This is a genomic window from Nocardia sp. CC227C (assembly GCF_030767025.1).
Classification (GTDB): Bacteria; Actinomycetota; Actinomycetes; order Mycobacteriales; family Mycobacteriaceae; genus Nocardia.
On the sequence record NZ_JASITE010000012.1, the window covers coordinates 57056 to 113720 of the forward strand.

The window sequence follows — 56665 nt, forward strand, 5'->3', positions numbered from 1 at the left end:
TCACGCTGATCGTGTAGAACAGCCGACGGCGACTGACGATTCTGAAGCCGCCGGTGCCGGTGTAGAGGCGTTCCAGGAATCCGTGACGCGGCGTCCCGGTCGGCTCGCCGTTGCCGATGCCGGACTCCATGACCGTGTTGCTCATCCTCACGCCTCCTTCGCCGCGAGGGCGGCAGCCGCGGTCTTGCGTTCACGAGCGATCTGCGACATTATTCCGAATCCGTTGACCGCCGGCTTCGCCCAGAACGGCGACTTGGACGCCATCATCATCATCGGCGCGGTCACCAGGTACAGCACGATCACATCGAGGACCGTGGTGAGGCCGAGAGTGAACGCGAAACCCTTCACCTGGCCCGCGGCCAGCAGGTAGAGCACCACCGCGGCGATCAGGCTGACGGTCTTGCCGGACAGGTTGGTGCGCTGGGCGCGCTGCCAGCCGCGCGGCACCGCCGAGCGGAACGTGCGGCCCTCGCGCATCTCGTCCTTGATGCGTTCGAAGAACACCACGAAGGAGTCCGCCGTCAGACCGATACCGATGATCAGACCTGCCACACCGGCCAGGTCGAGGGTGAAGCCGATCCAGCGGCCCAGCAACACGATCAGGCCGTAGACGGCGGCACCTGCCATGAGCAGGGAGAAGCCCGCCAGCAGACCGAGCAACCGGTACACGAGCAGGCAGTACATCAGCACCAGCACCATGCCGATCGCGCCCGCGATCAGGCTGGCCTTGAGCGAGTACAGGCCCAGGGTGGCCGAGACCGATTCGGCTTCGGAGGTGGTGAACGACAGCGGCAGCGAACCGTACTTCAGCTGGTTGGCCAGCTCCTTGGCGGTCTCGCCGGTGAAGTTGCCGGAGATCTGCGTGTTGCCGCCGAACTGGTTGGCGGCCTGCACGACCGGGGCGCTCACGACCTGCGTATCGAGGGTGAAGGCCAGCTGCTGCTGGTAGAACTCGTTGGTCAGCTTGCCCCAGGTCTCGCCGCCGCCGGACTTGAAGTCGACATTGACCACCCAGCGCGACTGCTGCGGATCCAGCACCGCGGAGGCGTCCTTGATCTCCTGGCCGTCCAGGCGGCTCGGGCCGAGCGTGTAGACGAGCTGACCGTCGGTGCCGCAGGTGACCAGCGGCAGATTCGGATCGTCGTTACCGGCCAGCGGATCCGGCTTGGTGCAGTCCATGGACAGCATGGCCAGCTGCTGGGTCTGCGGATCGGTGCTCTGCCGCAGCGCCTTGGCGGCGGCGATCTCCTGCTGCACGTTCTGCTGCGGGGTGCCGCCCGGCTCCGGGGTGGGGGCGGGCTCGGTGGTCGGCGCGGGCTCCTCGGTCGGCGCGGCCGGTTCCTCCGTCGGCGTCGGCTCGTCGGTCGGGGCCTGCGCCGGGAACACGCGGTTCTGCGGGGCGGGCGCCTGCGCGCCGTCCGGTGCGGGAGCATCGGTGGTCACGGGCGCGTCCGCCGCCGGGGTATCGACCGGTGCGTCCGCCGCCGGGGTCTCACCCGGTGCGTCGGCCGCCGGGGTATCGGCCGGAGCGTCGGTCGCCGGCGACTCACCCGGTGCGGGCGTGTCCTGCGGCGGGGTCTGCTCGGCGGGGGGCTGCTGGCCCGGCTGCTGTGCGGGAATGGGCTGGCCGACCACCGGGCGCACGTACAGCTTGGCGGTGGTGGCGAGGGTCTTCGCCTGGGAGCCGCTGTCACCCGGCACCGTGATGACCAGGTTGTCACCGTCGATGACGACCTCGGACCCGGAGACACCGAGGCCGTTGACGCGCTGCTCGATGATGCTCTGCGCCTGGCGCAGGCTGTCCTCGCTGGGCTTGCCGCCGTCGGGGGTGCGCGGGGTCAGCGTGACCCGGGTACCACCCTGCAGGTCGATGCCCAGTTTCGGGGCGAGGGCCTTGTCTCCGGTGAAGAAGATCAGCAGGTAGATCACGGCCACCAGCGCGGCCCAGACGCCGAGCAGGCGCCACGGATGCGCCGATCCCTGGGAAGGTGGCACGGTTCGTATCTCCTAGGCGGGAATAGTTGCGGGGGCGGGCGGACACACCTCGGCCCCGCTGCCCACCCTGGCGGGTGGGCAGCGGGGCTCGGTGCGATCAGTCCTTGGTCAGGCGGGTGGTCTCGTCGGACGGCGTCGACTCGACACGCTCGGCGGTCTGCGCCGGGGTCTCCTCGATGGTCGAGGTCGCGGTCTCGGTGGATTCGGTGGTCTCGGTGGTCTCCACCTCGTCCGCGCGAACCTCGCGAATCGACTGCCGTAGCCAGGTCGTGACGACGTCCTCGGCGATCTCCAGATCGACGGTGATGTCGTCCAGATCGACAACGGTGCCGTACAGCCCGGAGGTGGTGGTGACCCGATCGCCGACCTTCAGGGAGTCCTGCATCTCGGTGACCTTGGCCATCTCACGCTTCTGGCGGCGAACGCCGAGGAACATCGGGACGAGCAAAGCAACCAACAGCAGCGGAAGCAGAAGGTCCATTCTCGAAGTCAGCCCCTAGTCATGGTCGGATGGGTGCGTATCCCCCACAGTCTGCCAGCTGTCCGAGCCACCGCCACATCGGCACCACCTTTTCCGGTGGCGGCCACCGCGCGAAGTCCGGGGTCCGGCTGCCCCCGAACCCACCCCGCCGGGGGTTCGGGGGCCGTTCGGCCCCGATCCCCCCGCCCCGCGTCAGGCGGGGATCTGCTCGTAGGTGTAGTCGTCCAGCGGGAAGCTCACCGCGTGGCGGTGGGTGGTCAGGGTGCTGTTGGGGCGCAGCAGTGCCGCTTCACCGTGCTGGTTGAAGTAGTAGCTGCGGGCCGTGGAGCACTGGCCGCCGTAGAACACCGAGGAAGCGAGCTTGTCGGTGACGGACTCCAGGAAGGCGGCATTGGCCGCCTCGGTGACCTCGAAGACCTGGGCGCGGCGGCGGAACATCTCGCCGAACAGGCGGCCCATATGCTTCATCTGCGCCTCGATGGTGGTGAAGTACGACAGGCCGCTGTAGGAGTACGGGCTGTTGAGCGAGATGAAGTTGGGGAACTTCGGGACGGAGATGCCCTCGTAGGCCTGGAAGCGGTTGTCGCGCCAGTACTTTCCCAGGTTCACCCCGTCGCGGCCGATGATCTCGATGGCCGGGAAGTTGACGTCCCACAGATTGAATCCGGTGGCCAGCACCAGGGTGTCGATCTCGGTCTTGTGCCCGTCGGCGGTGACGATGCCGTCGGGTTCGATGTGGTCGATGGAGTTGGTCTCCAGGCGCACATGCGGTTCGTTGAAGGTCTTGAAGTAGTGGTTGGAGAAGGTGGGCCGCTTGCAGCCGAAGTCGTAGTCGGGGGTCAGCTTCTTGCGGGTTTCCTTGTCGCGCACCTGCGCCCGCAGATGTGCCTTGGCGAGGGCGGCGGCGGCCTTGTTCAACGGCTTGGCCTGCTTGAAGTGCAGGACGCCGACCACCATGAGCGCTTCCAGCATGGTGGTGTTCACCAGGCGCGCGCCCTGCTGGGTGACCGGGAATCGTTCGAACAGCTGCCGCACCGGCGCGGGAATGGGGGCGTCGACCTTGGGCACCACCCAGATCGGGGTGCGCTGGAAGACGGTGAGCGCCGAAACCTGCTTGGCCAGTTCGGGAATGAGCTGCACGGCGGTCGCACCGGTGCCGATGATGGCGGCCTTGCGGCCGGTGAGGTCGTAGTCGTCCTGCCAGGCGGTGGTGTGGATGATCTTGCCCGCGAAGCCGTCGATGCCCGGGAACGGCGGGGTGTAGGGCTGGGAGAGGAATCCGGTGGCGGCGAGCAGGTAACGCGCGGTGAGGGTTTCGCCGTTCTCGATCGACACCACCCAGTGCTGCTGTTCACCGTCCCAGCGCGCACCCCCGACCACCGTGTCGAAGCGCATTCGGCGGCGCAGATCGTACTTGTCGGCCACGTGCTCGGCGTACTTCTTCAGTTCCGCACCCGGCGCGAACAGCCGCGACCAGTGCGGATTGGGTTCGAAGGAGTACGAGTAGGTGACCGAGGCGATATCCACGGCCAGCCCCGGGTAGCGGTTGACGTGCCAGGTGCCGCCGAGGTCGTTCTCGCGCTCCAGGATCACGAAGTCGCTCAGCCCGAGCCGATCCAATTCGATGCCCGCGCCCATGCCGCCGAAGCCCGCGCCGACCACGATGGCGTCGTACTGAGGTGCCACGCCGAACCTCCCATTGAAACTGATTCACGTATCACGGAATGACATCTCATTCCGTTTGTGAACACCGTATCATCGGGGGCGTGACGAAGCCATCCTCGAGAATCGAACGCCGCAAGGCCGAGCTCCGGCAGGAGATCATCGACACCGCGTTCGCCTGTTTCGCCGAGCGGGGCTATCACGCCACCGGCATCGCCGATATCGCCGCCGAACTGGGCATCGGCCACGGCACCTTCTACCGCTACTTCGCCAACAAGCGCGACATCATCGATCACGTCATCGACGATCTGGCCACCCGCATCGTGGAGGCGCTGGGCACCGAGAACGCCCCCGACGCGCCCACCAGCCTGCAGGAGTACCGCGAGCAGACCGAGCGCATCGGCGCGGCGCTGAATCACATCTTCCTGGAGGATCGCCGGGTGGCGCAGCTGCTGCTGTTCCAGGCCACCGGCATCGACTCCGAGCTGACCATGCGGCTCTACGGCCTGCTCGACACCGCCGACATGCTCACGGCCGGCTACCTCGAGCACGGCGTGGAACTGGGCTACCTGCGCGAGGATCTGGACACCCGCAATACCGCCCGCGCGGTGACCGGCATGATCCTGGCCGCGATCCTGCACGGACTGCGCGATACCCGCGACGGCGAGGAGACCGATATGTCGCAGATGACCCAGGCGATCCGCCGCCTGCTCATCGACGGCGTCCGAAAGGACTGAGCTGCCCGATCAGTCCGATAGATCCGATCGCATCTGCGCGGAATCACACTGCGAGGCAGGCAATCCCGCATGATCCGACCTCGCCCGCGACCGGCTCCGGCGCGCCGTGCACAATGACCCGCGTGACTCCCGAGGAAGTCCGACGCAAGCGATTCGGCAAAACCCGCCACCACGGCTACAGCCCGGCCGAGGTGGACGCCTTCTGCGCGCGCATAGCCGAGACCATCCTCGGCCGTGACCACCTCACGGCCGCCGATATCCGCCAGGTCCAGTTCGGCGCACCGCCGTTCGGACACCGCGGCTACGATCAGGAACAGGTCGACGACTTCCTCGACCACGTGTGCATCGAGCTGGAGTACCTGCGCCGGGGCCGCCGGATGCCCACCGCGAACGACGCGCGGGCCCTCACCCACGACGATGTGCTGCGCATCCAATTCTCCGCTCCCCCGTACGGCCTGTCCGGATACGCGGCCGAGGAAGTCGGCGCGTTCCTGGACCGGCTCGCGGCCACCCTCGCCCACGACGGCCCCGGTCGGCTCACCGCGGACGAGGTGCGCCACACCGAGTTCCACACCGTGACGCACGGCGTCCCCGCCTATCACCGCGAGGAGGTGGACGCCTTCCTCGACCTGGTGATCCGCCAGCTCGACCGACCACGCTGACCCGAAACCCTCTGGGAGACGCTGATATTCGAGTCTCCTCGCCGGTCGGACCTCGTCGCCGGTCGAGCCTCGTCGCCAGGCGGGCCTCGGGCTTCGTCGATAGTCGGGCCTTGCCGGCAGTCGAGCCACGTCCCTCGTCGGGCCTCCTCGCCGGTCGGGCTTCGTCGCTAATCGGGCCTTGCCGCCGGTCGAGCCTCGTCGCTAGTCGGGCCTTGCCGCCGGTCGAGCCTCCTCGCTCGTCGGGCTTCGCCGCCGGGCGGACGTCGGCGTCCGGGCGGCGTCGGCGAACAGTTCGCCGAGCACCGCGGCCAGATTGTCCGACCGGTCGAAGTGGTAGCCGAGTTCGGCGGCGTGACCGGCGAACACATGCCAGACCGAGGAGGCGAGCAGGCGGGCGATGGCGTCCGGATCCGCGAAGCCGGGGTCGTCGGGGGTGTCGGCCCAGTGCGTCACCACACCCTGCACGAGGCCGACCACCCCGTACACCAGCGGCCGGAACGACTCGACCTCGATACCAAGCACCGCGGCCCACGAGGAGAAGCGCTGCCAGAGGATCTCGGCGATCCGCTCACGCGCGATACTCGTGCTGGTCTGCGCGCCGTCGTGACCGTGTACCGGTCCGCCCTGCCCGAACCGGTACAGCCGCGGGTGCTCCCCCGCCCACCGCACCACCGAGCGCATGACCGCGAGAATGGCGTCGTCGGCGGATTTTCCGGGATCGAGCACCAGCCCGGACTCGAGCTCGGCGACGAATCCGCGCAGGACGAAGGCCCGGATGTGCGCGTCGAGGTCGTCGCGGTTCTCGAACTGCCGGTACACCACCGAGCGCGCCACCCCGGCGCGCTCGGCGATCTGCTGTACCGAAACCTCTTGCGCCGCATCCTGTTCCTCGATGAGGGCCACCGCGGCCGCCAGAATGGCGTGCCGCCGCTCCGTATTGTGTTCCTGCCAGCGGCGGTACCCACCGCGACGGCGACGGTGGCGGCGCGGATCGGGCGGCGGTCTCACCCGGTGGACTCCACGGCGTCGCGCCCGCGCGTCGCGTCGTCGAGGAAACGCGCCCGCATGGGCAGCGGTCCGTCGGGGCCGCCGGTGAACGAGATCTGGCGGCGCACACGCTGTTCCGAGACCGCGTCGAAGCGCAGGTGCTGGGCGAAGGTGGCGACCACCAGCGCCGCCTCCATACTCGCGAACCCCGAGGCGACGCACATGCGTTTACCCGCACCGAAGGGGATGGAGGCCCGCTTCTGCCCGCGCTCCAGGTTTTCCGGCAGGTAACGGGCGGGGTCGAACTCCTCGGGCCGCTCCCACACGCGCGCGTGGTGGTGGACGCCGTGCAGGATGACGGCCACCGTGGCGCCGGGCCGGATGGGGTAGCCGCCCAGCACATCGGCGTCCTTGGCGGTGCGGGCGAGGCCGATGACCGGTGGCAGCAGTCGCATGGTCTCGGCGACGACGGCCTGGGTCCAGGGCAGCCGGTCCAGATCGGCGGCGGTGGCGGGCCGGTCGCCGAGGACCGTGCGCACCTCGTCGTAGAGGCGGTCCCGGGCCCGCGGATTCTCCGCGAGCAGCTGCCACACCCACGCCAGCGCCGTCGCGGTGGTCTCCATCCCGGCGCCGATGAAGGTCATGAGCTCGTCGTGGATCTCCTGATCGCTGTACCGATAGCCGGTTTCGGGATCGGCGGCATCCATGAGCAGGGCGAGCAGATTGTCCTTGCGGTCGATGCGCCCGGCGCGGTGGTCGGCGATCAGGCCGTCGACCACGCGTTCGGCGTGGCGGAGATCCCGCATGGCCCGCGGTTCGACCAACCAGCCCGCGGCTCGCATGACCCGCATGGGCCAGCGGGAATTGGCGGCCTCGCCGGCACGGCCGGTGCGCCGGTGCAGCCAGGTGGCGACATTGTGCAGCGGGTGGCTGGCATTGGTCATGAATCCGCGGCCGAAGAATCGCAGCAGCCGGGCCAGCACCACTTCGGACATGGGTCCGGTGATATCGGTGCCGAACATGGTGCGCGAGGTGACATCCAGGGTGAGCCGGTTCATCTCGGCGTTCACGTCCACGGCGGCGCCGGTCGCGGACAGGTCGCGCACGCGCGCGATGGCGTCGTGCGCCGCCGCCACCATGAGCGGAGCGAAGCCGTCCACATTGCGTTTGCCGAAGATCGGCTGCACCAATCGCCGATTCCGTTGCCAGCGAGCCTCGTTCAGATCGGTGACCAGTCCGCGTCCGAAGGCCACGGCGAGCATGTCGTACTCGGGGCTCTTGGTGTAGTTGTTCTGGTTGGTCACCAGGACGTGCCGCGCCAATTCCGGGCTGCGCACGATGACGAACCTCTTGAACGGCACCCGCGCCACCATGACGTCGTCCGCACCCGGCAGCCGGGTGACGTAATCCAGCACGGTGTGGTCGCGCACTCGCGGCAGGATGCCCAGTGCCATGCGGATGGACTCGCGCCAGCGCACCGGCGTGCCGTGCCATCGGATGAAGGTCGGCGTCCAGGCGGGCGGATGCAATCTCGAATCGACAGCCTCGGCCATGGCGGGCTTCCTCACCGTGCGGAGTGAGTGGGACATGCTGTCCCACTCACTTTAGTGAGACACGGTGACACGGTCAACGGCCGTGGCGGCTCCGCTCACCGGCGCACGCGCCGCCAGCTGAAGGACCGTCCACCCAGACCCGCGCGGCCGCCGGTGCCGTACCCGGCCAGGTGCAGGGCGACGAGCAGGAACCCGGCGATGACGAGCGTGCCCGAGGTGACGGTGTCCCCGAGGGTGGCATCGACCAGATCGAAGATCAGAGCGAGACCGAAAGCCACGGCGGCGGCAATAGCGAGCATGAGTACCTCCTGTATTCGCCGCCCGGATACCCGCTGCCGGCAGGACCAATCAAGGCATTCGGTCACCAGCACCCGTATCGCGCTCGAACGCAGGACGTTCGTTGTCCCGCACCACCGCCCGACGCGCCGTCCGATCAACACGCCGAACTCGCGATATTCTGATGCCATCCGTGCCCCCACTACCAGACGCCCTCGTACCGTTAGGACATGACCGCCGTGCACGAGTCGATCATGACCACCGAGGAGTTCGAGAAACTCGCCGAGGCGGCGGATCGCATCGCGGAAGGCGTGCGACTCGAATTCATCGACGGACAATTGGGGGCCAAGGCGATGCCGGACGGGGATCACGGTCGAATCATCCAATGGCTCATCCGTCTCTTCGTGGCACTTCGCCCCGAGTTGTTTCTCACGCCCGAACAGGGGCTACGGGTCGATCGATACCGCACAGGCCGTGCCCGACCCGATGGCGTCCTGGCCGCCGCCGACGCCTTCGTCGGCCAGGGCGAGTGGGCGGACCCCGAACCGATGCTGATGGCGGTCGAAGTCACGTCCGGTGACCAGGACACCGAACGTCGCGATCGACAGGAGAAGCCGAAAGCGTACGCCGACACCGGCATTCCGGTGTACCTCTTGATCGACCGGGCCACGTGCGAACTGGTCGTCTACAGCGACCCGAACGGCGAGCGGTACGACCGCGTGCTGTCCGTCCCCTTCGGCGCGACGGTGCAACTGCCACCGCCGGTGGATGTCCACCTCGACACCGACCCGTTGAAAGCATGGGTGCGGTGAGACGCGATTCGATGTAGAGCCGCTTCACCTCGGCTCGCACCGCGCACCGACGAGTCCCCCCTGATCGTCCGCGCGACCCGGGTGGCGCAACTACTCGAAAAGGTCCAGGGTGGGCTGGTCTTCGCGGGCGCGGACCTCGATGGAACCGAAGACCAGATCGGGTGGCGGCACCAGGCCGAGGTGCTCCCAGGCGGCGGCGGTGGCGACGCGGCCGCGCGGCGTACGGGCCACCAGACCTGCGCGCACCAGGAAGGGTTCGCAGACCTCCTCCACGGTGGCGGCCTCCTCACCGACCGCGACCGCCAACGTGGAGACGCCGACCGGTCCACCGTTGAAACTGCGCACCAGCGCGCCGAGTACCGCCCGGTCCAGCCGGTCCAGGCCGAGGACGTCCACGTCGTAGACCGCGAGAGCGGCATGGGCGATCTCACGGGTGACCAGGCCGTCGGCCTTGACCTCGGCGTAGTCGCGCACCCGGCGCAGCAGGCGGTTGGCGATCCGGGGGGTGCCGCGGGAGCGGCCCGCGATCTCGGCGGCGGCGTCCTCCTCGATGCGCACGCCGAGAATCTGCGCCGAGCGCAGCAGAATCCGTTGCAGCTCTTCGGGTTCGTAGAAATCCATATGGCCGGTGAAGCCGAAGCGGTCGCGCAGCGGGCCGGTGAGCGCACCCGATCGGGTGGTCGCACCGACCAGGGTGAACGGTGCGATATCCAGTGGAATCGAGGTCGCCCCGGGGCCCTTGCCGACCACCACGTCGACCCGGAAGTCCTCCATGGCGAGATACAGCATCTCCTCCGCCGGACGGGCTATGCGGTGGATCTCGTCGATGAACAGCACATCGCCCTCGCCGAGATTGCTGAGCATGGCCGCCAGGTCCCCGGCGCGTTCCAGGGCCGGACCGGAGGTGATGCGCAGTGCCGAACCCAATTCCCCGGCAATGATCATCGCCATCGACGTCTTGCCCAAACCCGGTGGGCCGGACAGCAATACGTGATCCGGGGTGCCGCCGCGCCGTTTCGCGCCGCGCAGCACCAGCGCCAGCTGTTCACGCACCCTGGGCTGACCGATGAAGTCGTCCAAGGCTTTCGGGCGCAGGCTGGCCTCGGCCTCCCCGTCGGTCTGCTGATAGCTCGCGCTGACCGGGGAGTCGTTGTCGTCGAATTCTTCCGTGTCGTCGAACATCCGGGCGTCCTATCGGTTCTTGCCCAGCACGCTCAGCGCCGCGCGCAGCGTCTGTGAGGTGCCGAGATCGGGCTGTTCGGCCAGAATGGCGTCCACGGCGGGTTCGGCCTGCTTGACGCCGAAACCCAGCCCGGTGAGCGCCTCGACGACCTGCTCGCGCACCGGCGTGACCGCGGGCGCGGGGCCCGATCCGGGCGGACCCGATTGCACCGGAACCAGATTCACCTTGTCGCGCAGTTCCACCACCATGCGCTCGGCCCCGCGCTTGCCGACACCGGGCACCCGAGTCAGCGCGGCCACATTGGATTCGGCGAGGGCCTTGCGCAGCGCCTCGGGTTCCAGCACCGCCAGCACCGCCATGGCGAGTTTCGGCCCGACACCGGACACGGTCTGCAACAGGCCGAACAGTTCGCGCGCCTCGGTATCGGCGAAACCGAACAGCGTCATGGAGTCCTCGCGCACGATCATGGCCGTGTAGAGCCGCGACTCCGCCCCGCGGGTGAGTGTGGCCAGGGTGGCGGGGGTGGCATTGAGCCGGTACCCGACACCCGCGGCCTCCAGCACCACATGGTCGAGTCCGATCTCGAGCACCTCACCGCGTACCGACGCGATCACCCGGATACCGCCTTCCGTTGCCGGTCCAGCCTGTCCCTGTACAGCCGCCGCGCGGCCAGCCCGAGGATACGCGTCACCCCCACTCGCTCACCGCACACGAACAACTGTTCGAGAGTCTAACGGACCGGCGCGGGTCGACCGCCCACCGACACGGATCGCGGGCACACGCGATATCCCGCGTCGCGATACGAGAGAAGACGCGGTACGCGCGATAGCAGCTCGGCAGCGCGATGTGAGCGAGAATCCAGATGCGAAGCCGCCGCGGGAGACCGGCGCGGGATACGGGGCGCTGTCGACTCTCCGCCAGCACCGCGCGGGTCAGGCCACACCGCCGAGCGCCACCTCGAACGCCCGGTACGCATCCTCGGTGAACAGGACGAACCGCACTTCCCGCACGGATGTTTCGGTCGAGCACACGGTCTCCACCGCGATACGCGCCCCATCGTCGAGGGGCCACCGGAATATCCCGGTCGACACCGCCGGAAACGCCACCGTCGCCGCCCCCAGCTCATCCGCGACCCGCAGCGATTCGCGATAACAGGACGCCAGCACCGCCGACCGATCCTCACTCGCCGACCACACCGGCCCCACCGTGTGAATCACCCACCGCGCGGGCAACTTCCCGGCCGTCGTCGCCACCGCCCGCCCCTGCGGCAGCCCCCGCCCGTACCGCGACGCCCGCAGCGCCCGGCACTCGGCCAGAATCTCCGGCCCACCCTTACGATGAATGGCCCCATCGACCCCACCCCCACCCAGCAACGACGAATTCGCCGCGTTCACCACGGCGTCCACCTCCTGCTCGGTGATGTCACCGCGCACGATGAGCAACTCGACCATGCCGCCGATTCTTCCACGCGGCGGCATCGCTACGCGGCGAACGTCATCGGCCGTGAACGCTGCGGCGACCGCTGGCGTGCCTCCCGGTCGAGCCGGGAACGGATCTCGGCGACGGTGCGCCCGGCTCCCCGCCGTAGGGAATGCTCCGCCCGACGCGCGATCGCCAGTCGCCAACCGACCAGGATGCCCATCGCCGCGCCGAGTGCCAGATACACGATCGCGCCGATCATCTCGCCCACCTCGAATCATCGGAGTCGCCGTCGCGTGCCGAGCGGCGTCCGCGGCTCAATGCGGGCACCAACGCGAGGAAGTACCGCCGCGCGGCGCAATCGCCCCCGCAGTCCCGGTGCCGCGCCAAAGCCCGTTGCGCCACCTCGAAATTCAGAATCGGATGATCCGGAACCCGGTGAAAGATCGGATTATCACCCATCGCTTCAACTCCCCACATGCGGGGCATCGGCGGGCACCAGCTTCCCCGCCTCGATCAGCACACGCTTCGCCTGCGCCTTCGCCGGACACACCGAAACCGGACATGCTCTGTGAGCCTGCATGATTCGATGCGCGCGCGACGGCGTGAGCGTGGAATCCGGCACCGCGCAGTGCGCCACCGGCGGAAGTTCGTGCATCGTCGGCCACCTCCTCGAACTCTCGAATGCGTTTGAGCTGTTGAGAATCCCCTGACCTCGGGGAATGCCGTCAGTACACTCCGAAGCACGGGAATTCGGCACCCCCTGACACGCGATTCGGCCGAGATAACGCGGCATTTCCACCCAGCACGTTTCCACGGCAGAGCTTTCCAGAATTGGGTTCATCCGATAGTGAGGCAAACGAGATGCTGACCGGATCCACACTCGCCCGCCGCGCGCTGGGGCGCGAACTCAGGCGGCTGCGCGAGGCCGCCGGAATGAATCAATCCGTCGCGGGGCGAGTCATCGGGGTATCGCCCCAGACCATAGGGCGTATGGAGGACGGGCTACCGACCAAGGTGTCGGACTTGTACATCAATGCGCTGTGCGACGCCTACGCGGCCGTAACAACGGAACGAACGATGCTACTGACGCTGGCATACGAGGTACGGGCGACCCGCAAAGCGGGTGGTGGCTGGTGGCGTGCCTACGCCGATGCGATGCAGGTTGGCTTCGACCACTACATGAGCCTCGAAGAATCTGCTCAGCGGCTGGGAATCTGGAAGACGGCGGTCATACCCGGCCTGCTCCAGACCGCCGAGTACCGCCGCTCGATCGAGTGGACCCAGCATCCCGAGATGCCTCCCGAGCAGGTCGAGAAGCGAATCGAGATAGCACTCCGGCGGCAGCAGCGGCTCGGGGAAGCCGACTTCACCATCGACGCGATTCTGTGGGAAGCCGTTCTCCGCGACCAGATCGGCGGCTCGCGGGTCATGGCCGACCAGATGCAGAGACTGCTGGAGGTGTCGCAGTCGCCGAACGTCTCCCTGCGCGTCGTGCCCTTCGACTGCCGAGGCCATCTCGGATCCTGTGTGGGATCCTTTGTGATACTGGAGTTCTCGAACCTCGCGGCGACCGGGTTGACCACGCCACCCGTGGTGTACGTGGAAGAATACGCGGGAGATCTGTACCTGGAACGTGAGTCCGAAGTGAGTCGCTACCGCAACGCGTTCACCGAGATCAGCCGAGCGGCACTGGACGAGGACACCTCCAGACAGCTCATCCTGTCGATAGCGAAGGAGCACTCGCAGTGAAGATCGACCTAGCCCAGGCCGAATGGTTCAAGTCCAGTTACAGCACGTCCGGCAAAGAGTGCGTCGAGACCGCGCACCTGCCGCGCGGCATGGTCGGCGTGCGAGATTCCACCTTGGGCACCGAGAGTCCCGTCCTGCTGTTCGACGGACCGGCTTGGGACGCGTTCACCGATTCCGTCCGAGCCGGGGACTTCGACCGCGCCTGATAGCGGATCAATGCCGGTACCGGGACCATCCGGGGTAGGCGGGCAACGTTTCCGGGGGCTCATCGGACCGAACCGGGGTACGTTCGGCGGGCGCGTCGGGATCAATGATCGCCATCCAGGGAGCACACCGTTCATTGGGGGAATCACCCGGAGGATTCAGATCGACCGTCCACCCACGAAACAGGTTCTCCTCCGGAGCCTGCCACACCGGAGGACCTGGCGGGCTCGGCGGAGGGGCTACAGCTGTCGTCGTGGCAGGCTTCGACAGGTCCGGAGTCGGCGGACGATCCAGAGCTTCCATAGCGGCGCGGGTGAGGGTGGGGAATGAGTCGAACAGGTCGATGCCGGGTTCGGCGGACCAGATCACTGTGGAGTTCAGTACCTCCTCGGGCGGCGTATACACCGACGTGCCGGGTTCTGTGGGTGCGTCCGGTTCGCTCCCGGTGCAAGCGGCTGCCAGCACGCCGCTCAGCAACACTGATACGACGCGAGGATACCTACCGCTCATCATTTCCGATGCCTCCATTGATTGTAGTCAGCGGAATTTGCACTGTCGTTCTTCAGCACATTCTCGAGGGCCACCGTGTTGTTGCTATTGCCTCTGTAGAGCACGTCACGATTGTTGATCACCGCAGCCTCGGTGACCGCATTGTCATAGTCAGTCTTATCCGCCAGCCCGCCACTGTTCAATATGGACGACAAGGCGTGTATCCCGCATAAATCGCGCGTGCGTTATCGTCTTCGTTTTCAGCTTCCGCGTTTAGCTGCACGTAGGATTTCAGCGTGCCGTCGGCATTGCGGAATACCTCTGGCACGGTCGCGGGGTCGATATGCACCATTGACGAGCCCCTGCATCATGGCGTACATGCGGTTTGTCGAGTCACCGACTTCGGCGGGATTGTAGCCCTTGAATTCCGCACCATCCGCACTCTGAATCTCAAGCTCCGGGAACGGGTTCACGAAGGTCTCGTCCACCGAGATGATGTCGTTCTTGAAGAACTCTGTCACCGCCGCCGCCCCCGCGTATCCGGGGCCGAATCCGCCGAGCGCGATCTGTGCGGCGGTGTAGGCGGCGGCATACTTCTGCTGTTTGGCGGTGTCGGCGTCTGGGCATTGAGTTGCCGGTCGGCGATCTCGGCGTCGATACCGGCGTGCACCGCCCAGCGCAGATCACCGGATTGGGTGCCGAGCAGGTGTTCTTCCTCGCCATTGGCGTAGCGGTCGGCGTAAATACCACGGATCGGTCGCCATACCATCTCCTCCCCGCCCGCTCCATGCCATGTAGTCAACCATGACGGCGTCGGATTCCCATCGGTTCGGCGAGCGGAGAAATCAACGGCGCATCGCCCGCTGTTTGTCGTCCGCGCCGCAGGGTAAGTCGGCGACAGGCCCGGCATTTCGGGCAGCGCGATCCGCGGTGTCTCCGGGTGCCGGATCGTAGAAAGGTGATGAGGATATGGCGACCTACAGCACCAACATGAGACGTTGGACCCCGGTACAGCTCGCCTCCGCCGCCGTCGGCGCGGTATTCCTGCTGGTAGGCGTGCTCGGGTTCATTCCGGGCGTCACGAGCGACTTCGACACCATGAAGTTCGCGGGCCACGAGTCCGAGGCCGAACTGCTCGGTATCTTCCAGGTGTCGATCCTGCACAATATCGTCCACCTGCTCTTCGGCGTCGTGGGCCTGCTGGCGGCGCGCACCATATCGATCTCACGCGGCTTCCTGATCGGCGGCGGCGCGATCTACCTGGCCCTGTGGATCTACGGCCTGGTCATCGACAAGTCCTCCGACGCCAACTTCGTCCCGCTCAACACCGCCGACGACTGGCTGCACTTCGCCCTCGGCGTCGGCATGGTCCTGCTGGGCCTGCTGCTCCCCCGCCTGGCCAACCAGACGGTGGCACGGACCTAGCGCCAACTCGGCAGCCACAACTGCCGCTGCCACACGGCAGGCGTGATCGGCATGGCCGTGAGGATCGGATAGAGCCACACGAAGTTCGTCACGGCCATGCCGAGGTACAGACACACGATTAGCAGACCGAGGAGGCCCAGCAACATGATCAGGACCGGGGCCACGGTGGCAAACCACGGCAGCCAGGCCGCCCCACCGCAGGCCCGAACCCCCTGCACCCCAAGCCAATTCAGTGGCCCCGAGGTAGCACCCACCGGTAGCGGCAGCGCCGCTACCGCGCACCCCTTTGATACACCGACGACCCCCGCGGCATGGCCGCCGGGGGTCGTCGAGTATCGCGCTATTCCGCGTCGAGCTGCGCCAGCACCTCGTCCGAGACGTCGATATTGGTGTAGACGTTCTGCACGTCGTCGCAGTCCTCGAGGGCGTCGACGAGCTTGAACACCTTCTTGGCCAGTTCGGCGTCGGCGGGGACCGACACCGAGGGCTGGAAGCCGGACTCGGCCGAGTTGTAGTCGATGCCCGCACCCTGCAGGGCGCTGCGGACCGCGACCAGGTCACCGGGTTCGGAGATGATCTCGAACTCGTCGCCCAGGTCGTTGACCTCTTCGGCGCCGGCGTCGAGCACGGCCATCAGGATGTCGTCCTCGGAGAGGCCGTTCTTCTCCAGCGTCACGACGCCCTTGCGGGAGAACAGGTACGCCACCGAGCCGGGATCGGCCATATTGCCGCCGTTGCGGGTCACCGCCACGCGGACCTCGCCCGCGGCGCGGTTGCGGTTGTCGGTGAGGCATTCCACCAGCACCGCGACACCGCTGGGGCCGTAGCCCTCGTACATGATGGTCTGCCAGTCGGCACCGCCGGCCTCTTCGCCGCCGCCGCGCTTGCGGGCGCGCTCGATATTGTCCAGCGGCACCGAGTTCTTGCGGGCCTTCTGGATGGCGTCGTAGAGCGTCGGGTTGCCATCCGGGTCACCACCACCGGTCCGCGCCGCCACCTCGATGTTCTTGATCAGCTTCGCGAAGAGCTTGCCCCGTTTGGCATCGAGGGCAGCCTTCTTGTGCTTGGTGGTGGCCCATTTGGAGTGGCCGCTCATTCCCTACTTCCTCTTTTCAGGGGACGTGATTTCCCGATAGAGACTATCGCGCGTTCACACACCGGCGCGTGGGCGCACCATGGTGTCGACGAACAGACGGTGAACGCGCAGATCTCCGGTGACCTCCGGGTGGAACGAGGTCGCCATGACATTGCCCTGCCGAACGGCCACCATCCGGCCCGCCGCGGGCCCGGACGGCACGGTCGCCAGCACCTCCACCCCGTCGCCGATCTTCTCCACCCACGGGGCGCGGATGAACACCGCGCGCACCTGGCCGTCGTCGAGCCCGGCGTAGTCGAGATCGGTTTCGAAGGAGTCCACCTGACGGCCGAAGGCGTTGCGCCGCACCGTCATATCGATGCCGTACAGCGGCTGCATATCCGGCCGGGTGTCGAGCACCTCCGAGGCCAGCAGGATCATGCCCGCACAGGAACCGTACGCGGGCATGCCGTCGCGCAGCCGCTGCCGCAGCGGCTCCAGCAGCTCGAAGACCTCCAGCAGCTTGCTGATGGCGGTCGATTCACCGCCGGGCAGCACCAGAGCGTCCACCGCGGCGAGTTCGGCGGCCCGCCGCACGGGTACCGGATCGGCCCCGCATTCGACGAGTGCACGCATATGCTCGCGGACGTCGCCCTGTAGCGCCAGCACACCAATGGTCGGATTCACGGCTTCGAGCATACGGACCGCGGTCCTTGTGGCCCGGCACACCCGGGGTGGCTCAGGCTGCGCGGCAGGTCAGTTGGTGCCGGGCGGGAACGACGCACCCGGCTCGCGCAGCGTGCGGATGAGCCCCTCCTGCACCACGACCGCCACCATCTCACCGCGCTGATTCCAGATGCGACCGGCGGTCAGCGCCCGGCCCAGCCCGGCGGACGGCGACTGCTGGTCGTAGAGCAGCCAGTCGTCGGCGCGGAACGGGCGCAGGAACCACATGGCGTGGTCCAGCGAGGCGTTCTGGGTGGGCTCGTCGGGGTGGATGACCTTCGAGGACCCGAGCAGCGTCATATCGCTCATGTAGGCCAGCGTGCAGACGTGGAACAGCGGATCGTCGGGCAGCGGATGCCGGTAGCGGAACCACACCTGCTGCTGGGCGGCCAGGCCGTCGCGGCGCGACACCTGCTCCTGCGGAATGGTGCGGATATCCCAGTGCTCCCATTCGCGCATGGCCCACAGCCGTTCCGGGCTCATGGTGGTCTTGGCGTCGGGCAGTTCGTGCGGCGGCGGCACGGCGGGCATGGTGTCCTGATGCTGCGGGCCCTCGTCGCCGATGTGGAACGACGCCGACATGGTGAAGATAGCCTCACCGTTCTGCACGCCGGTCACCCGGCGGGTGCAGAAGGAACGCCCGTCGCGAATCCGGTCGACCAGGTACACGGTCGGCTCCACCGGATTGCCGGGCCGCAGGAAGTAGCCGTGCAGCGAGTGCACCTGGAAGCGCGGTTCCACGGTGCGCACCGCCGCGACCAGCGCCTGCCCGGCGACCTGTCCACCGAATGTGCGCGGCAGCTGCGTCTTGGTGGACGCGCCGCGGAAGATGTCGCGCTCGATGTGCTCTATCTCGAGGGCCTCTTCGATCGTCGCCATGCACCGTCCCTTTCCGGATTGTCCGGCTCAGGCTAACAACCTGGTGGCGACGTTCGGGCGAACGGTGCCGGGTATAGATGATGGGGTGCCCGAGTTCGCCGCCCTCACCCCGGAGGCTCTCGCCGACCGCATCGCCGACCGCGCCTTCGCCCTGCCCGCACCCGCCGTGGTGGCGGTGGACGGCGCGGACGCCGCCGACCCGGTGCGTTTCGCCCGCACCGTCGCCGACCGGGCCGTCGGCCACGGCCGCGCCGCCGCTGTGATCGCGCTGCACGACTTCGTCCGCCCCGCCTCCCTGCGCTACGAATTCGGCCGCACCGACGAGTTGTCCTACCGCACCGCCTGGTTCGACTACGCCGCCCTGAACCGCGAAGTGCTGCAACCACTCCGCGACCACCACCGCTACCTCCCCGCCCTCTGGAACGAGCGCACCGACCGCGCCGCCCGCGCCGCCACCCGCGCGACCCCGCCGAATACCGTCCTGTTCGTCGCGGGCCCGATGCTGCTCGGCCGCGACCTGCCCTTCGATCTCACGGTATCGCTGCGCATGTCCGACGCCGCCCTGCGCCGCACCACCCCCGAAGCGGACCACTTCACGATCGCGGCGCTGCGCGCACACGAACGCGAGCACCCCGACGAACCCGACATCACCGTCGCCTGGGACCACCCCGGTCGCCCCGCCCTCCGCCTGCGGTAGCCCGGTGCGGCGGTGCCAGCGAGCTCGCGGCGCGTTCGCGGCCCTCACCAAGCCGAACTCGAGGTACAACGGCATCATGACCGAGCACACCGCCGAGCCGTCGTTTCACGCCGATCGAGTCGGGGACGAGGAGCAGCAGGAGTTTCTCGTCGAGGTGCTCGATGCGCAGGCCGCGTTGCCGGGGGTGCGGCGGCTGCGGGAGTGGACGCGGGCGGCGTTGGAGATCGCGGCCGGGGATCGGGTGCTGGATATCGGGTCGGGTACCGGGTCGGAGGTGCTGGCCATGGCCCGGCTGGCGGGGGCCGGGGGCGCGGCGGTCGGGGTGGATCCGAATCCGGGCATGTTGACGGAGGCGCGGGCGCGGGCCGCGGCGGCGGGGATCGCGGCGGAGTTCGTCGAGGGCAGCGTGTACGGACTGCCCTTCCCCGACGACAGTTTCGACGCCGTGCGCTGCGAGCGCGTCTACCAGCATCTCGACCATCCCGGGCGGGCCACCGCGGAGATCGCCCGGGTGCTGCGGCCCGGTGGGCGGGCGGCGCTGATCGACAGCGACTGGTCGACCGCCATCATTCATCCGGGCGATCCGGATGTCGTTGCGGCACTGTTGGAGTCGTGGCTGGCCCAGACCGCAAACCGCCATTCCGGCCGCCGCCTGCCCGGCCTGCTCGCCGCGGCGGGGCTGACGGTCGACGAGATCGGCGCCGATGCCGTGGTGTGGGACCGGACCTTCATCGACACCATGCTGGCGACGGGTCTGGAGCAGGCCGTCTCCGCCGGCGCCGTCACCCCCGACCAGCGCGAGCGGTTCCTGTCCGAACTCGCCCGCGGCGCCGAGGCGGGCGACTACCACTGCTCGGTGACCATGTTCGCGGTGGTCGCCCATCTGCCCTGACGCCCGCGGTCGCCGCCTCCTGCATGACGGCCGCGAGTTCGGCACGGCCGCGGATGTATTCGCCGATCACGGAGATGAACACGGCATTGCCGGTGCGGGTCGCCGCGGCGGCGCTGTGCGCACTCGCCGAGCCGCCGGTCGAAGCAGACCGGCATCGCTGACTTCGGGTGCCAACCTCACCGGACCCGACGGTTCGCACGGTGGTTTCGGCGCACACTGGACAGCACCGGTGGGCGCTCGGCATGCGCACGACTCATGAAGGACGGTGAGTGGCATGACCTCCGCCGAAGACCACCTCGCCACGGATCGTCGCGAGGTGCCGGAGTTGGAGGTGCCGGAGTTCGGGGTGCCGGAGCCACCGCCGCTCGGTGCGGACGACGCGGTATCCGCCTTCGCCGCGACCGCGACGACGAACTGGAAATCCTGGGCGGCGGCCTACGCGGAGTGCCGGACGGTGGGGATGCGGCGGGAGCAGCTGATGCGGGCCGCCGCGGCCGCGCTCTCGACTCCCGACACCACCCAGCGGGAGATGGCCAAGGATGACAAACTCGCCGTCTTCGATACCGCCTACCGCACCCAGCGGGTCGGCCACAGCGACACGCACACCAGGCTCGGCTGGGCATTGCGCACCACGTGGCGGTCTGCGACCGACAGCATGTCGTATTACGAGAACACGCCGCAGCCCAGCATGGGACGCATTCTGTCCTGGCAGAACCAGCGATGCTCGGCGCGGGAGCCGCTGCGAAACTCCGACATCTACTACTTCCAGTACTACCGTGCCTCCACCACCCATCCGCTGCCGCCGCTGCGCTACGTGCGCCGACAGCAGGCGTACGCGCGGATGACGCAGCCCGTCTACGACTACCTGCGCTACCTGCACGCCCCCGCCGGGGACGGGCGGCTGCCCGCGGCCGTCTACCGGGCCGGCACCGCGAGCTACTACGCCCTGCTCGGCACCATGAACGGCACGGCCCCCGCCTTTCTGGTCATCGACTGGGCGCGGGAGCTGGGCATCACGGGCATCTCCGCCATCGAACTCGACGATGCGCTGAACATGTATTTCCGCTTCTCCCCGAGTGATTCGGGGTCCTGGTCCACAACTCAATAGCGGCGGTGCCGTGACCGCAGCGACTGGGTGGGGAAGTCGTCGGCGGGATCGGCCACCGCACCGGCGCTGTCCCGGCTGGGCCAGAACCGACTCGCGCGCTGGCCTCGTATCCGGCTCAGGTCGGGCTCGTCGATCTCGGTGATGCCCACCTGGAGCAGCGTCAACATGGTCGCCATGCCGACGGCCACGATGAGCGGCGCCAGCAGTTGGCCCGCCTGCGCGCCCGACGGCGTGTGCACGTGCTCGGCGACATGCGCGCTCATGGAGAACATTCCGGTGTAGTGCATGCCGGATACCGCCACCCCCATGATGAGGGCCGCGCCGACTGTGGACCCGAAGCCGCGCACGTGCAGGGTGAACCACAGTGCGGCGGTGGCGGCGACAATGGCGATCACCAAGGACAGCAAGACGATCCAGGGGTCGTAGCGCACCATCGCGTCGGTCTTCATGGCGTACATGCCCGAGTAGTGCATGGCTCCCACGCCGAGCCCGGTGATCGCGCCGCCGGTGATGAGCGCGAACGCCTCGGCGTGCTGGTGCACCACGATGGACAGCCCGACCCACACCACCCCCATGGCGACGGCGGCGCTGAACAGCGTGACCGGCACGTCGTAGCGAATGGTGGTGTCCTGCACCGAGAAACCGAGCATGGCGATGAAATGCATGACCCAGATACCGGTGCCGCCGAGGGCGACGGCCCCGATGGCCACCCACCCGCCGTGCCCGCCGCGGGCGCGGGCACGCACCATGCAACGCAGCGCCAGCAATGAGCCGGTGACCGACATGGTGTAGGCGAGAACGGGTGTCAGCCAGCCATAGGTGAATTGATCGATTTCCAGCATGCGGACTCCTTGCCAGGATGCTTCACTTCGACAGTTCACCGGTGACCGACTCGAAGGCTAGCGAGGAATCAGCAGGTCGTAAATTTGCCGCAGTGCGATCCTGGAAATGTTGCCGCGTTTGCTGGAGGGTATGCGCGCAGGTAGCGGGCGCGCGGCCGGGTCGCGCCGGGACGACGGATTCCCGTCTCCCGGACTTGACGTCAGCGCACGGCCCGCTACCGCCGGTGGCCTACCAGCCGCGCTCGGCGAGCCGGTGCGGCTGCGGGATCTCCTCGACATTGATGCCGACCATGGCCTCACCCAGGCCGCGCGAGACCTTGGCGAGCACGTCCGGATCGTCGTAGAACGTGGTGGCCTTGACGATGGCGGCGGCACGCTGCTCCGGATTGCCGGACTTGAAGATGCCGGAGCCGACGAATACGCCCTCGGCGCCGAGCTGCATCATCATGGCGGCGTCGGCCGGGGTGGCGATACCACCGGCGGTGAACAGCACCACCGGCAGCTTGCCGGTCTGGGCCACCTCGCGCACCAGCTCGTACGGGGCCTGGAGTTCCTTGGCCGCGACGTACAGCTCGTCCTCGGGCAGCGAGGTCAGGCGGCGGATCTCGTCGCGGATCTTGCGCATGTGGGTGGTGGCGTTGGAGACGTCGCCGGTGCCCGCCTCGCCCTTGGAGCGAATCATGGCCGCACCCTCGGTGATCCGGCGCAGCGCCTCGCCCAGGTTGGTCGCGCCGCAGACGAACGGCACGGTGAAGGCGAACTTGTCGATGTGGTTGGAGTAGTCCGCCGGGGTCAGCACCTCGGACTCGTCGATGTAGTCGACGCCGAGGGACTGCAGGATCTGGGCCTCCACGAAGTGGCCGATCCGGGCCTTGGCCATGACCGGGATGGAGACGGCGGCGATGATGCCGTCGATCATGTCCGGATCGCTCATGCGGGAGACCCCGCCCTGGGCGCGGATATCGGCGGGCACGCGCTCCAGCGCCATGACGGCGACGGCGCCCGCGTCCTCGGCGATCTTGGCCTGCTCCGGCGTGACGACATCCATGATCACACCGCCCTTCAGCATCTCGGCCATGCCGCGCTTCACGCGGGCGGTGCCGATGGTGGTGGTGTCGGACGTGGTCACGGCAAACTCCTGTGTCATCTGGGCCTATCGGATCTCGCTCGGAATCGAACACCCCGATTCTAGGCCCCTCCCCCGGGCCGCTAGATATCCAGTCGAGTACGACTGGACTGCCCGCCTGCCAGCCAGTAGCGCAGATCACGTTTACCGGCTATTCCACCGCTACGGCGGCGGTGGGGTCGATCGCAGCACCGACGCCATCCGGCGGGTGCGCATGGTGGGTCCGGTGAACTCCAGGCGACCCGTGCGAATGGCCCCGAAGACCTGACGCTTGTCCGGGAACGACGAGGTGTCCAGCACACCTGCCCTCCGCCGTCTCCGCGAAGGTGGCGGCCGGGGCGGTCCGCGGACCACCGGGACAACCGGACGACAGGTAGCCGATGACCGCGGGAGACTCGTTCCGGCGCGGTCAGTACCAGCCGTTGGCCTGCCAGAACGCCCAGGCGGCAGTGGGACTGCCGTAGCGCTCGTTCATATAGTCGTAGGCCCAACGGATCTGGGTGACGGGGTTGAACATCCAGTCCGGGCCGTGGCTGGCCATCTTGTGCGCCGGAAGTGCCTGCGGCAGACCGTAGGCGCCGCTGGTCGGATTGAGGGCGAAGATATCCCAGCCGCTTTCGCGCGTGATGATGTTGTCGAAAGCCGGGAACTCGTGCGCCGGAACGATGATCAGGGCGATGGCCTTGGGCGTGAGCCCGTACAGCGCCGTGCCCACGCTCAGGCCCATGCCCAGCAGATTCGGCACCAGGCCGCCGGCCACGGGCGCGGCGTCTTCCGCGCAGCGCGCGGAGCACTCCGCGTTCGCGGCCGCTGCGCTGCCGATCGTCATCGCGCCTGCCGCCAACGCGGCCACGACGAATTTCGCGACATATCGCATTCCGGAGAGCAAACCACCAGTTATCCGGAATGTCGGTGTTCGCTATCGGCGTGTCCGCGCGGAAATTCGCCCGGGATCTGCGGCGTTACCCTGCGCGGTTATCCCGCGATGGGTCCGATGACGAAGATCGTCGCCCAGTATTCGGCCGCCGACGGGCCCATATAGGGCAACAGGAAGTCGTAGAGCAGATAAGACACGAAACCATTCACCTCCAACGAGCGCACCGCATCCGTCACGACGCGCCGCGTCCGACCCTAGTGGAGATCACCACCCGGCACAGCCGCTCCCGGTACCGGGCCGAGCGCGTACACGTAGCGGCTGGTGGGCACGACATCCAGGTCCAGATGCGCCCCGAAGGCGACCACGCTCTCCATCATGCGGGTGATGCGGCGCTGGAGTTCGGCCTCGTCGCCACCGGTGCCGTAGAAGGCGTGCGGGCTGGTCATGGCCGCCATCGGGAACAGTTCCTCGACGAGCGCGTCGACCCGCTTGCCGTCGGTGACCGGCGCATTCACGGTGTTCTGGACGTAGCCGAAGGTGGCCTGCGTCTCGATGGCGACGGTGGTGTGCGAACCGTGCCAGCGGTGCAGCCACTCCTCCCGGGTGAGGTCGGCGGGAATGCGCAGCAGGGCGACATTGGCCAGGGCATCGGCCCGCACCCCGTCCCCGGTCTCCGGCGCGGCGATGGGCACCCGTTCGTCCACGATCCACCCGTTCACCTCATCGGCAACGGAACGCAGTGCGGCGGTGACGGATTCGTGCTCGCCCGCGGTGCGCACGCCGACGATCGCGGCGATCGGCTCCGGGTAGGTGCTGTGCCGCACCTGCGCCGCCGCCACCTCCGCGTCCCGCACGTTCACCTGCAACTCGGTGGCCCCGCACTCGGCCAGCCGCCGCCGCAGGCCCACCTCGTGCAGCCGCTCGTCCAACCCCGCACCCCACAGCGCGTACATCAGCTTCATATCGATCCTCACAGCCGCTCGACAGTCACGGGCCACGGTAAGCGAGCGGCCCCCGCCCCGGTCCCGCAATCGCGAACCGGTCCTACCCACCGGACATGCCCGCCACCATGCTCGCGGGCTCGCGGCGGTACCTGCGACGTGCGCGCCGCCATGCTCACCTGTTCGCGACGCGTCCGTCGCACGGCAGCGCCCGTTCCTCGCCGGGAGGAATCCGCGCAGGCGGGGCGTGGACGGCACCCGCAGGTCCCGATGCTGCACCCGCGCGCAGGCCGATTCGGGGCGAACGAATATCCGATTGCCCCGGATTCGGCTGTCGCAGAAGATTGTCGACGATGACTGATGTACTCGAATCGGCTCGCGGCCTGCTGGCCGCGGGCGATGTGCCCGGGGCCGTCCGCGCGCTGCGCCCGGCGGCCGAAACCGCACCCCTGCCCGAACTCGCCGAGGTGGTCGCGCACGCCGCGGCCGCCATCGGCTTCGACGATCTCGCCGAGGCGGCTCGCGCGGCGGCCGGAGCACCCGGCGATCCGGTAGCCCTGTTCCACTTCGGCGTCGGCTGCGCCGAACGCGGCATCGCCTTCCTCGCGGTTCCGGCGCTGCGGGCCGCACTGCGCCTGGCTCCCGGCCAGCCCGCCATCCTGGGCAGCCTGTCCGATGCCCTGGAGCGCGAACACCGCCACGGTGCGGCGGCCGAGCTGCTCGCCGAGCACGATGCGGTGTTGGACGCGTGGCCGCACCGCTACCTGCTGGTGTTCAATGCCGTCCTGGCCGACAATCTGCCGCTGGCTCGCGAGCATGCTGCGCGGCTGCCCGCACCGGAGGACCCGGACTGGCGGCCCGCCTACGACCGGCTGCGGAATATGCTGCGGCGGGCCGAGTTCGCGGCGGACGCCGGGCCGCTGGACCACCAGGACCTGCGCGGCTGGCATTTCACCATCACCGGCGGCTACCTGGCGACGCTGTCGCCGTTCGGTTTCAACGCCGGGATGACCGGCCGGTGGGCGTATACGCAGGACAGCCACGACCAGTGTCGGCAGACCCTCGATCGGCTGGCGCTGGTGCTCGCGGCGGCCGAGCGCCGCCCGCGCACCGTCTCCCTGCTCCCCGGCCGCGGCGACCGCATTCTGGGCCTGGCGGCGGCCGAACTGCTCGGCCTTCCGGCGCTGCCCTACACCCCGGACGCCACCGACACCCTGGTCGTCGCCTACGACCTGCGGGAACTGGACGATGACCTGGAGCCGACGCTGCGGGACCGCACCGACGGCCGCATCCTGTTCGAGCACGCCTCCTGCTGGACCTCCCCGCCCGCGCTCAGCGCGGATGTCACCGGCCTGCTGGGCCAGCACGTGGTGCCGCCGTGGGAGTCGCGCCTGCGGGTGACCCCCGACGGCGTCCGCGACGACCTGCCCGCCGACAGCCGCCCGGAATCGGAGATCGCCGCCGACATCGTCGCCGCCGATGGCACCCCGGACCCCGGCGACGGCGACACCCCCGCCGACCCCGACACCGCCTTCACCGCCTTCGTCACGGCCACCCGCCCCGCCTGGCTCACCGGCCCCCGCTTCAGCATCGACTCCCCCGGCCCCGTCCGCAGCTCCTCCTTCGGCTGAGGTCGCGAGGGGGAATCGGTGGCGGCATCGCCCGAGTGGCCCCCGCCACCGATTCCCCCTCGCCGATCAGCGAATGGAGCGGACCTCGGGGTCGGTGTCGGCGGCCACGGCCGCGAGGGCTTCGGGGAGAAGTTGGTCCAAGTGGTAGGGGTAGACGGTTTCGCCCATGCGGTCCAGGTCGACGATGTCGGCGGGGGTGCACCATTTGCTGCCGGAAATGCAGCGGCGCTCGACGAAGGTCAGGTTCGCCGGTTCGGGGGTGAAGGTGCGCACGCGCAGGGCGAAGAACAGTTCCTCGGAGCGGATGAGTTCACCGTTGAACGGGAACACCGCCACCCGTCGCCAGAGCGGACCGCGCAGCTGGGAGGAATCGGCGGTGTAGCCGGTTTCCTCGTAGAGTTCCCGCACCGCGGCCGCGCGCAGGGACTCCCCGGGGTCGACTCCCCCGCCGATGGTGAACCAGAAGGGGATGTCGGGGGCCTTGGGGTCGTTGCCGCGCAGCAGCAGCACCCGGTCCTGCTCGTCGAGCAGCACCACGCGGGCGGAGGTGCGGACCGTGTCGACGTCCAGCCCCGTGGAGGCGGCGGGGGTCACCCGCTCGGCGATCTCGAAGTAGGTGGGCAGCGGCGCGGTGCCGCCGAGGTGCAGCAGCCGGACCAGACGGCGGGTGCGCAGCGCCAGGGCGTCGCGAACGGCGTCGTTGTGGAAGCGGCGCGCGATGAGAACGCGGGCCTCGGCGTCGGCGAGTTCGGCCACCAGCTGCGGCGGCAGCCGCGTGATGTCGACGGCGGAAAGCGCTGCCGCCAACTGATTTTCGACGGTTTCGCGGTCGCGCCAGTTGGCGCGTTCGGCGCGGTCGGCCAGCACGGTGAGACGGCGCGCCCGGTCGACCACCTCCGCATCGGCCTCCGGGCTGCCGATGGTGGTGGCCACCGACCGCGCCACCACGGCGCGCCGCGCCAGGGCCGCATCGAGGGCGTGCCGGGCCTGGTCGCCGCGCACGTGCAGCCGGTCGAGCCGGTTGGCGGTGGTGTAGGCCCAGACGCCGACGGTCAGGATCAGCGCCGTCACCAGCGCGAGAACCAGGATGGTGGTCGCGGAGAAGGTGATCATCCGGCGGTCCGCACCCGAGTGTCGCCGACGGTGACGGTCTCGTAGACGCGCAGGATCTGTTCGGCCACCACCGGCCAGTCGTATTCGCCGACAACCTGATTGGCGGTGCGGATGTACTCCTCGCGCCGCCGGGTGTCGGTGAGCATGGTGTCCAGGGCGGTGGCGAGGCGGCCCGAATCGCCCACGGGCACCAGCATTCCCGCGGTGCCGTCGCGCAGCACCCGGCGGAAGGCGTCCAGTTCGCTGGCAACCACGGCGGTGCCGGCGGCCATGGCCTCCACCAGCACGATGCCGAAGCTCTCGCCGCCGATGTTCGGCGCGCAGTACACGTCGGCGCTGCGCATGGCCGACGCCTTCTCCGCGTCGCTGACCTGGCCGAGGAAACGCAGATGACCGGCGTTGCGCCCCGCTTCGCGGCGCAGCCGCTCCTCGTCACCGCGCCCGACGATCAGCACCTGGAGGTCGGGGTGGCGGCGCACCAGCGCGGGCAGCGCGCCCAACAGCACGTCCATGCCCTTGCGCGGCTCGTCGTAGCGGCCCAGGAACAGCACGGTGCCGCCCGGTCTCGGATAGCCGTCCAGCAGCGGCGCGTGCGCGAAGGCGGGCACATCGACGCCGTTGGGGATCTCCACCGCGTCGCCGCCGAGGGCCTCCACCTGCCAGCGCCGCGCCAGCTCGCTCACCGCGATGCGGCCGCTGATCTTCTCGTGGTACGGCCGGAGCACGCCCTGAAAAGTGCTGAGCACCAACGATTTCGTGGTCGAGGTGTGGAAGGTGGCGACGATCGGCCCCTCGGCGATCTTGAGTGCCAGCATGGACAGGCTCGGCGCGTTGGGCTCGTGGATGTGCAGCACGTCGAAGTCGTTCTCGGCGATCCAGCGCCGGATACGGGTGTAGGCGGTGGGCCCGAAGGACAGCCGCGCCACCGACCCATTGTACGGGATGGCGACCGCGCGGCCCGCCGGCACCACGAAATCGGGCAGCGGGGTGTCGTCGGCGGCGGGCGCGAGCACGCTCACCTTGTGCCCGCGCTCGATGAGCACCTGCGCCAGCTCCACGACATGCGCCTGCACTCCGCCGGGAACGTCGAACGAGTACGGGCAGACCATGCCGATTCTCATAGCGCTCCTTCCCCCTTGCGCCTTGTGCCGTCGACCGTGCCGTCCGCATCCGGAGCGGCCGCCGCGCCATTGTCGGCCGCCGCGATGTCGGAGACCGCCGCGGCATCCGCGGGGTCGGCACCTGCCGCACCGACATCGGATGCGCCGGTGCCCGCGGCGTCGATACCGCTCGCGTCGACACCGGCTACGCCGACACCTCGCGCGTCGACATCCGCTGCCGTCTGTGCACTCGTCATCCGCCCGTCGCCCCGGGTGTAGCCGAGTTCGCGCTGCGCCGCCACGATACGGTCGAGCCGGGCCTCCGACAGGTCACGCTCCCACAGCGGTTGCAGCATGTGCCAATCGGCGGGGTGGGTGGCGATATTGGCCGCGAAGCGGTCCGCCAATGCCTGGGTTGCCGCCGCTACGCCACCCGAAACGTCGAGGGCCGGTTCGGTCTTGAACCCCCATGACTCGTTGCCCGCGGCATCCTCGGTGAACCAGCAGTGCACCGGGATCAGCGCCGCCCCGGTCTCGACCGCCAGCTTGGCCGCGCCCGCGGGCATCCAGGTGCGCTCACCGAAGAAGGTGACCGGCACCCCCTTGCCGGTGAGGTCGCGTTCCCCCATCAGACAGACGATGCCGCCCGCGTGCAGCCGCTCCGCCAACTGCGGGAAGGGCGGCTGTTCACCGCCGGTGAGCGGGAAGACCTCGAAGCCGAGGCTCTCGCGGTAGGCGACGAACCGCTCGAACAGCGATTCCGGCCGCAACCGTTCGGCGACGGTGCAGAATCGGCCGTGGTTCTGCACCAGCCACACCCCCGCCATATCCCAGTTCCCGGAATGCGGCAGTACCAGGACCACGCCCTTGCCCCGGGCGAGCGCGGCCTCCAGGTTCTCGACCTGGTGTACCCGCAGGCGCCCCCCGAGCGCCGCGTGATCCATGGACGGCAGCCGGAACGCCTCGCGCCAGTAGCGGGCGTAGGAGCGCATGCTCTTGTGGATCAGCTGATCCGGAACCTGCTCCGGCGGCACTCCCAACACGCGGGCGAGGTTGCGGCGCAACTGATTCGGCTGCCCGGCGCGCGCGGCCCGGTTGGCCCGCCGCGCCGCGGCGTCGGCTCCCGCGTCGAAGGCGCGGCGCACCGCGCGCTCGGGCAGGGCGCGCACCAGCCGCCACCCCGCCGCGTACGCCTTGTCGCTGAGCGCGGAGGTGAAATCGGAGGTCGTCACCGCTGCGGTTCCTCCGGGGACTTGGCGGCGAGCGCGATGACGTCGCGCGCACCGGGTGAATTGCGCACCGCCAGCACGCGCTGGAAGACGGTGATGATGCTCAGCACCGCCAGCGCGTACATGGCCGCGTACACCGCGTAACTCAGCCATTCGATGCCGTAATGCCCGCCGATACCGGTGAGCCCGGCGCCGACCAGCACGATGACGAGACGGTCCGGCCGCTCGATGAGGCCACCGTCGGCGGACAGCCCGCTGGCCTCCGCACGCGCCTTGGCGTACGAGATGACCTGCGAGGTCACCAGCACCACCAGGGTCGCCGCGAACAGGTGCTTGCTGTCCTCATGGTAGACCGCCCACCAGGCCAGGCCGCCGAAGATGGCCCCGTCCGCCACCCGGTCACAGGTGGCGTCCAGCACCGCACCGTATTTCGTGCCGCCGCCGCGGGCGCGCGCCATCGCGCCGTCGAGCATGTCGAACATGACGAACAGCCAGATCACCATGGTTCCCCAGAACAGATGTCCGGTGGGGAACAAGGTGACCGCGGCCGCGATCGACGCGGTGGTGCCGATGAGCGTCATCGCGTCCGGCGTGAGTCCGGTGTTCACCAGCGCCTTGCCCAGCGGGGCGGTCGCCTTGGCGAACGTGTCGCGACCGAAGAAGCTCAGCACGCTAGTCGGTGTCCTTCCCTTTTATGCGGGACACCCGCACCCGAAACGTCGTGCGGTACACCCGCGGCCGGGGTGTGCCGCGGGACCCGTGCACCCGGGCAGGGCCGCGGAGCCGGGCTACGCGAGTGTGGCTCATCTACGCCGCCTTCCATGCCTCCGCCAGCAGTGCGCGGGTTTCCCGCAGCAGCTGCGGCATGACCTTCACCCCGCCGACGACGGTGATGAAGTTCGCGTCGCCGCTCCAGCGCGGCACGATGTGCTGATGCAGGTGGTCGGCGAGCGAACCGCCCGCCACGCCACCGAGATTCAGGCCCACGTTGAAGCCCTCCGGCCGGGACACCTTCTTCATGGTGCGAATCGCCTGCTGGGTGAACGACATCAGCTCGAGGCTCTCCTCGGGCGTCAGATCCTCCAGGTTGGCCACCCGGCGGTACGGCACCACCATCAGGTGGCCGGGGTTGTACGGGTAGAGGTTCAGCACCGCGTACACCCACTGGCCGCGGGCGATGACCAGGCCGTCCTCGTCCGACATCTCGGGGATATCGGTGAAGGGATGCCCGGACTTCTTGGGCTCGGCGGCTTCCCGCTCCGTGCGTTCGGCGGCCGCACCGGTGATGTAGGACATCCGGTACGGGGTCCACAACCGCTGCAAGCGGTCCGGATCGCCCGCGCCGGTATCCACGATCATCTCGCGCGGTGCCGAATCCTCCTGCCCGGTGGCCTCATTCGTGAGACCGTCGGGCACCGTACGCTCGCTCATGCTCTGCCCTCTCGGCATGGACGGGGGGCCTCCGTGCTCACGCGCGCCCCCGGGCCCCTGTCGCTCACGCCTGCCCCTTCCGGATCTCGAACCCCTCCGCGGTCGGAGAGGTGTTCTCGCGGCGCTGGATCCAGTCCACGACGGTGGCGATCGCGTCGGCCACCGGCACGCCGTTCACCTGGGTGCCGTCGCGGAAGCGGAAGCTCACCGCGCCCGCCTCCACATCCCGCGCACCCGCGAGCAGCATGAACGGCACCTTCTGCGCGGTGTGGTTGAAGATCTTCTTCTGCATGCGGTCGTCGCCGCGGTCGACCTCGGCGCGGATGCCCTGCGCCGCCAGCTCCTCGACCACCGCGTCGAGGTGTTCGGCGAAGTTCTCCGCCACCGGGATGCCCACCACCTGCACCGGCGCCAGCCAGGCCGGGAACGCGCCCGCGTAGTGCTCGGTGAGCACGCCGAAGAAGCGCTCGATGGAGCCGAACAGCGCGCGGTGGATCATGACCGGGCGGTGCTTGGCCCCGTCACTGCCGGTGTACTCCAGTTCGAACCGCTCGGGCAGGTTGAAGTCCAGCTGGATGGTGGACATCTGCCAGGTGCGCCCGAGCGCGTCCTTGGCCTGCACGGAGATCTTGGGGCCGTAGAACGCCGCGCCGCCCGGATCCGGCACCAGTTCCAGGCCGGAGTCGGTGGCCACCTTGCGCAGGGTTTCGGTGGCCTCCTCCCACAGCTCGTCGGAGCCGACGAACTTCTTGGGATCCTTGGTGGACAGCTCCAGGTAGAAGTCGTCGAGGCCGTAGTCGCGCAGCAGCGACAGCACGAACTGGAGCGTGCTGGTCAGCTCCGCGTGCATCTGCTCCTTGGTGCAGTAGATGTGCGCGTCGTCCTGGGTCATACCGCGCACCCGGGTCAGGCCGTGGATGACGCCGGATTTCTCGTAGCGGTACACCGAGCCGAACTCGAACATGCGCAGCGGCAGTTCCCGGTACGACCGGCCGCGCGACCGGAAGATCAGGTTGTGCATCGGGCAGTTCATCGGCTTGACGTAGTAGTCCTGGCCGGGCTTGCGGACGGTGCCGTCCTCGTTGAGTTCGGCGTCCAGGTGCATGGCCGGGAACATGCCGTCGCGGTACCAGTCCAGGTGGCCGGAGACCTCGAACAGGTGGCCCTTGGTGATGTGCGGGGTGTTGACGAACTCGTAGCCCGCCGCGATGTGCCGCCGCCGCGAGTAGTCCTCGAGCTCCTTGCGGATGATGCCGCCCTTGGGGTGGAACACCGGCAGGCCCGAGCCCAGCTCGTCGGGGAAGGAGAACAGGTCCAGCTCCAGGCCCAGCTTGCGGTGATCGCGCTTCTCGGCCTCCTCCAGCAGACGCAGGTACTCGTCCTGGGCCTCGCTCGACTCCCAGGCGGTGCCGTAGATGCGCTGGAGGTCCTCGCGGCTCTGGTCGCCGCGCCAGTAGGCGGCGGAACTGCGGGTCAGCTTGAAGGCCGGAATGTACTTGGTGGTGGGTATGTGCGGGCCGCGGCACAGATCGCCCCACACCTTCTCACCCGAGCGCGGATCCAGGTTATCGTAGATGGTCAGCTCCGCGCCGCCGACCTCCATGACCTCCGGGTCGTCGATTCCGGACTTGTCGGAAATGAGCTCCAGCTTGAACGGCTCCTTGGCCAGTTCGACGCGGGCGTCCTCGACCTCGACCACCCGGCGCGAAAACCGCTGCGCGCCTTTGATGATCTTCTTCATCCGGGATTCCAGCTTCGCCAGATCCTCCGGGGTGAAGGGGCGGTCCACCTGGAAGTCGTAGTAGAAGCCGTCCTTGATCGGCGGGCCGATGCCCAGCTTGGCCTCGGGGAATTCCTGCTGCACCGCCTGGGCCAGCACGTGCGCGGCCGAATGCCGGATCACGCTGCGGCCGTCCTCGGAGTCGGCGGTGACCGCCTGCACCTCCACGTCGGCGTCCGGAATCCAGGACAGATCCTTGAGATTGCCCTCCGGGTCGCGGACGACGATGACGGCGTTCGGTCCCTTGCCCGGCAGCTCCGCCTCCCGCACCGCCGCGCCCGCGGTAGTCCCCGCGGGCACCCGGACGAGGGCCGCTGGGTTCTTCGGGGCTGAGGTGGTCACGGTGGCGCACTCCTTGGCATCGTCGAGGCGGGTGGTTTGCCCGCCGTGCGGTGCGGGGTATCCCCCGCGGTGTCCGGTCACCGGGGCTGATTCCCCGGCGACCACGGCCGGTCGCGTCCGTGCGCCCGCACGACACGCGTTCTCCGGCGCGACCATGCTATCGGGACGGCCCCGCCCCCGCGCCGATGGACCCGGCCGGGCGCGTGCGCTGCCCCACCCCGATGGCGGAAACCGCCCCGCCGCTCGGCCGCCCCGCCGCTCGGCCGCCCCCTCGCGCGGCAACCCCATCGTCGCGCCGCACCTCATTATCTCGAGGCCGCCCCCGGCCGGACGGCACCGGCTGGATCTGGACACCTCGACTCAGCGGTCCGCACCCCGGCGTCGAGACCTCGCTGTCCCGGGGGTGCGACCGTGGCGGATCGCCCCGAGGTCCCGCCGCGAACGGTCCGTGGCCGACAGCGAGCGCGGGCGGCCGTGTCACCGCGCGTCTCGGACCACGTCCGCGCGCGCCGCGGCGCCCGACACGATCCGGCGATGCGGTGGGTGAGCACGCCACGCACGGCACTCGACAAGTCCCGTCGGCGCGGGATCGGCCGACGGGGTGAGCGCAGCACGCACCGTCCCGCGTGGCCGCGTTCTCAGCCGCGGGCGGCCAGCTCCGACAGCAGCGCTTCCCGTTGCGCGGCAGGGCGTTTCGGGCAGCTGGTGCACATGTCGCAGCCGGGCACCTCGAAGACCAGGCAGCAGGAGATGCGGCGCACGAAAGTACGCGGTCCGATATCGGTGAAGCGGGGCACCGGCAACCGCCCGGCCACCTCGCGGGCCAGCCGCGCTCCGGCCTCCTGCGCGCCGATATCCAGGGCGCGGTTGCCGATGGCATCGGCGACAATGGCCCACAGCGCGGCCGGACTCGCGCCCGAGACCTCGGCAACCAGGGGAATCAGCTGCGACAGGGTGTTACGCAGGGCGGGGCCGGTGGGCGCGGCGCAGCACGGATCTCCGGGCGCTCCATCGCGTTCCGTGCGACCGGCTGCCGCGATGTCGAGGTCGGCGGCATCGGGCAAGACGTTGCCGGGCGCGGTGTGGGAGGCGGGGTACACCGTGGCGCATCGGCAGCGGTCACCGGCTCCGGTCGCGGCATGGTCCTCGCTCACCGTCGGGATGGACAGCACCCGTTCCACGCCGCCGTCGGGGCGGATCTCGCAGGCGATCCGGTCCAGGGCCGGATTCATGGCGGGGCGTCCGTCGGCGTAGGCGGCGACAATGGGTGTGACCAGCGACGAGGCCGCCATACACCACCACAGCGTGCCGGAGACCCGGGAATCCGCGGTGCCCCAGGAGATCCCCATATCGCCGATGCGCTCGGCCAGCCACTCCCGGCGCAGCAGCTCACCACCGGGGACTATCGCCGCGTTCACCGGAACAACGGACTGTTCAAGAATTCCCATTCGACTCCGATCGCGCCGCCGAGCATCCCGAAGGTGCCGAGCAGCCACAGCGTCGCCAGCACCAGCGCCACCGTGGCGATCGCGGCCAGTCCGCGCAGCAGCGGCCCGCGCGCGGCGTACCACCCCGTCGCCCACTGATACCGCCGACGCGTCCAGAGCAGAGCCATGTGCGCCCAAGCGAATTCGGTGGCGAGGATACCCAGCCCCGCGAAGACGATCAGCCAGCCCGGACCCGGGTACGGGATCGCCAGGATCCCCACCGCCAGGACCACGACACCCAGCACGCCCACCACGATCCGGTAGGCGAGGTTCAGCGTAGGACGTCGCGCCACGCCCGCGCGCCAGGCGCGCCAGCGAGTCGACGTGGGCGGAGTCGCTTCCGGTGCGGTAACCACACCGCCAGGGTACGTACCCGCACGCCCCTCCGGCCCGCTGCCGATGCCGCCCTGACCAGGGTGTGACCGGTGTTACAGTGCTTGTGGGACAGCACGAAGGACACCGATTGAACAGAGCAGCGCAGGCGAATCCATGGGTCGCGTTCCGGCCGGGGGACGATCTCGGACAGTTGGCGCGGCGGATGTCGTCGGCGCACAGCTCGTTCCTGGCGGGCGCCGAATCGCTGCCGGTGATCCGTCCCGAGGGCGAATCGGTGCGCTCGGTGGTGCTGGATTCCTGGCGGCGCAGCCGCAGCAGCGGTGTCGATCCGGACGGCTTCGGCGATGTGGTGGACCTGCACGGATCCGAGCTGCGGCAGTATCGGGCCGATCACCCGACCGCGCTGATCCAGCCGGTGGTGCGCAAGCTGTTGGTGGAGGACGCCGCCGAATCCGGCCTGCTGGTGGCCGTCAGCGACGCACAGGGGCGACTGCTGTGGGTGGAAGGCGATTCCCGGGTCAAGGATCGCGCGCTGGCCATGAACTTCGTGGAGGGCGCGGACTGGAGTGAGGACCGGGTGGGCACCAACGCACCGGGGACCGCGCTCGCGCTCGACCATCATGTGCAGATCTTCGGGGCGGAGCATTTCAATCGCGCGGTGCACGAGTGGAGCTGTTCGGCGGCCCCGGTGCACGATCCGCTCAGCGGCGCGATCATCGGGGCCATCGATATCACCGGCGGGCCGCGGGTGGCCGCACCGGAGATGCTGTCGCTGGTGCGGGCCACGGTGGCCGCGGCCGAATCCGAACTGCGCCTGCTGCTGCTGGAATCGCGGAAGTCCCTAGCAGCCACGGCCGCACGGCTCGAGGTGCTGGGTCCGGGCCGCCCGACGCTGACCCGCGACGGCGAGCGCGTCCGCCTGAGTCAGCGCCATGCCGAGATCCTGCTGCTGTTGGCCGAGCATCCGGAGGGGCTCAGCGCCGACCATCTGGCCATCCTGCTCGACGAAGCCGAACTCGATCCGGTGACGGTGCGCGCGGAGTTGTCGCGGGTGCGCAAGCTGCTGGGCGCGGGCGGCCTCGGCTCGCGGCCGTATCGGCTGCTCATCGACCTCGCCACCGATGTGGACGAGGTGCGCGGCGCACTCGCCCGGGGTGAGACGGCGGCAGCGCTGCGCGCCTATCCCGGACCGATCCTGCCGCGCTCGCTGGCTCCCGGCATCGACGGGTTGCGGGTCGAACTGCGCGAGCGGTTGCGCGCGGCGCTGCTGCGCTCCGGTGATCGGCGTCTGCTCGCCCGCTGGACGGGTTCGGTGGACGGCCGCGAGGATATGGCGGCGTGGACCGCCTACCTGGCCGTGCTGGACCGGCAGTCGCCGATGTACACGCAGGTCAAGGCGCAGCTCGGGGTGCTCGACCAGAAGCTGGGCATTTGACCAGATACTTGCAACCGTCATGCAACATGGCCGCTCCTAGTGTTCCGAATCACACCTGACGCACGAACTGTCAGCCGACCGAGGAGCATTCGATGACCGTCTTCGCCCGCCCCGGCACCCCCGATGCCGCCATGTCGTTCCAGCCTCGCTACGACAACTGGATCGGCGGCGAATGGGTGGCCCCCGTCCAGGGCCGGTACTTCGAGAACCCCACCCCCGTGACGGGCCAGACCTTCTGCGAGGTGGCCCGCGGCACCGCCGAGGACATCGAACTCGCCCTCGACGCCGCCCACGCCGCCGCACCCGCCTGGGGCAAGACCTCCGCCGCCGAGCGCGCCGTCCTGCTCAACAAGATCGCCGACCGGATCGAGGAGAACCTCGAGGCCATCGCGCTCGCGGAGAGCTGGGACAACGGCAAACCCATCCGGGAAACCCTCAACGCCGACATCCCGCTGGCCATCGACCACTTCCGGTACTTCGCCGGAGCCATTCGCGCCCAAGAGGGTTCGCTGTCGGAGATCGACGCCGACACCGTGGCCTACCACTTCCACGAACCGCTCGGCGTGGTCGGCCAGATCATTCCGTGGAACTTCCCCATCCTCATGGCCACCTGGAAGCTCGCCCCCGCCCTGGCCGCGGGCAATGCGGTGGTGCTCAAGCCCGCCGAGCAGACCCCCGCCTCGATCATGTACCTGATCAGCGTCATCGGTGATCTGCTGCCACCCGGCGTGGTCAATATCGTCAACGGCTTCGGCGTGGAAGCGGGCAAGCCGCTGGCCTCCAGCCCGCGCATCAAGAAGATCGCCTTCACCGGTGAGACCACCACCGGCCGCCTGATCATGCAGTACGCCTCGCAGAACCTCATCCCGGTCACCCTCGAACTGGGCGGCAAGAGCCCGAACATCTTCTTCTCCGACGTACTCGCCGCCAACGACGACTTCCAGGACAAGGCGCTCGAAGGCTTCGCCATGTTCGCGCTCAACCAGGGCGAGGTCTGCACCTGCCCGTCGCGCGCACTCATCCAGTCCGACATCTACGACGATTTCCTGGCCGCCGCGGTGGTGCGCACCAAGGCGGTGCGGCAGGGCGATCCACTCGACACCGACACCATGATCGGCGCGCAGGCCAGCAACGACCAGCTGGAGAAGATCCTGTCCTACATCGAGATCGGCAAGGGCGAGGGCGCGACCCTGCTCACCGGCGGCGAGCGCGCCGACCTCGGCGGGGACCTGGCCGGCGGCTACTACGTGCAGCCGACCGTATTCGCGGGCGACAACGCCATGCGCATCTTCCAGGAGGAGATCTTCGGTCCGGTGGTCTCGGTGACCCGGTTCGTGGACTACGACGATGCCATCAAGACCGCCAACGACACCCTGTACGGGCTCGGCGCGGGCGTGTGGTCCCGCGACGGCGGCGTGGCCTACCGGGCCGGTCGCGATATCCAGGCCGGGCGGGTGTGGACCAACACCTACCACCAGTACCCGGCGCACGCGGCATTCGGCGGCTACAAGCAGTCCGGTATCGGCCGCGAGAACCACCACATGATGCTCGAGCACTACCAGCAGACCAAGAACCTGCTGGTGAGCTACGCGCCGAAGGCGCAGGGCTTCTTCTGATGTCCGCGCGCCCCGCGCGGGTGCGCGCCACCGCGGCGGCGATGGATCTGCTCCGTCGCCTCCGCGGGCGGCACGGCCCGCTCATGCTGCATCAGTCCGGCGGGTGCTGCGACGGCTCGGCCCCGATGTGCTATCCGGCGGGCGAGTTCGTGGTCGGCGATCACGATGTGCTGCTCGGACTGCTCGACCTGCGGCTCGGGATCGACGAGATCCCGAGCACCGCACCCGAGCCGGACGACACCGTGGCCGTGTGGATTTCGGGTCCGCAGTTCGCCGCCTGGCAGCACACCCAACTCGTTCTCGACGTGGTGCCCGGACGCGGTTCGGGTTTCAGCCTCGAATCGCCGGAGGGCTTCCGATTCCTCAGTCGTGGACGGGTTTTCGATACCGACGAACTGGCCGCCCTGGCCGATTCCGCACCGGTGACCGGCGCGGGCTGGGACCGCGGCGAACGCCCGCGCACTCCCACCCAACCGCAGGTGGTCGCCGAAGCGGCCGACGCCTGCCCTGTTCCCGGTCGCGGAACAGCCTAGAAATCACCGTGTTTCGTTCAGCATGAAGGAGGTCGCGATGGCGATCCCCACCAATGAGCCCCACCATCACCAGCATGTGGAGGCTCATCTCGAGGACAGCGCCTATCTCGCCAAGCGCTCCCTGAAATCCGGGAGCGCAGGGTGGGTGCTGCTCGCGGGCCTCGGCGTCAGCTACGTGATCTCCGGCGACTACGCCGGATGGAACAACGGTCTGGCCCAGGGCGGATTCGGCGGATTGCTCATCGCGACCGTGGTGATCGCGGGCATGTACCTGGCCATGGTGCTGGGCATGGCCGAACTGTCCTCGGCCCTGCCCGCGGCGGGCGGCGGCTATACCTTCGCCCGCCGGGCACTCGGGCCGTGGGGCGGATTCGCCACCGGCACGGCCATTCTCATCGAGTACGCCATCGCACCCGCGGCCATCGCCACCTTCATCGGCGCATACGTGGAATCGCTGAACCTGTTCGGGATCACCGACGGCTGGTGGGTGTATCTGGCGGTGTACGCGCTGTTCATCGGCATCCACCTCACCGGGGCGGGCGAGGCGCTCAAGGCCATGTTCGTCATCACCGCCATCGCGCTGGTCGGCCTGCTGGTGTTCGCGGTGTCGGCGTGGGGCATGTTCGACGCGGCCAATCTGACCGATATTCCGGCCGACCCGGACGCCGCGGGCAGTTCGTCGTTCCTGCCGTTCGGCTACTTCGGCATCTGGGCGGCGGTGCCGTTCGCCATCTGGTTCTTCCTGGCCGTCGAGGGGGTGCCGCTGGCGGCCGAGGAGGCGCGCGAGCCGGAGAAGAACGTGCCCAAGGGCATCATCATCAGCATGCTGGTGCTCATCGTCACCGGCGCGTCGGTGCTGTTCCTGGCCACCGGAGCCCAGGGCGCGGACGCGCTGTCGGCCTCGGGCAATCCGCTCGTCGAGGCGCTCGGCGATTCCTCGACCGCGCGGGTGGTCAACTACATCGGTCTGGCGGGGTTGGTGGCGAGCTTCTTCTCCATCGTCTACGCCTACTCACGGCAGACCTTCGCACTGTCGCGGGCCGGATACCTGCCGACCAGCCTGTCGGTCACCAACGCACGCAAAGCGCCGACACTCGCACTCGTCGTGCCCGGCGTGATCGGCTTCGGACTGTCGCTGACCGGCGAGGGCGCGATGCTGCTGAACATGGCCGTCTTCGGCGCGGCACTCAGCTACGTGCTCATGATGGTGAGCCATATCGTGCTGCGGGTCCGCGAGCCCGGCATGCGGCGGCCCTACCGCACCCCGGGCGGCGTGGTGACCACCGGATTCGCACTCGTGATCGCCTGCGCCGCGGTGATCGCCACCTTCCTGGTCGACCGCACCGCGGCGGCCTGGACACTGGTCGCCTTCGCGGGCTTCATGGCCTACTTCGGGCTCTACAGCCGCCATCATCTGGTCGCCAACTCGCCCGACGAGGAGTTCGCGGCCCTGGCCGAGGCCGAGGAGGAGTTGCGGTGACGCGCTACCAGCAGCGGATTCGCGGTGTCGGCTACACCTTCGACGGGCTGGCCGAGCTGATGGCCAAGGCGACGCCGCGGCGCGGCGGCGACGAACTGGCCGGGTGCGCGGCGGAATCCGATGCCGAGCGCGCCGCCGCGCAGTGGGCGCTCGCCGAGGTGCCGCTGGAGCGGTTCCTGCTCGAACTGCTGGTGCCCTACGAGACCGACGAGGTCACCCGGCTGATCATCGACACCCACGATCGCATCGCGTTCCAGCAGATCTCACACCTCACCGTGGGCGGGCTGCGGGACTGGCTGCTGGAGACCGCCGTACGCCCGGATGCCGCCGCGCGCCTGGCGGCGGTCTCCCCCGGGCTCACGCCGGAGATGGTGGCGGCGGTCAGCAAGCTCATGCGCAATCAGGACCTCATCGCGGTCGCCCGCGCCATCGAGGTGACGGCGGCCTTCCGCACCACCATCGGGCTGCCGGGGCGGCTGAGCACCCGCCTGCAACCCAACCATCCCACCGACGATGCGCGCGGTATCGCCGCCGCGACGCTGGACGGGCTGCTGCTCGGCTGCGGCGACGCGGTGATCGGCATCAATCCGGCCACAGACTCACCGCATGCCACCGCGGAACTGCTGTACCTGCTCGACGACATCCGGCAGCGGTTCGCCATCCCCACCCAGTCGTGCGTGCTCTCTCATGTCACCACCACCGTCGAACTGATCGAGCAGGGGGTGCCGGTCGATCTGGTGTTCCAGTCCATCGCGGGCACCGAGGGTGCGAATTCCGGCTTCGGCGTGAATATCTCGCTGCTGCGTGAGGCCGAGGAGGCGGCGCGGTCGCTGCGGCGCGGAACGGTCGGGGACAATGTGATGTACCTGGAAACCGGTCAGGGGTCGGCGCTCTCGGCGGGTGCGCATCTGGGGACCGACGGGAAACCGGTGGATCAGCAGACACTCGAGACGCGGGCGTACGCGGTGGCGCGGGAGTTGCGGCCGCTATTGGTGAATACGGTGGTCGGGTTCATCGGACCGGAATACCTCTACGACGGCAAGCAAATCATCCGCGCCGGACTCGAGGACCACTTCTGCGGGAAGCTGCTGGGCCTGCCCATGGGCGTGGACGTCTGCTACACCAACCACGCCGAGGCCGACCAAGACGATATGGACACCCTGCTCACGCTCCTCGGCGCGGCGGGCACGGCCTTCGTCATCGCGGTGCCCGGGGCCGACGACGTCATGCTCGGCTACCAGAGCCTCAGCTTCCACGACGCGCTCTACGCACGCCGAGTGCTGGGGTTGCGTGCCGCACCGGAATTCGAGGCATGGTTGCGGGAGCTCGGCATGGCCGATGATTCTGGTCGGGTGCTGCCGGTGGAGATCACCGCCTCCCCGCTGCGGGCCCTCACGGGAGCACTATGAGCGTCGAGAACACGGCGAGCGCCGACAACCCGGAGAGCATCGAGCACCCGGGAGGCATCGACTACCCGGCGTACACCGAACACGCAGCGCGAATCGAACACGCTGCAAGCAATACGCGAGGGCCCCAGGACTTCTGGGACAGCCTTCGCTCGGCGACGCAGTCCAGGATCGGACTCGGCCGCGCGGGCGACGCCCTGCCGACCGCACGCGTACTCGAATTCCGGGCCGCCCATGCCACTGCCCGCGACGCGGTCCACCTGCCCATGGATATCTCGGCTCTGGTGCCCCGGATCGAAGCGGTCGGCCTCGGCACCCCGACCGTGGTGCGCAGCCGCGCCGCCGATCGCCCCGAGTACCTGCGCCGCCCGGACCTCGGTCGTCTCCCACACGATCTGACGGCGGTCCCGCACAGCGGTGCCGATATCGGCTTCGTGCTCGCCGACGGCCTGTCCCCGCGCGCCCTCATGGACCACGGCGCTCCCCTGCTGTCCGCTCTGGCAGCCCAACTCGCCGAATACTATTCGCTCGCCCCACCGGTCATCGCCACCCAGGCCCGGGTGGCCCTCGGCGACCACATCGCCTCGGCCCAGGGCGTCCGCACCCTGATCGTCCTCATCGGCGAACGCCCCGGCCTCTCGGTCGCCGACAGCCTCGGTATCTACCTCACCCACCACCCCCGCCCGGGCCGCACCGACGCCGACCGCAACTGCGTCTCCAATATCCATCCCCCGGAGGGCCTCGGCTACGAACAGGCAGCCCGCGTGGTCGCCGGTCTCGTCGCCGGAGCCCACCGCCTCGGCCGCTCCGGCGTCGCCCTGAAGGACACCTCCCGCGCGGACAGTCTCACGGCTCCGGTAGCCGAGGCTACGACACTCGAATCCGCGCCCCGGAACGGTGCCGTCGCACTGTGAGACCGCCGCTCACGTCTCGTTGGATTCGGCTGTGCCGGTGATTGATTCGGTCGGAGAGTCTGGCGTCGGGTGGGCGAAGGGGGTGTCGTCCGGTCTGTTCCACGAGCTTCAGGAGTGGCGTCGGTGCGGGGAAAAGGTTGCGGCAGAGATCAAAGATTGGAAGTGTGGTTGCGTCGTGTGCCTTACCTGGCTTTCGCTGACGCCGGGTTGGGTGCCGTCGGGCTCGGTTCCAGCCCACGGACTGGCTGTGGTCCCGTTTCGGGACATGACGAATACCCCCGCATGGCACGGGTACTGGCCGTGCGGGGGTTCACGTTCGTGTGCGGTTGTCGAGTCGAAGGGGGTGGTGCTACTCGAGAGGGTGGCGGGATTCGCGGGAATGGTGGATATCGCGGCTGCGGTGGGTGAGGAGCCTGGCGCGGCGGCGTTGCACACTCGCGGCCAGTACCTGCTCGGGGTGGTGGAAACGATTTACCCGCGCTCTGCGTCGCGGGTCCACCGAGGCGGGTGGACAGAACGCGGTACGTCCCGCATCTTCGGTACCGGGCGGGACCCGATACGCGGCCCAACCGCGTGCGTCGTCGGGATCGGCGGTGATCTGCGCGTGATGGGCATCGCAGACCAAGGTCAGATTGTCGATATCGGTCGGCCCCTGCGCCGCCCACGGAATCAGGTGATGCATCGCGCACATGGTCGCGGGGGCCGAACAATCCGGATGGGTGCAACCGCGATCGCGGGCTATGGCGGCCAACCGCTGCCATTGCGACGCGATCCGCGCCCCCTCCCCGAGATACAAGGGCTTGCCTCGGGTTTCGTCGAAGATCATCAACAACGGGATCGACCCTTCGGCCATCCGCCATGCCTGCCGCACCGGCACCGTGGTCCCGGTCGCCGTGCGCGCTACCCCGGCACCGCGCATCAAGTCCGCGACCGACATCGTGAGCACGATCGAGACCGGCAACCCACGATGCGTGCCCAACCGCTCAGGCCCGGACGCGTCCAGGAACGCCTTCAACGCGTCGTGACGCCGCTGCGCCGGGGTACGGGTATCGCGTTCGACCGCTGCCGCCAAGCGCACCGGATCGAACCCCTCCGGATCGTGCACGCCCAGTTGCGGGCTGTCGGGATCATCCGGCATGCACATACCCGGGCGCGCCCACTTGGCGAACACGGTATCGAACTTGGCGCGCAGTTCCGGATCGAAACAGCCCTCGAACCGGCTCATCCCATCCAGGCGTTGCTCGCCGAAGGTGGCCGCGCGCAACCTGGCACGATCCTTGTCGGTGGTCAGTGTTCCATCGGGGTCGAGGTAGCCGAGGATGCGGTCACCGACCTTGCCCACCATCTCCGGCGTCCCCACCCGCGCGGCAGCGGCGAGGTGTTCCTCGGCGACCGCCCGGTGTTCGGTGTCGATGGCGTCGGGCAGCCGGTCCATCACCCGCATCACCGCCCGCGCGTGATCCCCGGAGATCACGCCCTCGGCTTGCGCGGCCGCCGTATACGGCAGGCGCGGCTCGCATTTCTCCCCGTAGGCGCTGGTCATCACGCCGAGCTGGGCGGCGGCTTGCACCCGCGCCACGGCATCGGCTTTCGCCAACCGCAGGGTCTCCACCAGGTACCGATACAACCCCACCGACCCGCTCGCGGTCCACAACCGGCGGTCGTTGATCTCGACCACATGCCGATGCCCCACCGTCTCCAACCGGCGACGACACGCCTCCAACCCCTGAACACGAGCGGCGAACTCGGCGTCACCGAACCTGGACAGGTCCTCCCCCGACAGTGCGTCGATCGCCGCTTCCAACGCGGCGAGCGCGGTATCGCGCTGTTGGATGTCCCCCACCGAACTCATACAGCTATTCTACCGCGAATAACGTTGCGACAGAACAGAAATCACTATCTGAACTGCACGTCTTCACATGACATGACTACGCATGGGCGCGGATTCGGCTCGAATCCGCGCCCATGCGATCGGCTACGCAACCCTCGTCTACACCCCGGCCAGCTCCGCTAGTTCAGGGTCGTCGATATCGGCGATATCCTCGGCGGTGACCTGGAGGACGCGGGCGGTGGCGATGTCGAAGAACAGACCCGCCACCGTGACACCGCGTTCGATGACGGCGCGGCGGACCTCCGGGTGGGTGAGCAGGGTTTCCACCTGGACCGCGACATTCACCATGCTCAGCTGGTCGGTTTCGTCGAAACCGGCGTTCGCGGCCGCGCGGGCCACCGGGTGGCCGAGGCGGTAGCGGTCCAGGCTGGGCAGGGCGTGGCGGAGCCAGTCGCCGAGGCCGGGGCCGTCGGGTATGCCGGTGCGCAGCGCCTTCATGGCGCCGCAGCCGGAGTGACCGCACACCACCAGGTGTTCGACGCGCAGCTCGTGGAGCGCGAAGGCGACGGCGGCCTCCAGGGAGGTGTCGCGGCCGTGGCCGGGCACCAGGTTGCCGACATTGCGGACGGTGAACAGGTCACCGGGACCGGTGTTGGTGATGACGTTCGGGACGATCCGTGAGTCGGCACAGGTGAGGAAGAGCGAGTGCGGCGCTTGGCCGTCGCGCAGTTCGTCCAGGTGCGGGCGCACCACATGGGCGTTGCGGCGGTGGTAGGCGGCGATGCCAGCGGTGATGGGGTTGCGTTCGGTGTCCCGCCACGGCCGCAGCACATCGTCGAGCAGGCCGCGGGCGTGTCCGCGCTCGGGCGGGCCGGCCAGGGCGCGCGCCATGTCCACGGTGCCCAACTCCACGAATTCCACTGTGCCGCCGGTGCTTTCGTGTTGGCTCGCCCAGTCCTGGATGGCTTCGTAGGCGGCGTGGTCGAGGAAGTCGACGCTCAGTTCCAGCAGCACGTCGGCTCCGGCGGGCACCTTCGCCAGTTCGGCGGAGAGCCGGGGCAGCGCCAGGAAGGTGCAGGTGCCCTCGACCCGGACCACCCAGCGGGCGGCGTCCACCTGCTCGGCCGACACCACCACCCGCACCACGCGCCACAGCAGCAGCGCGAAGGCCAGGCCCAGCCCGATGAGCACGCCCTCGAGCAGGTTCAGGAACACCACGCCCGCGACGGTGACCAGGTAGACCAACAGGTCGCCGGTGCGCTTGGCGAGACGGATGTGGGCGAGCTTCACGAGCTGGATGCCGACCACGATGAGCAGGCCCGCCAGCACGGATTTGGGAATCTGCTCGACGACGCCGACCAGCGCCACCGAGAAGACCAGCACCCAGATGCCGTGCAGCAGAGCCGAAGCCCGGGTCCGCGCTCCGGCCTGCACATTGCTGGCCGAGCGCACGATAACGCCGGTCACCGGCAGCCCGCCGAGCAGGCCGGAGGTGGTGTTGGCCACGCCCTGGGCCACGAGTTCACGGTCGAAGTTGGTGCGCGGGCCGGTGTGCATCTTGTCCACGGCCACCGCGCACAGCAGGCTCTCCACGCTCGCGATGAGGGCGATCGTCAATACCGCGAGCACCACCGCGGCCCAGTTCCCGCTGGGCAGCTCGGGCAGGCCGATGGCGTCGAACAGCGAGCCGCTCAGCGCGATGCGCTCCACATCGGCGGGCACCGCCAGCGACAGCAGCGTGCCGACCAGCACGGCCACCAGCGGTCCGGGCACCACGCGGATCCTGGCGGGTAGGTACTTCCAGCCCAGCATGATGGCGATGACAACGCCGCCGATGAGGACGTCGATGCCGTGCAGGTTGATCAGCCGGGTCGGCAGTTCGGTGATATTGGCCAGTGCCGAACTCTGCGACGATCCGCCCAGCAGCACGTGCACCTGCTGGAGGGCGATGGTGATGCCGATACCGGCGAGCATGGCGTGCACCACCACCGGCGCGATGGCGAGCGCGGCGCGGGCGATTCGACTGAGCCCGAACAGGATTTGCAGCGCACCCGCCGCAGCGGTAATGAAACAGGCTGTCTTCCAGCCGAATTGGTTGATGGTTTCGGCGACTACCACGGTCAGGCCGGCGGCCGGGCCGCTGACCTGTAGGACGGAACCACCGATCATGCCCACCACCACGCCGCCGACCACGGCGGCGATGAGTCCGGCGGCGATGGGCGCGTCGGAGGCGACGGCAATGCCGAGCGAGAGCGGCAGAGCGACCAGGAATACCACGAGTGACGCGGGCAGATCGTGGCGCAGCAGCGATTGCCAGCGGGATTCACCGGAACTTTGCCGCGCGACGGTGTCGAGGGACATACTTCTCCTTCACCAGGTCTGACGAGGTGACCCGGACGATGTCGAACAAGGGCATCGAGGAAAGCGGTTTGCGGGCGACGTTGACCACAAGATCGCCGGGAAGTGAAGGCAAGGCTAAGGGTAAAGACTAAGCAAAGCCTGAGAAAAACTGTGTAGCAATGAAAATGGTGCGTGAACGTCCTGTATCCACGCCCGCCCCGCTCACACCGGCTGCGCCGAAACCCGACGTCCGACGTCGTCTATCTCGGCGATTCCGTGCACGGTGATCTCCACCACGCGTGCGGTGGCGATATCGAAGAACAAGCCCGACACCACCACTCCGCGCTCCTCGATGCCGCGCCGCACCACCGGGTGCGCGCAGAGGGTCTCCACCTGAACGGCCACATTCACCATGGCGAGCTGATCGACCGGACCGAATCCGGCGGCCGCCGCGGCCATTGCCACGGGGTGACCCAGCCGGTAGCGGTCCAGACTCGGCCGGGCGTGGGCCAGCCAGGCGTCGAGGCCCGAATGCGTCACCGAGTCACCGAGCAGGGCTTCCATGGCTCCGCAGCCGGAGTGCCCGCACACCACCACCGACCGGATATCGAGCTTGTCCAGTGAGTAGATGAGAGCGGCCTCGACCGAGGCGTCACGTCCGTCCGCGGGAATCAGATTCCCGACATTGCGGACCGTGAACAGATCACCCGGACCGCTGTTGGTGATGACATTCGGCACGATGCGGGAGTCGGCGCAGGTCAGGAAGATCGAATGCGGTTCCTGCCCGTTGCGCAGCTCGCCCAGGTGCGGGCGCAGCACATGCGCGTGATTGCGGTGGTAGGAGGCGATGCCCGCGACAATGGGATCGGCGCGGCGGGCGGTGCGCCGCCAGGGGCCGAGCACCTCGTCGAGCATGCGCCGGGCATGGGCGCGCGTCGGCGGTCCGGCGGTGGCGCTGGCCATGCGGACCGGTCCCATCTCCACGAATTCCACGGTGCCGCCAGCGGCTTCATGCTGACCGGCCAAGTCGTGGATGGCTTCGTAAGCGGCGTGGTCGAGGTAGTCGACACTCAGCTCGACCAGGACGTTCGCACCGGGCGGGACCTTGGCGAACTGCGCGGAGAGCTTGGGCAGGGCCAGGAAGGTGCAGGTGCCCTCGATGCTGATCATCCAGTTGCCGCTGCCGGGGACGCTCATGGTCGTGACCGTGACTCGGACCACGCGCCACAGCAGCAGCGCGAAGGCCAGGCCCAGGCCGGCCAGCACGCCCTCCAGCAGGTTGAAGAACACGACGCCGAGGACGGTGCCCGCGTAGACGACCGATTCGCCGGTGCGGTGCGCGAGTTTTATATCGGCCAGCTTCACCAGTTGCACGCCGACGACGATGAGCAAACCCGCCAGTGCGGCCGTCGGAATCTGTTGCACCACACCGACCAGCGCCACCGAGAACAGCAGCAGCCAGATACCGTGCAGGATCGCGGACGCTCGACTGCGCGCTCCCGCCCGCACATTGGTGGCCGACCGCACGATGACACCCGTGACGGGCAGCCCACCGAGCAGACCCGAGGTGACATTGGCCGCCCCCTGCGCCATGAGCTCCCGGTCGAAGTTGGTGCGCGGGCCGGTGTGCATCTTGTCCACCGCCACCGCCGAGAGCAGGCTCTCCACACTCGCGATGAGGGCGATGGTCAGCACCGCGAGCACCACCGCGCCCCAGTTCCCACTGGGCAGCTCGGGCAGGCCGATGGCGTCGAACAGCGAGCCGTTCAACACGATTCGGTCCACCTGCCCCGGGATCACCAGCGACAGCACGGTTGCCACCACCACCGCCACCAGTGGCCCCGGCACCGCGCGCACACGGCGCGGCACGTACCGCCAACCGACCATGATCACGATCACCACGCCGCCGATGAGCACCGCCGATCCGTGCATGTTCAGCAACTGCCCCGGCAACTGCACGATATTGCGCAGCGCACTGCTCCCCGACGATCCGCCCAGCAGCACGTGCACCTGCTGCAACGCGATGGTGATGCCGATACCGGCGAGCATGGCGTGCACCACCACCGGCGCGATGGCCAGCGCCGCCCGCGCGATCCGACTGAGCCCGAACAGAATTTGCAGCACACCCGCCGCTGCGGTAATGAAACAAGCTGTCTTCCAGCCGAATTGGTTGATGGTCTCGGCCACTACCACGGTCAGCCCCGCCGCCGGACCGCTCACCTGCAGGGCCGAGCCGCCCAGCAGCCCCACCACCACGCCGCCCACCACCGCGGCGATGAGCCCCGCGGCGATCGGCGCACCGGAGGCGACCGCGATTCCGAGCGAGAGCGGCAGGGCGACGAGAAAGACCACGAGCGAGGCCGGGAAGTCCCGGCGCACCAGGACGGCGAAACCCGGTAGCGACGTCCGGACGGCTGGGTCGGTGTCGGTCGACATATCTCTCCTTCGCCGAATCGGCTCGGCCGATCCGGTTCATCGGTCAACATGTACTGGCATCGAGCGCGGGCGGGCGAAGCTGTAGAGCTGACCGATCGCGGACCGCCGTAGCGGATCCGGACGAAGGTCGACTCAATCGTAAAGAATCAGCAAAGACCATGGAAAGAATCGACTAGAACCGCTATCGAACTGTGACCTGCGCCACCACCAGCCCGGCTACGACCCGGGATCGCTGCCCGGGGCGCACGCGCGTGGTGCCGCCGTCCGGACCGAGAGACTCCCGGTCGCCCCGTCGGCGACCGGGACATCCGCCGCGATAGCTAGCGACGGTCGTCGGAGGTGGGGTCGCAGCGCCAGGACAGTTCGGCCATGCGGCTGCGGTAGTCCGCCGCGTCGAGGCGACCGGCCAGACGCTCCGCGAGGAGGGCGTTCTCGACCTCGAGGGCGGGCCAGACCTGTCCGCGGTCGGCCCAGTCGGCGGTGAGTTCCGGGGGGATTTCCATGACCTGCTCCAGCGTCGAAGAATTGTCGGAGAACGGAGTGCGGGCGAGTCGCGTCGTGGAGCGGCGATCGTCGGCACCCGAGTACCGCCTCCACCGGGGTTCCACCCATTTCCACCACCCGAACACCACCACGAATGCGCTGACGGCGGCCAGTGCGATGCCTGTGAAAATCATTCCTCGCTCCTCCCAACCGTCGATCGCGGTCGTGATGGAGTGAGTGTCCGCCGCCGACACCGCGCGGCAGTGGAATCCGGGCCCCGCCGCATCGACGAAGGTCACCTGTTTCGAGGTCTCACGCATCACGCCGGACCGCAGCCCAACGGTCATCCTGGTAGTGCCGCACCAGCGTCAGCCCAAACAGGCCGAGCGGGAATCGAGGCCGGATGGATACGCATCGCGAGTCCGGGAGCATCGTCGTCGGTGTCGACGGCTCCGGTACCGCACCCGTTGCCGCACACTGGGCGGCCTCTCACGCCGAGGCTCCGCGCACCGCTCGTGATCAGCCGCCGCGCATCGGCACGGCGCGAACCGTGCCGAACAGGCCCGTGGGGACGCCGAGTGCGGTGCCGCTGACCGGACCGGCCCCCGCCCACGCATCACCCGATCCACCCCGCACGGACACGGTTCGGGTCACCCTTGCACACCCTCCGCGAGTTCGCTGACGAACTCCCGGACGGCCGCGCAGCCGGCGCTCACGTCGGCCGCGTCGAGTACGGCGCGCACCAGGGCGGCTCCGACGATCACGCCGTCGGCGTAGGCCGCGACCGCGGCGGCACGGGCGGAGTTCGTGATGCCGATGCCGACGCAGACCGGCAGGTCGGTGACGGTTCGGAGGCGGCGTACCAGGTCGGCGGCGGTGCCGCCGAGCGATCCGCCGGAGCCGGTGACGCCCATGAGTCCGGCGGCGTAGACGAAACCCGTACCGGCCGTGGTGATCTCGTGCAGCCGTTCGGTGCTGGTGCTGGGTGCGACCACGAAGACGGTGGCGAGGTCGTGGGCGGCCGCGTGGGCGCGCCACCGGGCGGACTCCTGGACGGGCAGGTCGGGCAGGACGCAGCCCGCACCGCCCGCGGCGGCCAGTTCGGCGGTGAAGCGTTCGATACCGTAGCGGGAGATGGGATTCCAGTAGGACATCACCAGCACGGGCTTGCCGGTGGCGCGGTGGGTCTCGCGCACCGTGCGCAGTACGTCACCGATGCGGGTGCCGCCGCGCAGGGCGATATCGGCGGCGGTTTGGACGGTGGGGCCGTCCAGTACCGGATCACTGTGCGGCAGGCCGACTTCCATGATGTCGGCTCCGCTGTTCAGGGCCGCCGTGATCGCGGCGACACCACCGTCGACGGTGGGGAATCCGGCGGGCAGGTAGGTGATGAGCGCGGCCCGGCGCTCCCGTTTCGCCCGGGCGAGCGTATCGGTCAGCAGCTGGATGTTCCCGGTCACCGCCGCTCCTCCCCCGCCTCGTTCATACCGAAATACCGTGCGGCGCTGTCCATATCCTTGTCGCCGCGCCCGGACAGGCTCACCAGCAGCAGCCCGTCCGGCCCGATTTCCCGGCCCACCTCGAGTGCTCCGGCGAGTGCGTGCGCGGTCTCGATCGCCGGAATGATGCCCTCGGTCGCGGACAGCAGCCGCAACGCGTGCATGGCGGCGGCGTCGGTGATCGGGCGGTATTCGGCGCGGCCGCTGTCGTGCAGGTGCGCGTGTTCGGGGCCGACGCCCGGATAGTCGAGTCCGGCGGAGATGGAATGCGCCTCGGCGATCTGCCCTTCCTCGTCCTGGAGGACATAGGAGCGTGATCCGTGCAGGATGCCGGGTTCACCGGCGGTCAGGGTGGCCGCGTGCCGACCGGTGTCGACGCCGTGACCGGCTGCCTCGCAACCGATCAGCCGCACATCGTCGGCGAGGAAGGGATGGAAGAGTCCGATCGCGTTGGAGCCGCCGCCCACGCACGCGACCGCCGCGTCGGGCAGCCTGCCGGTCCGCTGGAGCAGTTGGCGGCGCGCCTCCACCCCGATCACCCGCTGGAAGTCGCGGATCATGGCGGGGAAGGGATGCGGCCCGGCTACCGTGCCGAAGATGTAGTGCGTGCTGTCGACGTTCGCGACCCAGTCCCGGAAGGTCTCGTTGATGGCGTCCTTCAAGGTGCGCGATCCGGTGGTGACCGGGACGACTCGCGCGCCCAGCATGCGCATCCGTGCCACATTGAGCGCCTGCCGCCGGGTGTCGACCTCGCCCATGTAGACGGTGCAGTCGAGGCCGAACAGCGCACAGGCGGTGGCGGTGGCCACCCCGTGCGATCCGGCCCCGGTTTCGGCGATGACCCGGGTCTTGCCCATGCGGCGCGTGAGCAGCGCCTGCCCGAGCACATTGTTCACCTTGTGCGATCCGGTGTGGTTGAGATCCTCGCGTTTGAGGAATATCCGTGCCCCGCCCGCGTATTCGGCGAATCGGCGCGCCTCGGTGAGGGCGGTGGGCCGTCCCGCGTAGTCGGCGAGCAGTCGCTCCAGGTCGCCGACGAAGGCGGGGTCGGTTCGGGCCTTGTCGTATTCGACGGCGACCTCGTCGACGGCGGCGACCAGCGCCTCCGGAATGAAGACGCCCCCGAAGGCACCGAAATACCCTGCGGTGTAGGGAAATTGGTCCGGCGGTGCCGGGAAGAAGAAGTGGTTGTCCATATCGGCATGCTCCTGAGCCGGGAGGTGTCCCGGTGTGGCGTGGCTGAAGGGTCACGAGAACGCGCCGCGCACAGCGAAAGCACCCGATAGCACGGGGAGAGCCGACGAGGCCGGGAAACGGATCGCTCCCTCAGACACCCCGCCCGATGCGCGGCGCGCCGAGCCATCGCATCCCGTCGACCTGGCCGGGCTCGGCCCCGATCACGAACCGCACCCGCCGTCCGTGCACCCGTCGCGCGGGCGCCCGGCAGCCGCGCGGGCGGCATCCGGGGGCGAGGCGGACGGCGAGGGACATGGCCCGAGCCTAACCCATGCGAGACCTGACCCGTGCGAGACCGGCCCGGTACACGGCTCAGTCGCGTTCGGGTCCGAGGGAGATGCCGCGGCTGGCCAGCCACGGCAGCGGGTCCACCTTGTCGGATCCGTTCAGCCACACCTCGAAATGGCAGTGCGGTCCGGTGGAGAAGCCGCGATTACCGACCGTGGCGATCTGGTCACCGGCCAGTACCGGCTGCCCCACCGAGACGGTCGTCGTGTCGACGTGGCCGTATACGGTGATGGTGCCGTCATCGTGCAGCAGCCGCACCCACATGCCGAAGCCGGAGGCGGGTCCGGCGCTGATCACGACCCCGTCCTCGACGGCGTAGATGGGCGTTCCGATCGGCGCGGCCACGTCGACGCCCAGATGCTGTGCACCCCAGCGCATTCCGAAGCCCGAGGTGAACACGCCCTCGGCGAATTTCACGAACAGCGGCCGCAGGCCCGCCGTCGCCCGCGCCTCCGCGTCGGCGGCGAAGTGCCGCCCGTTCTCCAGAATGGCCTGGAACTGCGAGAGGTCCTCCACCGGCGGCTCGTTCAGGATTTCGGGGAAGTGCGCGTCGGTGCCGGTGTGCTGGGCGGGCGGCATCCCGGCGATCTCTCCGGCGGTCTGCTGGGCGTGCACGCCGACGTCGAGGCGCTCGCGGGCCGATGCCTCCTGCATTCCGGCCTGCGCGGCCGCGAACGCCGCGCCGAGTGCCACCGCCACCACCACGGCCCGGCCCTTCAGCGCGCCGATGGGCGAGGGCTTGCGATGCCGGCCCGGTCGGCGCGGCACCCGGCCATGGTCATGGGAATACCTGAAAACGCTGTCCCGCACCGAAACCGAACCTCCTACCCGACCCGCTCCACGCAGGCGTTCCCGCAGCGGCCCGCCCCTTTCCACCACCGGTCACGCCCGACCCTGATTCGGGTGCGAGACCCTACCACCCGAACCTGTGAACCCCGGGGACATGAATATCGGCTATCCGACCGCAATTCGAGTACGGTCCACGAATATCGACTTCATCTGCCACTATGCTCAGCGAATCGACACACCGAAGGGTTACCAGAAATTCGCCGTCGGCGAGCGGGCTGGCGGCGAGACCGCGGCGTGGCTGGCCTTCACCGGCTGCCTGATCGCGGTGTTCATGCAGATGGTCGACGGCACCATCGTCACCACCGCGCTGCCCAGCATCACCGCGGATCTGTCGGCCTCACCACGAGCGCAGCTGCTGGTGGTGTCCGGGTACGCCCTGGCCTTCGCGTGCACCCTGCTCACCGCCGCGCGACTGGGTGAGCTGCTGGGACGGCGCACACTGTTCCTCGCCGCGACGGCGGCGTTCACGGCGACCTCCGTGTGGTGCGGAATCTCGGGCAGCGCGGCCGAACTCGTCGCGGCCCGGGTGGCACAGGGCATCGCCGCGGCCGGGATGGCGGCCCAGACCATCGCCATCGCCACCGCCGGCTTTCCGCGAGCCCGCCTGCCACAGGTGTTCGCCGTGTACGGCGCGGTGGCCGGATTCGCCGGAATGCTCGGGCCGATACTGGGCGGGGCGCTGGTCACGGCCGATCCGTTCGGACTGGGATGGCATGCGATCTTCCTGATCAACCTGCCGCTGGGGCTCGTCACCTTGGCGCTGGCGCTGCGCTATCTGCGGCTGGGCCGCCCGCCCCGGCGCGAACGGCTCGACCCGGGCGGTGCGGCACTGTCCACCGCGAGCCTGTTCGTGCTGCTCTGGGCGCTCACCGATATCCAGCAGTACGGCTGGCGGCCGGTGCCGCTGGCGCTGATCGCGGTGGCCGCGGGCGGCGTGGCCTTCTTCCTGGCACAGCAACGGCGGGCGGCCGCCCGCGGCAACCCGCTGGTGCGCTTGGACCTGTTCGCCGATCGCGGCTTCCGCCTGGGTTCCGGACTGGTGACCGTATTCTTCGGCCTGTTCACGGCTTTCGTCTTCGCGGTGTCGATCACCCTGCAGGAGGTGCTGCGGTTCACGCCGTGGCGCACCGGGTTGTTGATGACGCCGTTCGCGGTCGGCGCCTGCGCGGGTGCACTGGCCTCACCGATGCTGGTGCGGCGCTGGGGAATTCGCGTACTTGCGACGGGGATCATCGGCTTCGGGGTGTGCGTCGCGGTCGGTGCGGCCTACCTGCGGCTGACCGGCGGGGCGGTATCCGTCCCGCTGGTGATCGGCCCGGTTCTGCTGGCGGGCGTCGGCGTCGGCGTCTTCTGTGTGCCGCTGCAACCGGTCATCCTGTCCCGCCTGGACCAGCGGCAACTGGATTCGGCCTCGGGTCTGCTGCCGACCATCGAGCAGATCGGCAACGCGCTCGGGCTCGCGCTGCTGAGCGCGGTGTTCTTCCGCTCGCACACCCTGTCGGGCAGTGTCACCATGTTCACCGCCATCGCGGTGGTGGCGGTGGCGACGGGGGTGGCGAGCCTCGCCCTGCCCGAGCCGCCGGACCGGCGCTGAGCCGCCGCACCCGCTACACGCCGAGCGCGGCGGCGAACAGCGGCCAGGAATCGTGCAGGTCGTCCTGCCAGTACGGCCAGGCGTGGGTGCCGTTGCGATGCACCACGGTGGCCGGAATGCCCAGTGCGGCCAGGCGGTCGGTCAGGGAGTTGGTGCAGCTGCGCACCACCGATTCCATGCCGCCGCCGACCAGCAGACGGTCCGCGAGCCGACCGGCGTCGCCGCCGATGGAGGGATCGGTCAGGGTGTCGTGCACCCCGGCCGCGCCATTGCCCGACGAGATGTAGAGCGCCACCCCGCGCAGCCGTTCGGCATTGAGCACCGGATCGTGCGCCGCCCAGGCGGGATGGTCGCCGCCACCCCACATATTGTCGGCGTTCGCGCCGAACAGCCGCAGCTGCGAATGCACGTACGCGCGGGCCATCGGGTCACTGGTGCGCGGGCAGCCGCTGTAGGAACCCACGGCCTGGTACCGGCCCGGTGCCTCGATGGCCAGGTTGAGCGCCGAGGTCGCCGACATGGAGGTGCCCGCGACGGCATTGCGGCCCGTCATGCCGAAGTGGTTCTCCAGCAGTGGCGGCAGTTCGTGGATGAGGAAGGTGGACCACTTGTTGCGGCCCAGGACCGGATCATCGGCGACCCAGTCCGAATAGTAGGAGGCGTGTCCGCCGATCGGCTGGATCACATTGACCGGTTTGTCGGCGAAGAAATGCGCGACATCGGTGCGATTGGTCCACGGACCGCCGGTTTCGCCGCCGTCGACCGCATTGAGCAGATACAGCGCGGGCGCGGGATGACCCGGATGCGACACCCAGACCGGAATGGTGCGATTCATGGCCGCCGAATAGACGTGGACTTCGAACTGCCGCCCACCGAGGGGGCGCACGTCCACGATCACGGATCCGGGATCCGCGGTCGCCGGTATCGGCAACAGCACAGCGAATACGGCGAACAGGACGACCAGACAGCGCGTGAGCCGGTGCATAGCTGGGAGTATCCCTTGTTGGAGGCCGATTGTGTGTGATCAACGGGCATGTTCGTCGGCGGAATGCACGCGCAAATCGGTAATATCGCCCGCCGCCGAGCCATTCACCAGCATTCGCTCCGCGATCGCCCACCGCAGTTTGCGCGGCAGATCCGGGGCGAAACGGGTGAAGTACGCGTAGAGCCAGTCGGTTCGGGCCACCAGGAAGGGAAAGTCGGTGCTCATCATCGGCCGCAGCACCAGCATGGGCACCGGGGCGTCGAGCGGATGGAAGTCGCGATTCCACAGTCCCGGCACCGCGCATCCGGGATAGAACTGTCCCAGCATCAGTCCCTGGCCGACGATCTCGGTCTTGCGCGCCGCGTGCACGGAATCGATCAGGCCGTGGCGCGTCAGGCCGGGGAACAGCGTGATGAGGGTCGAGCGTGCCGTATCGGACGGATTCTCCTGTCGCAGCGCGCGATACACCTCGAAGGCGTCGTCGAGGACAC

Annotated in this window: 55 protein-coding genes and 3 pseudogenes (2 of these 58 cut by a window edge); 17 read left to right on the forward strand and 41 right to left on the reverse strand. The window is 68.9% G+C overall.

Translation table 11 applies throughout. From position 1 onward, the window contains the following. From secF to QMO76_RS23540, 4 genes are all read right to left on the reverse strand, one after another. Nucleotides 1-145, reverse strand: partial view of a protein translocase subunit SecF gene (secF, locus tag QMO76_RS23525; protein WP_306363501.1) — the beginning only. The gene continues 1058 nt to the left of window position 1, outside the view; only the first 145 of its 1203 coding nucleotides appear in the window; it begins with the start codon at nucleotides 143-145; its stop codon lies beyond the left edge, outside the window. 2 nt (nucleotides 146-147) lie between these two features. Further along, nucleotides 148-1995, reverse strand: a complete 1848-nt coding sequence (gene secD, locus QMO76_RS23530) for a protein translocase subunit SecD (RefSeq protein WP_306363502.1) — start codon at nucleotides 1993-1995, stop codon at nucleotides 148-150. Between the two features lie 97 nt (nucleotides 1996-2092). Beyond that, entirely contained in the window at nucleotides 2093-2476 is a 384-nt protein-coding gene (gene yajC, locus QMO76_RS23535; RefSeq protein ID WP_306363503.1) for a preprotein translocase subunit YajC, read from the reverse strand. A gap of 192 nt (nucleotides 2477-2668) precedes the next feature. Continuing rightward, complete coding sequence (locus tag QMO76_RS23540) at nucleotides 2669-4162, reverse strand: NAD(P)/FAD-dependent oxidoreductase (protein ID WP_306363504.1); 1494 nt, start codon at nucleotides 4160-4162, stop codon at nucleotides 2669-2671. 38 nt (nucleotides 4163-4200) lie between these two features. Here QMO76_RS23540 and QMO76_RS23545 point away from each other — a divergent pair, with 38 nt between their 5' ends. Continuing rightward, on the forward strand, nucleotides 4201-4875 hold the full coding sequence (locus QMO76_RS23545; protein WP_306363505.1) for a TetR/AcrR family transcriptional regulator: 675 nt from the start codon (nucleotides 4201-4203) through the stop codon (nucleotides 4873-4875). Between the two features lie 113 nt (nucleotides 4876-4988). Continuing rightward, complete coding sequence (locus tag QMO76_RS23550; RefSeq protein ID WP_306363506.1) at nucleotides 4989-5537, forward strand: DivIVA domain-containing protein; 549 nt, start codon at nucleotides 4989-4991, stop codon at nucleotides 5535-5537. Between the two features lie 201 nt (nucleotides 5538-5738). Here the strand turns inward: QMO76_RS23550 and QMO76_RS23555 are convergent, their stop codons facing one another. From QMO76_RS23555 to QMO76_RS23565, 3 genes are all read right to left on the reverse strand, one after another. Continuing rightward, complete coding sequence (locus QMO76_RS23555) at nucleotides 5739-6545, reverse strand: TetR/AcrR family transcriptional regulator (protein ID WP_306363507.1); 807 nt, start codon at nucleotides 6543-6545, stop codon at nucleotides 5739-5741. Continuing rightward, entirely contained in the window at nucleotides 6542-8077 is a 1536-nt protein-coding gene (locus QMO76_RS23560; RefSeq protein ID WP_306363508.1) for a cytochrome P450, read from the reverse strand. Before QMO76_RS23560 ends, QMO76_RS23555 begins: the two co-directional genes overlap by 4 nt. Before the next feature lie 95 nt (nucleotides 8078-8172). Then, nucleotides 8173-8376: a hypothetical protein gene (locus QMO76_RS23565; RefSeq protein WP_306363509.1), complete on the reverse strand. Its 204-nt coding sequence runs from the start codon at nucleotides 8374-8376 to the stop codon at nucleotides 8173-8175. Nucleotides 8377-8583: 207 nt separating this feature from the next. Between QMO76_RS23565 and QMO76_RS23570 the strand changes: the two genes are divergently transcribed. Beyond that, the gene (locus QMO76_RS23570; protein WP_306363510.1) at nucleotides 8584-9165 is read left to right on the forward strand and encodes a Uma2 family endonuclease; all 582 of its coding nucleotides are present in this window, start codon (nucleotides 8584-8586) and stop codon (nucleotides 9163-9165) included. Between the two features lie 90 nt (nucleotides 9166-9255). On the opposite strand, the gene ruvB is transcribed toward QMO76_RS23570, so the two are convergent. The 4 genes from ruvB to QMO76_RS23590 form a co-directional block, all read right to left on the reverse strand. Continuing rightward, a complete protein-coding gene (ruvB, locus tag QMO76_RS23575; protein ID WP_306363511.1) occupies nucleotides 9256-10347 on the reverse strand; it encodes a Holliday junction branch migration DNA helicase RuvB in 1092 nt (363 codons plus the stop codon). A 9-nt stretch (nucleotides 10348-10356) separates the two neighbouring features. Then, nucleotides 10357-10962, reverse strand: a complete 606-nt coding sequence (ruvA, locus tag QMO76_RS23580; protein WP_306363512.1) for a Holliday junction branch migration protein RuvA — start codon at nucleotides 10960-10962, stop codon at nucleotides 10357-10359. A 318-nt stretch (nucleotides 10963-11280) separates the two neighbouring features. Continuing rightward, the gene (locus tag QMO76_RS23585; protein ID WP_306363513.1) at nucleotides 11281-11799 is read right to left on the reverse strand and encodes an O-acetyl-ADP-ribose deacetylase; all 519 of its coding nucleotides are present in this window, start codon (nucleotides 11797-11799) and stop codon (nucleotides 11281-11283) included. A gap of 29 nt (nucleotides 11800-11828) precedes the next feature. Further along, a complete protein-coding gene (locus QMO76_RS23590; protein ID WP_306363514.1) occupies nucleotides 11829-12029 on the reverse strand; it encodes a hypothetical protein in 201 nt (66 codons plus the stop codon). Between the two features lie 602 nt (nucleotides 12030-12631). On the opposite strand from QMO76_RS23590, the gene QMO76_RS23595 reads away from it, so the two are divergent. Together QMO76_RS23595 and QMO76_RS23600 are read left to right on the forward strand one after the other, a co-directional pair. Beyond that, nucleotides 12632-13519: a helix-turn-helix transcriptional regulator gene (locus tag QMO76_RS23595; RefSeq protein WP_306363515.1), complete on the forward strand. Its 888-nt coding sequence runs from the start codon at nucleotides 12632-12634 to the stop codon at nucleotides 13517-13519. Then, nucleotides 13516-13725: a DUF397 domain-containing protein gene (locus QMO76_RS23600; RefSeq protein ID WP_306363516.1), complete on the forward strand. Its 210-nt coding sequence runs from the start codon at nucleotides 13516-13518 to the stop codon at nucleotides 13723-13725. The genes QMO76_RS23595 and QMO76_RS23600 overlap by 4 nt, the downstream gene beginning before the upstream one ends. Before the next feature lie 747 nt (nucleotides 13726-14472). On the opposite strand, the gene QMO76_RS23605 is transcribed toward QMO76_RS23600, so the two are convergent. Together QMO76_RS23605 and QMO76_RS23610 are read right to left on the reverse strand one after the other, a co-directional pair. Next, a complete protein-coding gene (locus QMO76_RS23605; RefSeq protein ID WP_306363517.1) occupies nucleotides 14473-14733 on the reverse strand; it encodes a hypothetical protein in 261 nt (86 codons plus the stop codon). Next, nucleotides 14730-14981: a hypothetical protein gene (locus tag QMO76_RS23610; protein WP_306363518.1), complete on the reverse strand. Its 252-nt coding sequence runs from the start codon at nucleotides 14979-14981 to the stop codon at nucleotides 14730-14732. The genes QMO76_RS23605 and QMO76_RS23610 overlap by 4 nt, the downstream gene beginning before the upstream one ends. 221 nt (nucleotides 14982-15202) lie before the next feature. On the opposite strand from QMO76_RS23610, the gene QMO76_RS23615 reads away from it, so the two are divergent. After that, a complete protein-coding gene (locus QMO76_RS23615) occupies nucleotides 15203-15637 on the forward strand; it encodes a DUF4383 domain-containing protein (protein WP_306363519.1) in 435 nt (144 codons plus the stop codon). Here the strand turns inward: QMO76_RS23615 and QMO76_RS23620 are convergent. The 4 genes and pseudogenes from QMO76_RS23620 to QMO76_RS23635 all read right to left on the reverse strand — a co-directional run. Next, a pseudogene (locus tag QMO76_RS23620) lies at nucleotides 15634-15831 on the reverse strand (dolichyl-phosphate-mannose--protein mannosyltransferase); the annotation flags it as partial. The gene QMO76_RS23615 and the pseudogene QMO76_RS23620 overlap by 4 nt on opposite strands. A gap of 146 nt (nucleotides 15832-15977) precedes the next feature. Beyond that, entirely contained in the window at nucleotides 15978-16733 is a 756-nt protein-coding gene (locus QMO76_RS23625; RefSeq protein ID WP_306363520.1) for a YebC/PmpR family DNA-binding transcriptional regulator, read from the reverse strand. Between the two features lie 54 nt (nucleotides 16734-16787). Next, nucleotides 16788-17411 (reverse strand): pyridoxal 5'-phosphate synthase glutaminase subunit PdxT, encoded by a 624-nt coding sequence (pdxT, locus tag QMO76_RS23630; RefSeq protein ID WP_306363521.1) that lies wholly within the window; start codon nucleotides 17409-17411, stop codon nucleotides 16788-16790. Between the two features lie 57 nt (nucleotides 17412-17468). After that, complete coding sequence (locus QMO76_RS23635; RefSeq protein ID WP_306363522.1) at nucleotides 17469-18317, reverse strand: acyl-CoA thioesterase II; 849 nt, start codon at nucleotides 18315-18317, stop codon at nucleotides 17469-17471. Between the two features lie 85 nt (nucleotides 18318-18402). On the opposite strand from QMO76_RS23635, the gene QMO76_RS23640 reads away from it, so the two are divergent. From QMO76_RS23640 to QMO76_RS23650, 3 genes are all read left to right on the forward strand, one after another. Then, a complete protein-coding gene (locus QMO76_RS23640; protein WP_306363523.1) occupies nucleotides 18403-19014 on the forward strand; it encodes a hypothetical protein in 612 nt (203 codons plus the stop codon). A gap of 76 nt (nucleotides 19015-19090) precedes the next feature. Next, nucleotides 19091-19906 (forward strand): methyltransferase domain-containing protein, encoded by an 816-nt coding sequence (locus tag QMO76_RS23645; protein WP_306363524.1) that lies wholly within the window; start codon nucleotides 19091-19093, stop codon nucleotides 19904-19906. Between the two features lie 274 nt (nucleotides 19907-20180). Then, a complete protein-coding gene (locus QMO76_RS23650) occupies nucleotides 20181-21014 on the forward strand; it encodes a hypothetical protein (RefSeq protein ID WP_306363525.1) in 834 nt (277 codons plus the stop codon). Here QMO76_RS23650 and QMO76_RS23655 read toward each other — a convergent pair. From QMO76_RS23655 to QMO76_RS23675, 5 genes are all read right to left on the reverse strand, one after another. After that, nucleotides 21008-21856: an MHYT domain-containing protein gene (locus QMO76_RS23655; protein ID WP_306363526.1), complete on the reverse strand. Its 849-nt coding sequence runs from the start codon at nucleotides 21854-21856 to the stop codon at nucleotides 21008-21010. The two genes, QMO76_RS23650 and QMO76_RS23655, sit on opposite strands and share 7 nt — an antisense overlap. 229 nt (nucleotides 21857-22085) lie before the next feature. Next, the gene (gene pdxS / locus QMO76_RS23660; protein WP_306363527.1) at nucleotides 22086-23003 is read right to left on the reverse strand and encodes a pyridoxal 5'-phosphate synthase lyase subunit PdxS; all 918 of its coding nucleotides are present in this window, start codon (nucleotides 23001-23003) and stop codon (nucleotides 22086-22088) included. Nucleotides 23004-23144: 141 nt separating this feature from the next. Beyond that, nucleotides 23145-23282 (reverse strand): hypothetical protein, encoded by a 138-nt coding sequence (locus QMO76_RS23665; protein ID WP_306363528.1) that lies wholly within the window; start codon nucleotides 23280-23282, stop codon nucleotides 23145-23147. Nucleotides 23283-23391: 109 nt separating this feature from the next. Then, the gene (locus tag QMO76_RS23670; RefSeq protein WP_306363529.1) at nucleotides 23392-23859 is read right to left on the reverse strand and encodes a transglycosylase SLT domain-containing protein; all 468 of its coding nucleotides are present in this window, start codon (nucleotides 23857-23859) and stop codon (nucleotides 23392-23394) included. Between the two features lie 254 nt (nucleotides 23860-24113). Next, a complete protein-coding gene (locus tag QMO76_RS23675; RefSeq protein WP_306363530.1) occupies nucleotides 24114-24821 on the reverse strand; it encodes an EthD domain-containing protein in 708 nt (235 codons plus the stop codon). 332 nt (nucleotides 24822-25153) lie between these two features. On the opposite strand from QMO76_RS23675, the gene QMO76_RS23680 reads away from it, so the two are divergent. Beyond that, on the forward strand, nucleotides 25154-26431 hold the full coding sequence (locus tag QMO76_RS23680; protein WP_306363531.1) for a hypothetical protein: 1278 nt from the start codon (nucleotides 25154-25156) through the stop codon (nucleotides 26429-26431). 66 nt (nucleotides 26432-26497) lie between these two features. Here the strand turns inward: QMO76_RS23680 and QMO76_RS23685 are convergent, their stop codons facing one another. From QMO76_RS23685 to QMO76_RS23720, 8 genes and pseudogenes are all read right to left on the reverse strand, one after another. Continuing rightward, nucleotides 26498-27541, reverse strand: coding sequence for an NUDIX hydrolase (locus QMO76_RS23685; RefSeq protein ID WP_306363668.1), 1044 nt, complete (start codon nucleotides 27539-27541; stop codon nucleotides 26498-26500). After that, nucleotides 27541-28665 carry a glycosyltransferase family 4 protein gene (locus tag QMO76_RS23690; protein WP_306363532.1) on the reverse strand — a complete coding sequence of 375 codons (1125 nt, stop codon included), beginning with the start codon at nucleotides 28663-28665 and terminating at the stop codon, nucleotides 27541-27543. The genes QMO76_RS23685 and QMO76_RS23690 overlap by 1 nt, the downstream gene beginning before the upstream one ends. Before the next feature lie 275 nt (nucleotides 28666-28940). After that, a pseudogene (locus tag QMO76_RS23695) lies at nucleotides 28941-29876 on the reverse strand (phosphatidylinositol mannoside acyltransferase); the annotation flags it as partial. Further along, the gene (gene pgsA, locus QMO76_RS23700; protein ID WP_306363533.1) at nucleotides 29873-30544 is read right to left on the reverse strand and encodes a phosphatidylinositol phosphate synthase; all 672 of its coding nucleotides are present in this window, start codon (nucleotides 30542-30544) and stop codon (nucleotides 29873-29875) included. The pseudogene QMO76_RS23695 and the gene pgsA, both read right to left, overlap by 4 nt. Nucleotides 30545-30680: 136 nt before the next feature. Beyond that, the gene (locus QMO76_RS23705; RefSeq protein WP_306363534.1) at nucleotides 30681-31304 is read right to left on the reverse strand and encodes an HIT domain-containing protein; all 624 of its coding nucleotides are present in this window, start codon (nucleotides 31302-31304) and stop codon (nucleotides 30681-30683) included. A gap of 64 nt (nucleotides 31305-31368) precedes the next feature. Beyond that, the gene (gene thrS / locus QMO76_RS23710) at nucleotides 31369-33426 is read right to left on the reverse strand and encodes a threonine--tRNA ligase (protein WP_306363535.1); all 2058 of its coding nucleotides are present in this window, start codon (nucleotides 33424-33426) and stop codon (nucleotides 31369-31371) included. Nucleotides 33427-34064: 638 nt separating this feature from the next. Beyond that, nucleotides 34065-34874, reverse strand: a complete 810-nt coding sequence (locus tag QMO76_RS23715) for a (2Fe-2S)-binding protein (RefSeq protein ID WP_306363536.1) — start codon at nucleotides 34872-34874, stop codon at nucleotides 34065-34067. Continuing rightward, nucleotides 34841-35269, reverse strand: coding sequence for a TIGR02611 family protein (locus QMO76_RS23720; RefSeq protein ID WP_306363537.1), 429 nt, complete (start codon nucleotides 35267-35269; stop codon nucleotides 34841-34843). The genes QMO76_RS23715 and QMO76_RS23720 overlap by 34 nt, the downstream gene beginning before the upstream one ends. Nucleotides 35270-35451: 182 nt before the next feature. On the opposite strand from QMO76_RS23720, the gene QMO76_RS23725 reads away from it, so the two are divergent. From QMO76_RS23725 to eutC, 6 genes are all read left to right on the forward strand, one after another. Beyond that, nucleotides 35452-36684, forward strand: a complete 1233-nt coding sequence (locus QMO76_RS23725; protein WP_306363669.1) for a transcriptional regulator — start codon at nucleotides 35452-35454, stop codon at nucleotides 36682-36684. A gap of 92 nt (nucleotides 36685-36776) precedes the next feature. Then, nucleotides 36777-38300, forward strand: a complete 1524-nt coding sequence (gene adh / locus QMO76_RS23730; protein ID WP_306363538.1) for an aldehyde dehydrogenase — start codon at nucleotides 36777-36779, stop codon at nucleotides 38298-38300. Next, nucleotides 38300-38833, forward strand: a complete 534-nt coding sequence (locus tag QMO76_RS23735) for a DUF779 domain-containing protein (protein WP_306363539.1) — start codon at nucleotides 38300-38302, stop codon at nucleotides 38831-38833. The genes adh and QMO76_RS23735 overlap by 1 nt, the downstream gene beginning before the upstream one ends. Before the next feature lie 37 nt (nucleotides 38834-38870). After that, entirely contained in the window at nucleotides 38871-40313 is a 1443-nt protein-coding gene (gene eat / locus QMO76_RS23740) for an ethanolamine permease (RefSeq protein ID WP_306363540.1), read from the forward strand. Next, nucleotides 40310-41722, forward strand: a complete 1413-nt coding sequence (locus tag QMO76_RS23745) for an ethanolamine ammonia-lyase subunit EutB (protein ID WP_306363541.1) — start codon at nucleotides 40310-40312, stop codon at nucleotides 41720-41722. Before eat ends, QMO76_RS23745 begins: the two co-directional genes overlap by 4 nt. Continuing rightward, nucleotides 41719-42633, forward strand: a complete 915-nt coding sequence (gene eutC / locus QMO76_RS23750; protein ID WP_306363542.1) for an ethanolamine ammonia-lyase subunit EutC — start codon at nucleotides 41719-41721, stop codon at nucleotides 42631-42633. Before QMO76_RS23745 ends, eutC begins: the two co-directional genes overlap by 4 nt. Nucleotides 42634-42982: 349 nt before the next feature. Here the strand turns inward: eutC and QMO76_RS23755 are convergent, their stop codons facing one another. From QMO76_RS23755 to QMO76_RS23795, 9 genes and pseudogenes are all read right to left on the reverse strand, one after another. After that, complete coding sequence (locus QMO76_RS23755; RefSeq protein ID WP_306363543.1) at nucleotides 42983-44485, reverse strand: HNH endonuclease signature motif containing protein; 1503 nt, start codon at nucleotides 44483-44485, stop codon at nucleotides 42983-42985. A 138-nt stretch (nucleotides 44486-44623) separates the two neighbouring features. Next, nucleotides 44624-46825, reverse strand: coding sequence for a bifunctional SulP family inorganic anion transporter/carbonic anhydrase (locus QMO76_RS23760; protein ID WP_306363544.1), 2202 nt, complete (start codon nucleotides 46823-46825; stop codon nucleotides 44624-44626). Between the two features lie 201 nt (nucleotides 46826-47026). Further along, nucleotides 47027-49240: a SulP family inorganic anion transporter gene (locus tag QMO76_RS23765; protein WP_306363545.1), complete on the reverse strand. Its 2214-nt coding sequence runs from the start codon at nucleotides 49238-49240 to the stop codon at nucleotides 47027-47029. Between the two features lie 320 nt (nucleotides 49241-49560). Beyond that, a complete protein-coding gene (locus QMO76_RS23770) occupies nucleotides 49561-49917 on the reverse strand; it encodes a hypothetical protein (protein WP_306363546.1) in 357 nt (118 codons plus the stop codon). Between the two features lie 325 nt (nucleotides 49918-50242). Next, the gene (locus QMO76_RS23775; protein ID WP_306363547.1) at nucleotides 50243-50377 is read right to left on the reverse strand and encodes a hypothetical protein; all 135 of its coding nucleotides are present in this window, start codon (nucleotides 50375-50377) and stop codon (nucleotides 50243-50245) included. Further along, nucleotides 50374-51183: a tryptophan synthase subunit alpha gene (gene trpA, locus QMO76_RS23780; protein WP_306363548.1), complete on the reverse strand. Its 810-nt coding sequence runs from the start codon at nucleotides 51181-51183 to the stop codon at nucleotides 50374-50376. Before trpA ends, QMO76_RS23775 begins: the two co-directional genes overlap by 4 nt. Beyond that, nucleotides 51180-52418 (reverse strand): tryptophan synthase subunit beta, encoded by a 1239-nt coding sequence (gene trpB / locus QMO76_RS23785; protein ID WP_306363549.1) that lies wholly within the window; start codon nucleotides 52416-52418, stop codon nucleotides 51180-51182. The genes trpA and trpB overlap by 4 nt, the downstream gene beginning before the upstream one ends. A 130-nt stretch (nucleotides 52419-52548) precedes the next feature. Continuing rightward, a complete protein-coding gene (gene trpM / locus QMO76_RS23790; RefSeq protein ID WP_306363550.1) occupies nucleotides 52549-52713 on the reverse strand; it encodes a tryptophan biosynthesis modulator TrpM in 165 nt (54 codons plus the stop codon). A 57-nt stretch (nucleotides 52714-52770) separates the two neighbouring features. After that, nucleotides 52771-53505: pseudogene (locus QMO76_RS23795) on the reverse strand (M23 family metallopeptidase); the annotation flags it as partial. A 169-nt stretch (nucleotides 53506-53674) separates the two neighbouring features. Between QMO76_RS23795 and QMO76_RS23800 the strand changes: the two are divergent. Beyond that, nucleotides 53675-55189: an MFS transporter gene (locus tag QMO76_RS23800; protein WP_306363551.1), complete on the forward strand. Its 1515-nt coding sequence runs from the start codon at nucleotides 53675-53677 to the stop codon at nucleotides 55187-55189. Between the two features lie 13 nt (nucleotides 55190-55202). On the opposite strand, the gene QMO76_RS23805 is transcribed toward QMO76_RS23800, so the two are convergent. Beyond that, a complete protein-coding gene (locus QMO76_RS23805) occupies nucleotides 55203-56174 on the reverse strand; it encodes an alpha/beta hydrolase family protein (protein ID WP_306363552.1) in 972 nt (323 codons plus the stop codon). Nucleotides 56175-56213: 39 nt separating this feature from the next. Beyond that, a protein-coding gene (locus tag QMO76_RS23810) for a DUF6875 domain-containing protein (protein ID WP_306363553.1) crosses the window boundary here: on the reverse strand, nucleotides 56214-56665 show its 3' portion. Its footprint extends 247 nt past the window's final position; only the last 452 of its 699 coding nucleotides appear in the window; its start codon lies beyond the right edge, outside the window — the gene reads right to left on this strand; the stop codon is at nucleotides 56214-56216.

Excerpts from the sequence above, each read along its gene's own strand:
- yajC (WP_306363503.1), bottom strand. The coding sequence starts at position 2,476 with ATGGACCTTCTGCTTCCGCTGCTGTTGGTTGCTTTGCTCGTCCCGATG.
- QMO76_RS23545 (WP_306363505.1), top strand. The coding sequence starts at position 4,201 with ATGACATCTCATTCCGTTTGTGAACACCGTATCATCGGGGGCGTGACG.
- QMO76_RS23550 (WP_306363506.1), top strand. The coding sequence starts at position 4,989 with ATGACCCGCGTGACTCCCGAGGAAGTCCGACGCAAGCGATTCGGCAAA.
- QMO76_RS23560 (WP_306363508.1), bottom strand. The coding sequence starts at position 8,077 with ATGGCCGAGGCTGTCGATTCGAGATTGCATCCGCCCGCCTGGACGCCG.
- QMO76_RS23565 (WP_306363509.1), bottom strand. The coding sequence starts at position 8,376 with ATGCTCGCTATTGCCGCCGCCGTGGCTTTCGGTCTCGCTCTGATCTTC.
- QMO76_RS23570 (WP_306363510.1), top strand. The coding sequence starts at position 8,584 with ATGACCGCCGTGCACGAGTCGATCATGACCACCGAGGAGTTCGAGAAA.
- ruvB (WP_306363511.1), bottom strand. The coding sequence starts at position 10,347 with ATGTTCGACGACACGGAAGAATTCGACGACAACGACTCCCCGGTCAGC.
- QMO76_RS23585 (WP_306363513.1), bottom strand. The coding sequence starts at position 11,799 with ATGGTCGAGTTGCTCATCGTGCGCGGTGACATCACCGAGCAGGAGGTG.
- QMO76_RS23590 (WP_306363514.1), bottom strand. The coding sequence starts at position 12,029 with ATGATCGGCGCGATCGTGTATCTGGCACTCGGCGCGGCGATGGGCATC.
- QMO76_RS23595 (WP_306363515.1), top strand. The coding sequence starts at position 12,632 with ATGCTGACCGGATCCACACTCGCCCGCCGCGCGCTGGGGCGCGAACTC.
- QMO76_RS23610 (WP_306363518.1), bottom strand. The coding sequence starts at position 14,981 with ATGGTATGGCGACCGATCCGTGGTATTTACGCCGACCGCTACGCCAAT.
- QMO76_RS23615 (WP_306363519.1), top strand. The coding sequence starts at position 15,203 with ATGAGACGTTGGACCCCGGTACAGCTCGCCTCCGCCGCCGTCGGCGCG.
- QMO76_RS23625 (WP_306363520.1), bottom strand. The coding sequence starts at position 16,733 with ATGAGCGGCCACTCCAAATGGGCCACCACCAAGCACAAGAAGGCTGCC.
- pdxT (WP_306363521.1), bottom strand. The coding sequence starts at position 17,411 with ATGCTCGAAGCCGTGAATCCGACCATTGGTGTGCTGGCGCTACAGGGC.
- QMO76_RS23635 (WP_306363522.1), bottom strand. The coding sequence starts at position 18,317 with ATGGCGACGATCGAAGAGGCCCTCGAGATAGAGCACATCGAGCGCGAC.
- QMO76_RS23645 (WP_306363524.1), top strand. The coding sequence starts at position 19,091 with ATGACCGAGCACACCGCCGAGCCGTCGTTTCACGCCGATCGAGTCGGG.
- QMO76_RS23650 (WP_306363525.1), top strand. The coding sequence starts at position 20,181 with ATGACCTCCGCCGAAGACCACCTCGCCACGGATCGTCGCGAGGTGCCG.
- QMO76_RS23655 (WP_306363526.1), bottom strand. The coding sequence starts at position 21,856 with ATGCTGGAAATCGATCAATTCACCTATGGCTGGCTGACACCCGTTCTC.
- pdxS (WP_306363527.1), bottom strand. The coding sequence starts at position 23,003 with ATGACACAGGAGTTTGCCGTGACCACGTCCGACACCACCACCATCGGC.
- QMO76_RS23670 (WP_306363529.1), bottom strand. The coding sequence starts at position 23,859 with ATGCGATATGTCGCGAAATTCGTCGTGGCCGCGTTGGCGGCAGGCGCG.
- QMO76_RS23675 (WP_306363530.1), bottom strand. The coding sequence starts at position 24,821 with ATGAAGCTGATGTACGCGCTGTGGGGTGCGGGGTTGGACGAGCGGCTG.
- QMO76_RS23680 (WP_306363531.1), top strand. The coding sequence starts at position 25,154 with ATGACTGATGTACTCGAATCGGCTCGCGGCCTGCTGGCCGCGGGCGAT.
- QMO76_RS23690 (WP_306363532.1), bottom strand. The coding sequence starts at position 28,665 with ATGAGAATCGGCATGGTCTGCCCGTACTCGTTCGACGTTCCCGGCGGA.
- QMO76_RS23705 (WP_306363534.1), bottom strand. The coding sequence starts at position 31,304 with ATGAGCGAGCGTACGGTGCCCGACGGTCTCACGAATGAGGCCACCGGG.
- QMO76_RS23715 (WP_306363536.1), bottom strand. The coding sequence starts at position 34,874 with ATGGGAATTCTTGAACAGTCCGTTGTTCCGGTGAACGCGGCGATAGTC.
- QMO76_RS23725 (WP_306363669.1), top strand. The coding sequence starts at position 35,452 with ATGTCGTCGGCGCACAGCTCGTTCCTGGCGGGCGCCGAATCGCTGCCG.
- adh (WP_306363538.1), top strand. The coding sequence starts at position 36,777 with ATGACCGTCTTCGCCCGCCCCGGCACCCCCGATGCCGCCATGTCGTTC.
- QMO76_RS23735 (WP_306363539.1), top strand. The coding sequence starts at position 38,300 with ATGTCCGCGCGCCCCGCGCGGGTGCGCGCCACCGCGGCGGCGATGGAT.
- eat (WP_306363540.1), top strand. The coding sequence starts at position 38,871 with ATGGCGATCCCCACCAATGAGCCCCACCATCACCAGCATGTGGAGGCT.
- eutC (WP_306363542.1), top strand. The coding sequence starts at position 41,719 with ATGAGCGTCGAGAACACGGCGAGCGCCGACAACCCGGAGAGCATCGAG.
- QMO76_RS23755 (WP_306363543.1), bottom strand. The coding sequence starts at position 44,485 with ATGAGTTCGGTGGGGGACATCCAACAGCGCGATACCGCGCTCGCCGCG.
- QMO76_RS23760 (WP_306363544.1), bottom strand. The coding sequence starts at position 46,825 with ATGTCCCTCGACACCGTCGCGCGGCAAAGTTCCGGTGAATCCCGCTGG.
- QMO76_RS23765 (WP_306363545.1), bottom strand. The coding sequence starts at position 49,240 with ATGTCGACCGACACCGACCCAGCCGTCCGGACGTCGCTACCGGGTTTC.
- QMO76_RS23770 (WP_306363546.1), bottom strand. The coding sequence starts at position 49,917 with ATGATTTTCACAGGCATCGCACTGGCCGCCGTCAGCGCATTCGTGGTG.
- trpB (WP_306363549.1), bottom strand. The coding sequence starts at position 52,418 with ATGGACAACCACTTCTTCTTCCCGGCACCGCCGGACCAATTTCCCTAC.
- trpM (WP_306363550.1), bottom strand. The coding sequence starts at position 52,713 with ATGTCCCTCGCCGTCCGCCTCGCCCCCGGATGCCGCCCGCGCGGCTGC.
- QMO76_RS23805 (WP_306363552.1), bottom strand. The coding sequence starts at position 56,174 with ATGCACCGGCTCACGCGCTGTCTGGTCGTCCTGTTCGCCGTATTCGCT.